This window comes from Streptomyces spiralis (genome assembly GCF_014654675.1).
Taxonomy (GTDB): domain Bacteria; phylum Actinomycetota; class Actinomycetes; order Streptomycetales; family Streptomycetaceae; genus Streptomyces; species Streptomyces spiralis.
In genome coordinates this window covers 1-54,514 of the sequence record NZ_BNBC01000029.1, presented here as the reverse complement: position 1 = coordinate 54,514, position 54,514 = coordinate 1, and the positions used below count along the sequence as shown (strand labels likewise).

36 protein-coding genes and 1 pseudogene are annotated in these 54,514 nt (G+C 71.3%); 25 read left to right on the top strand and 12 right to left on the bottom strand.

Annotated features, from left to right (window positions below; translation table 11 throughout):
* Positions 1-21: 21 nt before the first annotated feature.
* The 4 genes from IE318_RS26910 to IE318_RS26895 all read left to right on the top strand — a co-directional run bounded on the left by IE318_RS26910 (position 22) and on the right by IE318_RS26895 (position 3,663).
* Positions 22-675, top strand: a complete 654-nt coding sequence (locus IE318_RS26910; RefSeq protein WP_028424348.1) for a response regulator transcription factor — start codon at positions 22-24, stop codon at positions 673-675.
* Between the two features lie 6 nt (positions 676-681).
* Entirely contained in the window at positions 682-1,914 is a 1,233-nt protein-coding gene (locus IE318_RS26905) for a sensor histidine kinase (protein ID WP_030171822.1), read from the top strand.
* A gap of 404 nt (positions 1,915-2,318) precedes the next feature.
* The gene (locus IE318_RS26900; RefSeq protein ID WP_005481602.1) at positions 2,319-2,615 is read left to right on the top strand and encodes a DUF4193 domain-containing protein; all 297 of its coding nucleotides are present in this window, start codon (positions 2,319-2,321) and stop codon (positions 2,613-2,615) included.
* A gap of 13 nt (positions 2,616-2,628) precedes the next feature.
* Positions 2,629-3,663, top strand: coding sequence for a hypothetical protein (locus IE318_RS26895; protein ID WP_229903766.1), 1,035 nt, complete (start codon positions 2,629-2,631; stop codon positions 3,661-3,663).
* Positions 3,664-3,751: 88 nt separating this feature from the next.
* Here the strand turns inward: IE318_RS26895 and IE318_RS26890 are convergent, their stop codons facing one another.
* Entirely contained in the window at positions 3,752-4,225 is a 474-nt protein-coding gene (locus tag IE318_RS26890) for a DUF3093 domain-containing protein (RefSeq protein ID WP_030171807.1), read from the bottom strand.
* Positions 4,226-4,282: 57 nt separating this feature from the next.
* On the opposite strand from IE318_RS26890, the gene IE318_RS26885 reads away from it, so the two are divergent.
* The 8 genes from IE318_RS26885 to IE318_RS26850 all read left to right on the top strand — a co-directional run bounded on the left by IE318_RS26885 (position 4,283) and on the right by IE318_RS26850 (position 11,862).
* Positions 4,283-4,867 (top strand): PaaI family thioesterase, encoded by a 585-nt coding sequence (locus IE318_RS26885; protein WP_189904428.1) that lies wholly within the window; start codon positions 4,283-4,285, stop codon positions 4,865-4,867.
* A 5-nt stretch (positions 4,868-4,872) separates the two neighbouring features.
* On the top strand, positions 4,873-5,451 hold the full coding sequence (gene dut, locus IE318_RS26880) for a dUTP diphosphatase (protein ID WP_373311286.1): 579 nt from the start codon (positions 4,873-4,875) through the stop codon (positions 5,449-5,451).
* 1 nt (position 5,452) lies between these two features.
* Positions 5,453-6,223 (top strand): DUF3710 domain-containing protein, encoded by a 771-nt coding sequence (locus tag IE318_RS26875; RefSeq protein ID WP_030171799.1) that lies wholly within the window; start codon positions 5,453-5,455, stop codon positions 6,221-6,223.
* A 202-nt stretch (positions 6,224-6,425) separates the two neighbouring features.
* Positions 6,426-7,118: an ABC transporter ATP-binding protein gene (locus tag IE318_RS26870; protein ID WP_030171797.1), complete on the top strand. Its 693-nt coding sequence runs from the start codon at positions 6,426-6,428 to the stop codon at positions 7,116-7,118.
* A gap of 249 nt (positions 7,119-7,367) precedes the next feature.
* A complete protein-coding gene (locus tag IE318_RS26865; RefSeq protein WP_189904426.1) occupies positions 7,368-9,959 on the top strand; it encodes an ATP-binding protein in 2,592 nt (863 codons plus the stop codon).
* On the top strand, positions 9,956-10,642 hold the full coding sequence (locus IE318_RS26860; protein WP_030171791.1) for a response regulator: 687 nt from the start codon (positions 9,956-9,958) through the stop codon (positions 10,640-10,642). Before IE318_RS26865 ends, IE318_RS26860 begins: the two co-directional genes overlap by 4 nt.
* A gap of 59 nt (positions 10,643-10,701) precedes the next feature.
* The gene (locus tag IE318_RS26855) at positions 10,702-11,100 is read left to right on the top strand and encodes an OB-fold nucleic acid binding domain-containing protein (protein WP_189904424.1); all 399 of its coding nucleotides are present in this window, start codon (positions 10,702-10,704) and stop codon (positions 11,098-11,100) included.
* 3 nt (positions 11,101-11,103) lie between these two features.
* Entirely contained in the window at positions 11,104-11,862 is a 759-nt protein-coding gene (locus tag IE318_RS26850; protein WP_189904422.1) for a DUF3159 domain-containing protein, read from the top strand.
* A gap of 364 nt (positions 11,863-12,226) precedes the next feature.
* Here IE318_RS26850 and IE318_RS26845 read toward each other — a convergent pair whose 3' ends face one another.
* Both IE318_RS26845 and IE318_RS26840 read right to left on the bottom strand, forming a co-directional pair.
* On the bottom strand, positions 12,227-12,904 hold the full coding sequence (locus tag IE318_RS26845; protein ID WP_189904420.1) for a potassium channel family protein: 678 nt from the start codon (positions 12,902-12,904) through the stop codon (positions 12,227-12,229).
* Positions 12,904-13,575, bottom strand: a complete 672-nt coding sequence (locus IE318_RS26840; RefSeq protein WP_028424335.1) for a potassium channel family protein — start codon at positions 13,573-13,575, stop codon at positions 12,904-12,906. The genes IE318_RS26845 and IE318_RS26840 overlap by 1 nt, the downstream gene beginning before the upstream one ends.
* Before the next feature lie 455 nt (positions 13,576-14,030).
* On the opposite strand from IE318_RS26840, the gene IE318_RS26835 reads away from it, so the two are divergent.
* The gene (locus IE318_RS26835; protein ID WP_189904418.1) at positions 14,031-16,097 is read left to right on the top strand and encodes an APC family permease; all 2,067 of its coding nucleotides are present in this window, start codon (positions 14,031-14,033) and stop codon (positions 16,095-16,097) included.
* Positions 16,098-16,200: 103 nt separating this feature from the next.
* On the top strand, positions 16,201-17,532 hold the full coding sequence (locus IE318_RS26830; RefSeq protein ID WP_189904416.1) for a class I SAM-dependent RNA methyltransferase: 1,332 nt from the start codon (positions 16,201-16,203) through the stop codon (positions 17,530-17,532).
* A 306-nt stretch (positions 17,533-17,838) separates the two neighbouring features.
* Here IE318_RS26830 and IE318_RS26825 read toward each other — a convergent pair whose 3' ends face one another.
* On the bottom strand, positions 17,839-18,852 hold the full coding sequence (locus tag IE318_RS26825) for a LacI family DNA-binding transcriptional regulator (protein WP_308438598.1): 1,014 nt from the start codon (positions 18,850-18,852) through the stop codon (positions 17,839-17,841).
* A gap of 322 nt (positions 18,853-19,174) precedes the next feature.
* Here IE318_RS26825 and IE318_RS26820 point away from each other — a divergent pair, with 322 nt between their 5' ends.
* The 5 genes from IE318_RS26820 (at position 19,175) to IE318_RS26800 (ending at position 27,867) form a co-directional block, all read left to right on the top strand.
* Positions 19,175-20,488, top strand: coding sequence for an ABC transporter substrate-binding protein (locus tag IE318_RS26820; protein ID WP_229903764.1), 1,314 nt, complete (start codon positions 19,175-19,177; stop codon positions 20,486-20,488).
* Between the two features lie 84 nt (positions 20,489-20,572).
* Complete coding sequence (locus IE318_RS26815; RefSeq protein WP_189904410.1) at positions 20,573-21,457, top strand: carbohydrate ABC transporter permease; 885 nt, start codon at positions 20,573-20,575, stop codon at positions 21,455-21,457.
* Positions 21,454-22,359: a carbohydrate ABC transporter permease gene (locus tag IE318_RS26810; RefSeq protein WP_189904408.1), complete on the top strand. Its 906-nt coding sequence runs from the start codon at positions 21,454-21,456 to the stop codon at positions 22,357-22,359. Before IE318_RS26815 ends, IE318_RS26810 begins: the two co-directional genes overlap by 4 nt.
* A gap of 69 nt (positions 22,360-22,428) precedes the next feature.
* On the top strand, positions 22,429-24,996 hold the full coding sequence (locus IE318_RS26805; RefSeq protein WP_229903763.1) for a family 78 glycoside hydrolase catalytic domain: 2,568 nt from the start codon (positions 22,429-22,431) through the stop codon (positions 24,994-24,996).
* A gap of 426 nt (positions 24,997-25,422) precedes the next feature.
* The gene (locus tag IE318_RS26800) at positions 25,423-27,867 is read left to right on the top strand and encodes a glycoside hydrolase family 3 protein (protein ID WP_229903762.1); all 2,445 of its coding nucleotides are present in this window, start codon (positions 25,423-25,425) and stop codon (positions 27,865-27,867) included.
* Positions 27,868-28,034: 167 nt separating this feature from the next.
* Here IE318_RS26800 and IE318_RS26795 read toward each other — a convergent pair whose 3' ends face one another.
* The gene (locus tag IE318_RS26795; protein WP_373311285.1) at positions 28,035-28,448 is read right to left on the bottom strand and encodes a MarR family winged helix-turn-helix transcriptional regulator; all 414 of its coding nucleotides are present in this window, start codon (positions 28,446-28,448) and stop codon (positions 28,035-28,037) included.
* A gap of 421 nt (positions 28,449-28,869) precedes the next feature.
* Between IE318_RS26795 and IE318_RS26790 the strand changes: the two genes are divergently transcribed.
* Positions 28,870-29,991: a Gfo/Idh/MocA family protein gene (locus IE318_RS26790; RefSeq protein ID WP_189904400.1), complete on the top strand. Its 1,122-nt coding sequence runs from the start codon at positions 28,870-28,872 to the stop codon at positions 29,989-29,991.
* A gap of 18 nt (positions 29,992-30,009) precedes the next feature.
* Entirely contained in the window at positions 30,010-30,699 is a 690-nt protein-coding gene (locus IE318_RS26785; RefSeq protein ID WP_189904398.1) for a DUF6882 domain-containing protein, read from the top strand.
* A 46-nt stretch (positions 30,700-30,745) separates the two neighbouring features.
* On the opposite strand, the gene IE318_RS26780 is transcribed toward IE318_RS26785, so the two are convergent.
* From IE318_RS26780 to IE318_RS26765, 4 genes and pseudogenes are all read right to left on the bottom strand, one after another.
* Positions 30,746-31,294 carry an SMI1/KNR4 family protein gene (locus tag IE318_RS26780; RefSeq protein ID WP_189904396.1) on the bottom strand — a complete coding sequence of 183 codons (549 nt, stop codon included), beginning with the start codon at positions 31,292-31,294 and terminating at the stop codon, positions 30,746-30,748.
* A gap of 24 nt (positions 31,295-31,318) precedes the next feature.
* A complete protein-coding gene (locus tag IE318_RS26775; protein ID WP_189904394.1) occupies positions 31,319-36,064 on the bottom strand; it encodes a DUF6531 domain-containing protein in 4,746 nt (1,581 codons plus the stop codon).
* A gap of 276 nt (positions 36,065-36,340) precedes the next feature.
* Positions 36,341-36,595: pseudogene (locus IE318_RS45205) on the bottom strand (hypothetical protein); the annotation flags it as partial.
* A gap of 84 nt (positions 36,596-36,679) precedes the next feature.
* Entirely contained in the window at positions 36,680-37,432 is a 753-nt protein-coding gene (locus IE318_RS26765; RefSeq protein WP_189904392.1) for a helix-turn-helix transcriptional regulator, read from the bottom strand.
* A gap of 121 nt (positions 37,433-37,553) precedes the next feature.
* Between IE318_RS26765 and IE318_RS26760 the strand changes: the two genes are divergently transcribed.
* The 3 genes from IE318_RS26760 (at position 37,554) to folE (ending at position 39,293) form a co-directional block, all read left to right on the top strand.
* Positions 37,554-38,105, top strand: coding sequence for a DUF2231 domain-containing protein (locus tag IE318_RS26760; RefSeq protein ID WP_189904390.1), 552 nt, complete (start codon positions 37,554-37,556; stop codon positions 38,103-38,105).
* Between the two features lie 74 nt (positions 38,106-38,179).
* Complete coding sequence (locus tag IE318_RS26755) at positions 38,180-38,635, top strand: hypothetical protein (RefSeq protein WP_189904388.1); 456 nt, start codon at positions 38,180-38,182, stop codon at positions 38,633-38,635.
* A gap of 1 nt (position 38,636) precedes the next feature.
* Positions 38,637-39,293 carry a GTP cyclohydrolase I FolE gene (folE, locus tag IE318_RS26750; protein WP_189904386.1) on the top strand — a complete coding sequence of 219 codons (657 nt, stop codon included), beginning with the start codon at positions 38,637-38,639 and terminating at the stop codon, positions 39,291-39,293.
* A gap of 139 nt (positions 39,294-39,432) precedes the next feature.
* Here folE and IE318_RS26745 read toward each other — a convergent pair whose 3' ends face one another.
* Positions 39,433-49,005, bottom strand: a complete 9,573-nt coding sequence (locus IE318_RS26745; RefSeq protein ID WP_189904384.1) for a hypothetical protein — start codon at positions 49,003-49,005, stop codon at positions 39,433-39,435.
* A 213-nt stretch (positions 49,006-49,218) separates the two neighbouring features.
* Positions 49,219-51,750, bottom strand: a complete 2,532-nt coding sequence (locus tag IE318_RS45200) for a CHAT domain-containing protein (protein ID WP_229903761.1) — start codon at positions 51,748-51,750, stop codon at positions 49,219-49,221.
* A gap of 111 nt (positions 51,751-51,861) precedes the next feature.
* Between IE318_RS45200 and IE318_RS26735 the strand changes: the two genes are divergently transcribed.
* Positions 51,862-54,009 (top strand): CHAT domain-containing protein, encoded by a 2,148-nt coding sequence (locus tag IE318_RS26735; RefSeq protein WP_189904382.1) that lies wholly within the window; start codon positions 51,862-51,864, stop codon positions 54,007-54,009.
* Here IE318_RS26735 and IE318_RS26730 read toward each other — a convergent pair.
* Positions 53,996-54,364 (bottom strand): hypothetical protein, encoded by a 369-nt coding sequence (locus IE318_RS26730; RefSeq protein WP_189904380.1) that lies wholly within the window; start codon positions 54,362-54,364, stop codon positions 53,996-53,998. The two genes, IE318_RS26735 and IE318_RS26730, sit on opposite strands and share 14 nt — an antisense overlap.
* Between the last annotated feature and the right edge of the window lie 150 nt (positions 54,365-54,514).

Genomic DNA, 54,514 nt, shown 5'->3' with positions numbered 1-54,514 from the left:
ACATCAGGAAGGACAAGCGACGTGCGCGTACTCGTCGTCGAGGACGAGCAGCTGCTCGCCGATGCGGTGGCCACCGGACTGCGCCGGGAGGCCATGGCCGTCGACGTCGTGTACGACGGTGCGGCCGCCCTGGAGCGCATCGGCGTCAACGACTACGACGTGGTCGTCCTCGACCGCGACCTCCCGCTGGTGCACGGCGACGACGTCTGCCGCAAGATCGTCGAGCTCGGCATGCCCACGCGCGTGCTGATGCTCACCGCGTCGGGCGACGTCAGCGACCGTGTGGAGGGCCTGGAGATCGGCGCCGACGACTATCTGCCCAAGCCGTTCGCGTTCAGCGAGCTCACGGCACGCGTGCGTGCCCTCGGCCGGCGCACCAGCGTGCCCCTGCCGCCCGTTCTGGAGCGTGCCGGGATCAAGCTGGACCCCAACCGCCGCGAGGTCTTCCGCGACGGCAGGGAGGTCCAGCTGGCGCCGAAGGAGTTCGCCGTCCTGGAGGTCCTCATGCGCAGCGAGGGCGCGGTCGTCTCGGCCGAGCAGCTGCTGGAGAAGGCCTGGGACGAGAACACGGACCCGTTCACCAACGTCGTGCGTGTCACCGTGATGACCCTGCGCCGCAAGCTGGGCGAGCCCCCGGTGATCGTCACCGTGCCCGGCTCCGGCTACCGGATCTGATCCGCCGTGGCCGCGACACCCGCGCCGCCCCAGGCGCCCCCGAAGCCCACGTGGGACCCCAGAAGGCCGGAGCCGCCCTTCCCGTGGCTGCGTCCGACCATCCGGATACGACTGACGCTGCTGTACGGCGGCATGTTCCTGATCGCCGGCATCCTGCTGCTGTCGATCATCTACCTGCTGGCCGCCCAGGCGCTCAACGCGGGCAGTGACCTGCCCTTCAAGATCGTCGAGGGCAAGGTCACCAGCACGATCTGCAATCTGCCGGCCCAGGCCTCGCCCAGCGAGTTCAACAGCGCCATGAACGAGTGTGTGAACCAGCAGCGCCAGCACGCCCTGGACGACCTGCTCAGCCGCTCGCTGCTGGCACTGCTGGGTCTCGCGGTGATCGCCTTCGCCTTCGGCTACGCGATGGCCGGCCGGGTCCTGTCACCGCTCGGCCGGATCACCCGGACCGCCCGCGCGGTGGCCGGTTCCGATCTGTCCCGGCGGATCGAGCTGGACGGCCCGGACGACGAGCTGAAGGAGCTCGCGGACACGTTCGACGACATGCTGGAGCGGCTGCAGCGGGCCTTCACCGCCCAGCAGCGCTTCGTGGGCAACGCGTCGCACGAGCTGCGCACACCGCTGGCGATCAACCGCACCCTCCTGGAAGTGCACCTGTCCGACCCGGGCGCCCCGGTGGAGCTCCAGCAGCTGGGCAAGACCCTGCTGGCCACCAACGAGCGCAGCGAGCAGCTCGTCGAGGGTCTGCTGCTGCTCGCCCGCAGCGACAACCAGATCGTCGAGCGCAAGCCGGTGGACCTGGCCGAGGTGGCCACACAGGCCATCGACCAGGTGCACGGGGAGGCGCAGGCCAAGGGTGTCGAGATCCGCGGGGCGCGCAAGCCCGCCGTGGTCCAGGGCAACGGTGTGCTGCTGGAGCGGATCGCGCTGAACCTGGTGCAGAACGCGGTCCGGTACAACGTGCCGGAAGACGGCTGGGTGGAGGTCGACACGGACGTCCAGCACGGCCAGGCGGTGGTGGTGGTCACGAACACCGGGCCGGTCGTTCCGGCGTACGAGATCGACAACCTCTTCGAGCCGTTCAGACGGCTGCGGACCGAGCGCACCGGCAGCGACAAGGGCGTCGGACTGGGCCTGTCGATCGCGCGCTCGGTGGCACGGGCGCACGGCGGCCACATCTCGGCCCAGCCGCGCGAGGGGGGCGGGCTCGTGATGCGCGTCACCCTGCCGGTCTGAGATCATGACCCCGACATGGCGCCCACCCAAGGAGATGTTCGCTTTGCGCGGAATTTTCGAGGGCCCGCCGCAGCTGTCTCCTGTGTGATCGATCACATGTGCGGATTTCTGGCCATACACTCTGCGTGATCATGGGGAGGGCTGAAAAGCCGGGAAAGTCCTGGTTTTCAAGGGCCCTGATCACGGGAAGTACACGGTGAGGCCGCTTTGAACTGCGCCAATCGAACCGTGTACGGTCCCCATCGCCATCCAAGCCGATCACTCTTGAGGAGTCCGGTTGGGTGTCGATTGAGTAACAGACCTTGATGTGAGGCAAAATCTCCGCCTCGAGGCGGGCACAAGTCCGGCCTCTCACGCGTTACGTGCGCTGGAGACACCGCAGACACCCAGAGGGGGAGAGCGACATGGCAACCGATTACGACACCCCACGCAAGACCGACGACGACGTCGACTCGGACAGCCTTGAAGAGCTGAAGGCTCGGCGGAACGACAAGTCGACCTCCGCCGTGGACGTCGACGAGTTCGAGGCCGCCGAAGGCCTTGAGCTGCCCGGGGCAGACCTCTCCAATGAGGAACTGGCCGTCCGGGTACTGCCCAAGCAGCAGGACGAGTTCACTTGCATGAGCTGCTTCCTGGTGCACCACCGCAGTCAGCTGGCCCGCGAGAAGAACGGCCAGCCGATCTGCCGCGACTGCGACTGAGGCGGGGTCGGCCGTGACCGGCTCGACCCCTCCTTGGAAGCGCCGCTTCCCCCGCAGGGGAGCGGACTCGGGGCCGCACGGCGGCCCCAACGGCGCGCGTGACCACGAGCGAGGCCCCTCCCGTCCGTCCGACCGGACAGATGCCACGGCATCGACGGGATCGGCCTCGCTCGAGCAGGTCCACGGGGGTGACCCCGTCGCCGCGGTGGAAAAGGCGGCGGAAGGGGGCGCGCCCGTCTCCCGACGGCGGGCCGCCGCGATCCGCAGCAGAGCCCGGGAGGCCGCCAGGACCGGCGTCCGCAAGAGCGGGAGCCGCGCCAGGGCGGCACTGGGCCACCTCGCCGACCGGATCATCGATATCGCCCCGCGGGTCCCCGTACGTGATCTCGCGACGCTCCGCCGGCAGTTCCCGGGTCTCGGGCCCGAGCAGCTCGCGGACAGGCTGGTGGCCGGAGCGGCCAACGGGACCTCGACGATCGGAGCGGGGATCGGCGCTGCCGCGATGCTGCCGGTGCCGCCCGCGATGCCGACCGAACTGGCCACGGAGATCACCGGAGTCGCGGCGGTCGAGCTCAAGCTGATCGCCGAACTCCACGAGGTGTACGGGGTGCGGCCCCCCGGCAACCTGAAGGTCCGCAGTACCGCGTATCTGTCCTCCTGGTCGGGGGAGCGCGGGATCGACGCGATGAAGCCGTCGACGATCGACATGGCCCTCGGCGGCCACATGAAACGTCAGCTGCGCCAGCAGATCATGAAGCGCATGGTGCGGGACCTGCCGAACCTGATGCCGTTCCTGGTGGGCGCGGCCGTCGGCGCCGTCATCAACCGGCGCGACACCAAGAAGCTCGCGGCCCGCGTCCGCGCGGACCTGCGCAAGATCCAGGTCCCCTGGGACGACCTGACCACGCTGCCGCCCCTGGAGACCCCGGAGAACCCGCTGCCGGTGGCGGGCACCACCGGAACCACTCAGGACGCCACCGGGACCGGTGACGACGCGAGCGGGACCGGCGACGACGCCACGGGAGACGGCGTGCACCGCCGGCGCTGAATCACGCCCTGCGCGCCCCCAGCGCGCCCGCGGTGCGCCTCCGGCGAGGACCCCTGACGAGGTACCCGCCGGGACTCGGCGAGGCCGCCTAGGCGGCCCCGGGCGCCGCCGCCCGCGCCGCCCGCAGGGCCTCCGCCAGACGCTGCGGCTCACGCGTCGACAGGTACAGGTACGGCGTCGGGTCGTCCGGGTCGGTGACCTCCACGCGCAGCGCGGTGGGAATGTACGCGCGCAGCAGCAGGAAGGCGCGGGTGTCCGCCTTGTAGGTGCGCCAGGCGCGCGCCTCCTCGGCGTCCAGGATCTCCGCCTCGCCCAGCGCGGTGACCGGCACCTTCGCCTCGCCCGCGATCAGCGAGCCGCCCACGACACGGATGCGTACGGAGCCGTAGGAGCTGGCCGTGATCGCCGCGACCGCGGTGCCGCCGACCAGGCCGCCGAGCATCGGCAGGGTGCCGAAGGGGAGCAGGACCAGGGCACACGAGACACCGACGAGGAAGCTGATCAGCCACCAGGAGCGGGGTGCGGTGAGACGTTCTTCGTACGGCTGGGCGGAGAGCTGCATGAAGCTAGCTTGGCATGGTGTCGGCGACAGCTTCGGGCGCGGGTAAGGTCTGCGCCTGTGAGTGGTAGTTCCGCAGCTCTTCAGCCCCCCGCCGACGCCGTGAAACCCGTACGGCACCCCGACGCCCCCGCGCCCGGCCAACTCCTCGGCGCGCACTACGGCGAGTGTTTCGGGTGCGGCGGTCTGCAGCCGCACGGGCTGCACCTCCAGGCCCGGGCTGGGGAGGGCGTCAGCATCACCGCCGAGTTCACCGTGCAGCCCGCCCATCAGGGCGCGCCGGGCCTCGCCCACGGCGGGGTCCTCGCGACCGCCCTGGACGAGACCCTGGGCTCGCTGAACTGGCTGCTGCGGACCATCGCCGTCACCGGACGGCTGGAGACCGACTTCGTGCGGCCGGTGCCCGTCGGCACCACGCTGCATCTCGAGGCCGAGGTCACCGCGGTGGCCGGACGGAAGATCTACTCGAGGGCCACCGGCCGCGTCGGCGGCCCCGACGGGCCGGTCGCGGTCCGCGCGGAGGCCCTGTTCATCGAGGTGAAGGTCGACCACTTCGTGCAGCACGGCCGCGAGGAGGAGATCCAGGCGGCCATGAACGACCCGGACCAGGTGCGCCGGGCCCGCGCCTTCGAGGTGAACCCGTGAGCCCCGTGAGCCCCGCGAGCCCCTCCGGTCCCGGCGGGCGTGAGCCCCTGAACGTGTTGATCCGGCGCGTCGACCCCGACGTACCGCTTCCGGCGTACGAGCACCCCGGTGACGCGGGTGCCGATCTGCGCACCACCGTGGCCTGCGAACTGGCGCCCGGGGAGCGGACCGTACTGCCCACGGGCGTGTCTGTCGCGCTCCCCGAGGGGTACGCGGCCTTCGTGCACCCACGTTCCGGCCTCGCCGCCCGGTGCGGTGTCGCCCTGGTGAATGCCCCGGGGACGGTTGATGCCGGGTACCGTGGGGAGATCAAGGTGATCGTGGTGAATCTCGACCCGCGCGAGTCCGTGCGGTTCGAGCGCTTCGACCGGATTGCCCAACTGGTCGTCCAGCAGGTCGAGAGGGTCCGCTTCCAGGAGGTGGCGGAGCTTCCCGACTCGGCGCGGGCCGAGGGGGGCTTCGGGTCCACCGGTGGCCACGCCGCGGTGGACGGCGTGAGCGGCACAAACGGTCGGGCCGCCATGGGCGGTCAGGCGGGTGGGAATCGATACGCTTCGGTCGTATCCGACCGGGAAGGACAGTGACGTGTTCGGACGTCGCAAGAAGAAGGGTGCCGCCGAGGACGCGGCCGGCGAGGCCGAGCAGGTCGTCGACAGCGTCGACACCGAGGCGGACGAAGCGGAGGAAGAGGCCGAGCGCGAGCGGGTGAGGCTCGAGCCCGAACCGCGGCCCGACGGGCCCTGGGACAGCTCCGAGGTGCGCGACCCGGGCGAGGGCCGGGTGGACCTCGGGGGTCTGTTCGTACCGGGTGTCGACGGCATGGAGCTGCGGGTGGAGGTCGCGGGGGACGCGATCGTCGCGGCGACCGTCGTCCTGCGGGACAGCGCCGTCCAGCTCCAGGCCTTCGCCGCGCCCAAGCGCGAGGGCATCTGGGGCGAGGTGCGCGAGGAGATCGCCACCGGCATCACCCAGCAGGGCGGCATCGTCGACGAGGTGGAGGGGCCGCTGGGCTGGGAGCTGCGCGCCCAGGTACCGGTCCAGCTGCCGGACGGCACCGGCGGCTTCCAGGTCGTGCGGTTCGTCGGCGTGGACGGCCCCCGCTGGTTCCTGCGCGGGGTGATCTCGGGACAGGGCGCGGTACAGCCGCAGGCGGCCGGGCTGCTCGAGCAGATCTTCAGGGACACCGTCGTGGTCCGCGGCGAGGGCCCGATGGCACCTCGCGACCCGATCGTCCTGAAGCTGCCGAACGACGCCCAGATGGTGCCCGAGAGCGTCCAGCAGGACGAGGGCCAGTCCCGCTTCGCGGGCGGCATGGGACAGCTGCAGCGGGGCCCGGAGATCACCGAGGTGCGCTGAACGGACACGTGGGGGCCGCACTCCTCGGGGTGCGGCCCTTCGCCGTGTCCGGGAACCGGGTACGACGGTCTCCGGCACGAAAGTCCTTCGTACGGAAACCATCCCGGGGCGCCGCGCGTTGTCGGACCGAGGGATTGAAGGGGCGGGTGCCGGTCGTGATACTGGCGCACGGTCCACGGGGGAGCGGAGCGGGGGAGGGCACATGAGCCAGGTCGTCACCGAGACCATGGTGCGCGTCGAGAACGTCCACAAGTCCTACGGGCAGGCGGCGTCCGCCGTGCACGCGCTGCGCGGGGTCTCCTTCGAGGTGCCGCGGGGCGAACTCGTGGCCCTCAAGGGGCGCTCCGGCTCCGGAAAGACCACTCTGCTCAACATCGTGGGCGGCCTCGACGAGCCGGACCGGGGCAGCGTCCACGTCGACGGTCGCGACCTCTCCGAGCTGGGCGAGGACGGGCTGCTCGCCTTGCGCAGGGACAGCATCGGCTTCGTCTTCCAGTCCTTCGGACTCATCCCCATCCTGACGGCCGCCGAGAACGTCGGGGTGCCGATGCGCCTGCGCCGCGCCGACCCGCGGGAGCGGGAGGAGCGCGTGGAGCTGCTGCTGTCCCTCGTCGGCCTGGCCGACCACGCCAGGCAGCGGCCCGGCGAGCTCTCCGGCGGCCAGCAGCAGCGCGTCGCCATAGCCCGCGCGCTCGCCAACGACCCCGCCCTGCTGATAGCCGACGAGCCGACGGGCCAGCTGGACGCGGAGACCGGCCTCGCCGTGATGGAGCTGCTGCGCGCCGTCGTCCACAGCCAGCAGGTGACCGCCCTCGTCGCCACGCACGACCTGGCCCTCCTGGACCTCGCCGACCGCGTCCTGGAACTCCGCGACGGCGAGATAGCCGAGCACTGACGAGCTGGCCGGGCACTGAGCCGCCGGCTCGGCCGAGCCCCGCACCCGGCCGGCCACCGCGCCGGCGGCCGCCCTGCCGCGCCGCATCCCGGGCGTCGGAGTCGCGTCCCCGGGTGTCGGAGTCGCGTTCCCGGGCGTCAGAGTTGCGTCAAAGACGGGTTCCTGTCCCCGCCCGGCACCTTTTGCCGGGATTGTTGGCCGTAAGGTCGACGCTGCGTGCACACCTGTGACGGGAAGACAATGGAGGCCATGGGACGCGGCAAGCTCCGGATCTACCTCGGCGCGGCACCGGGCGTCGGCAAGACCTACGCGATGCTCTCCGAAGCCCACCGCCGCATCGAACGCGGCACCGACTGCGTGGTCGCCTTCGTGGAGCACCACGACCGGCCACGCACCGAGGTGCTGCTGCGCGGCCTGGAGCAGCTGCCGCGCAGGGAGCTCCAGCACCGGGGGAGCACCTTCACCGAGATGGACGTCGACGCGGTGCTGCGCCGCGCCCCGGCGGTCGCCCTGGTGGACGACCTCGCCCACACCAACGTCCCCGGCTCCCGCAACACCAAGCGTTGGCAGGACGTACAGGAGCTGCTCGCGGCCGGTATCGACGTCATCTCCACGGTCAACATCCAGCACCTCGAGTCCCTCGGCGACGTCGTCGAGTCGATCACGGGGACACCGCAGCGGGAGGCCGTCCCCGACGAGGTCGTACGCCGGGCGGACCAGATCGAGCTGGTCGACATGTCGCCGGAGGCGCTGCGCCGCCGGATGGCGCACGGCAACATCTACACGCCCGACAAGGTCGACGCGGCCCTGTCCAACTACTTCCGGCCCGGCAACCTCACGGCCCTGCGCGAGCTCGCGCTGCTCTGGGTGGCCGACCGGGTCGACGAGTACCTGCAGCGCTACCGCAGCGAGCACCAGGTGTCGAGGATCTGGGGTTCGCGCGAGCGCATCGTGGTCGGCCTGACCGGCGGCCCCGAGGGCCGCACCCTGATCCGCCGGGCGGCGCGCCTGGCGGAGAAGGGCGCCGGCGGCGAAGTCATGGCCGTCTACGTCGCCCGCAGCGACGGACTGACCGCCGCCTCCCCCAAGGAGCTGGCCCTCCAGCGCACCCTCGCGGAGGATCTCGGCGGCACCTTCCACCACGTCGTCGGCGACGACATACCGGCCGCCCTGCTCGACTTCGCCCGCGGGGTCAACGCCACCCAGATCGTGCTGGGCTCCTCGCGCCGCAAGACCTGGCAGTACGTGTTCGGGCCGGGAGTCGGTGCCACCGTGGCCCGCGAGTCGGGACCCGACCTGGACGTGCACATCGTCACCCACGGGGAGGTCGCCAAGGGCCGCGGACTGCCCGTGGCCCGCGGCGCCCGGCTCGGCCGGGCCCGGATCGTCTCCGGCTGGGTGATGGCCGTCGTCGCGCCGGTGGTCCTCGCGTTGCTGCTCAACGGCGTGCGCCTGGGCCTGGCCAACGACATGCTGCTGTTCCTCACCGTGACGGTGGCGGCGGCCCTGCTGGGCGGGCTGCTGCCGGCGCTGGCCTCGGCAGCCGTCGGGTCGTTCCTGCTGAACTACTTCTACACACCGCCGCTGCACCGGCTCACCATCGCCGACCCCAAGAACATCGTCGCCATTTCGATCTTCGTCGGGGTCGCGGTGTCGGTGGCGTCCGTGGTGGACCTCGCGGCGCGCCGTACCCACCAGGCCGCCCGGCTGCGTGCCGAGGCGGAGATACTGTCCTTCCTCGCGGGCAGCGTCCTGCGCGGCGAGACCAGCCTGGAGGCGCTGCTGGACCGGGTCCGGGAGACCTTCGGCATGGAGTCGGTGGCACTGCTGGAGCGGCGCAGCGACGTGGACCCCTGGACGTGCGCCGGACGGGTCGGCACGGGAGGGCCGCTGGAACGCCCGGAGGACGCGGACGTGGACATGCCCGTCGGCGACCACATGGCGCTGGCCCTGACCGGACGCGTGCTGCCCGCATCCGACCGCCGGGTGCTGGCCGCCTTCGCCGCCCAGGCCGCCGTCGTCCTGGACCGCCGGCGCCTGCGGGAGGAGGCCGACCGGGCCCGCTCCCTCGCCGAGGGCAACCGCATCCGCACCGCGCTGCTCGCCGCCGTCAGCCACGACCTGCGCACGCCCCTCGCCGGGATCAAGGCGGCGGTCTCCTCGCTCAGGTCCGAGGACGTCGAGTGGTCCGAGGAGGACCGCGCCGAACTGCTCGAGGGCATCGAGGACGGCGCCGACCGGCTGGACCACCTGGTCGGCAACCTGCTGGACATGTCCCGCCTGCAAACGGGCACCGTCACCCCGCTGATCCGCGAGATCGACCTCGACGAGGTGGTGCCGATGGCGCTCGGCGGAGTGCCCGAGGACAGCGTGGACCTGGACGTTCCCGAGACGCTGCCGATGGTCGCCGTTGACGCCGGGCTCCTGGAGCGCGCGATGGCCAACGTCGTGGAGAACGCGGTGAAGTACAGTCCGCCGGACGCACCGGTCCTGGTGTCCGCCAGCGCCATCGCCGACCGGGTCGAGGTCCGCGTCGTCGACCGCGGTCCCGGCGTGCCGGACGAGGCCAAGGACCGCATCTTCGAGCCCTTCCAGCGGCACGGCGACGCCCCGCGCGGAGCGGGCGTCGGCCTCGGCCTCGCGGTCGCCCGCGGCTTCGCCGAGGCCATGAACGGCACCCTCGCCGCCGAGGACACACCCGGCGGCGGCCTCACCATGGTCCTCAGCCTCCGCGCGGCCGACGCCGGCCCCGACACGCGCCCCGAGGGGGCGTACCGCTCCGGGACGTACCGCCCCGAGGGTGCGCACAGCCCCGTACACGCAGAAAGGCAGGTTTCATGACCAGGGTGCTGGTGGTCGACGACGAGCCGCAGATCGTGCGCGCCCTCGTGATCAACCTCAAGGCACGCAAGTACGAGGTCGACGCCGCACACGACGGCCGGACCGCCCTCGACCTGGCCGCCTCCCGCCACCCCGACGTGGTCGTGCTCGACCTGGGCCTGCCCGACATGGACGGCGTGGAGGTGATCCGGGGGCTGCGCGGCTGGACCCGGGTGCCGATCCTGGTGCTGTCCGCCCGGCACTCCTCCGACGAGAAGGTCGAGGCGCTGGACGCGGGCGCCGACGACTACGTCACCAAGCCCTTCGGCATGGACGAGCTGCTCGCCCGGCTGCGCGCCGCCGTCCGCCGTGCCGAGCCCGTGGGGACCGGCGAGGACGACGTGACGACGGTGGAGACGGAGGAGTTCACCGTCGACCTGACCGCTAAGAAGGTCAACCGGGGCGGCAAGGACGTACGGCTGACCCCGACCGAATGGCACCTGCTGGAGGTGCTGGTGCGCAACACCGGCCGCCTGGTCAGCCAGAAGCAGCTGCTGCAGGAGGTGTGGGGGCCGTCGTACGGGACGGAGACCAACTACCTGCGTGTGTACATGGCCCAGCTGCGCCGGAAGCTGGAGGCCGACCCGTCGCACCCCAAGCACTTCGTGACCGAGCCCGGCATGGGCTACCGCTTCGAACGGTGAGGGCGATGGGGGGTGAGCGGGGTTACGGCGGTGTCGGTGTGCACCGGTACGCTTCAGATATGAGTGCTGTTCCTCGTTCCGAAAAGCCGGTCGGCCGGTTCCGGCGCATGCTCGACCGGCTCTCCTCGTCGCAGGAGGACCTGGAGTCCGAGGAGCTGCGGGAGGACGCCGACACCTCGGGCTGTACGCGGATCGGTGACTGCCACGACCGGCAGATCGTCACCGTTACTGGTACCTTGCGCACGGTCACCCTGCGTCCGCGCGCGGGCGTCCCGGCACTGGAGGCCGAGCTGTTCGACGGCTCCGCCGCACTGGACGTGGTCTGGCTCGGCAGGCGCTCCATCGTCGGGATAGAACCGGGGCGCAAGCTCATTGCATCGGGCCGGATCTCGATGAGCCGGGGCCGCCGGGTGCTGTTCAACCCCAAGTACGAACTGCGACCCCTCGGACGGGAGTAGCCCGTGACGTCACTCGACAAGCCGACCGAAGAGACGACCGCCGGCGACGAGGCGAGGGCGGTGACGGAGGCCGCGCTGTTCGAGGCGTTCGGCGGAGTCCGGGGCATGGTCGAGACCGTCCTGCCCGGCCTGCTCTTCGTCACCATCTACACGATCAACAAGGACCTGCACTGGTCGGCGATCGCCGCGCTCGCGGTCTCCGTGGTGCTGGTCGCGGTCCGGCTGGCGATGCGGGACACCGTCAAGCACGCCTTCAGCGGCGTCTTCGGCGTGGCCTTCGGTGTTGTCTTCGCGATGATGACCGGCAACGCCAAGGACTTCTATCTGCCGGGCATGCTCTACACGCTGGGTCTGGGCCTCGCGTACATCATCACCACGCTCGCCGGCGTCCCGCTGATCGGCCTGATCCTCGGCCCGGTCTTCAAGGAGAATCTCTCCTGGCGCACCCGCAACCCGGGCCGCAAGAAGGCGTACGCGAAGGCCAGCTGGGCCTGGGGCCTGATCCTGCTCGCCAAGTGCGCGATCCTCTTCCCGCTGTACTGGTGGGCGGACACGACTCAGCTCGGCTGGGTCCTGATCATCCTCAAGATCCCGCCCTTCCTGCTGGCGGTCTACCTGACCTGGGTCTTCCTGGCCAAGGCCCCCGCTCCCATCGACGTGTTCGCGGAGATGGAGGCGGAGGAGAAGGCCGAGGAGGAACGCAAGGCGGCTGCCGCCGAAGGCCACGGAACCACACCCGGCCGCCACCGCCGCGAGTCCTGATCGCCGCCGGGCCCCTGCGGAACCCAGGGGCCGGCAGCCGGGCGGTCATGGCCGCGAGGCCTGGCGGCCGCCCGCCCCCTGCCGAGCCCGGGGGCCGGCAGCCGGGCCGTCGCCGCCGCGAGGCCTGATCGCCCCCCACCTGCTGTCCAACACGGTGTTGGTAGCTGGGCCGTCGCTGCCGGGAGCCCGACCGTCGCCCGCCCCCTGCTCAGCGCCACGGCCCGTAGCCGGACCGTCACGGCCGCGAAGTCTGGTCGCCGTCGGCCCACCGCCATACCAGGGGCTCGCAGCCCCGGCCCCCCGCGACGGGAAAGGGCGCCCTGTGATCACAGGGCGCCCTTTCCCGTCGTACTCCCGTAGGGGGTCAGTCCTCCGAGTCTTCCCGTCGCACCGACAGGAGGTCCTCCAGCTGGCCCTCGCGGGCCTGCGCGGCGACGAACAGCAGTTCGTCGCCCACTTCCAGGGAGTCCTCCTGGGACGGGGTGAGGACGCGGTTGCCGCGGATGATGGTGACCAGGGACGTGTCCTGGGGCCACTGGACCTCGCCGACCTGCGTGCCGGCCAGCGCCGACTCCTCCGGCAGGGTCAGCTCGACCAGGTTGGCGTCGCCGTGGCTGAAGCGGAGCAGGCGCACCAGGTCGCCGACGCTCACCGCCTCCTCGACCAGGGCGGACATCAGACGCGGAGTGGACACGGCGACGTCCACGCCCCACGCCTCGTTGAACAGCCACTCGTTCTTCGGGTTGTTCACCCGGGCCACGACGCGCGGCACGCCGTACTCCGTCTTCGCCAGCAGGGAGACGACCAGGTTCACCTTGTCGTCGCCCGTCGCGGCGATCACGACGTTGCAGCGCTGCAGCGCCGCCTCGTCCAGGGACGTGATCTCACAGGCGTCGGCCAGCAGCCACTCGGCCTGCGGAACGCGCTCGACCGAGATCGCGGTCGGCGCCTTGTCGACGAGAAGGACCTCGTGCCCGTTCTCCAGCAGCTCGCCCGCGATCGAGCGACCGACCGCGCCGGCACCGGCAATGGCGACCCTCATCAGTGACCGCTCTCCTCTTCGGGGCCCTCGGCGAACGCCGCCTCGACCTTCTCCACGTCGTCCGTCCGCATCATCACGTGCACGAGGTCGCCCTCCTGCAGCACCGTCTGCGAGGACGGCAGGATCGCCTCGCCGAGGCGGGTCAGGAACGCCACGCGGACGCCCGTCTCCTCCTGCAGTTTGCTGATCTTGTGGCCGACCCACTTCGGGGAGGCGTGCACCTCGGCGAGCTGCACCCCGCCGGTGGGGTCGCGCCACAGCGGCTCCGCGCCCGAGGGCAGCAGCCGGCGCAGCATCTGGTCGGCCGTCCAGCGGACCGTGGCCACGGTCGGGATGCCCAGGCGCTGGTAGACCTCGGCGCGGCGGGGGTCGTAGATCCGGGCCGCGACGTTCTCCACGCCGAACATCTCCCGGGCCACCCGCGCGGAGATGATGTTGGAGTTGTCGCCGCTGGAGACGGCGGCGAAGGCGCCCGCCTCCTCGATGCCCGCCTCGCGCAGGGTGTCCTGGTCGAAGCCGATCCCGGTGACCCGGCGACCGCCGAACCCGGGACCCAGTCGGCGGAAGGCGGTGGGGTCCTGGTCGATCACGGCGACCGTGTGCCCCTGTTGCTCCAGGGTCTGGGCGAGAGCGGAACCCACTCTCCCGCAGCCCATGATGACGATGTGCACGACCGTCCTTCCGGTGTCAACAGCTACTGCTCAGCCCCATCAGGGTCTCAGACAGAGGGACAAGCTACACATGCGCGGTGCGGGCCCGGCACCCCCCTGCCGCATCCCGGACGGACCGCGGCACCGCCGGCCCCGGCCGAGGGACCTGTTCCGCTTCGGTGGGCGGGCGCCGAGTGATGCTGCGCACGCTGCACAGGGTGAGGAATCCGAGGCCGAGCAGCGTCGCGGCGGCGCCGATCAGCTCCGCGGTCGGGGGCATGGGACCTCCGAGGAGTCGGGCGGGGAACGGTCGAACGGGCCGGAATCGGCAGAGTTCAGTCAAGTTCCGTCATCTAGGCACGGCCACGCCCTCACCTGCGGAATCCGTAGCGCGCGCGGCCCCCGATTTCACTCGTGAGGCAGATCTCGGGTGGCAGGTGGGCGACCTCCTGTTCGAAGCCTTACGATCCTCTGTTGTGTCCAAACTGACCGACGTGCCCAAACGGATTCTGATCGGGCGCGCACTGCGCAGCGACCGGCTGGGGGAGACCCTTCTGCCGAAGCGCATCGCACTCCCCGTCTTCGCCTCCGACCCGCTGTCCTCCGTGGCGTACGCGCCCGGGGAGGTGCTGCTGGTCCTGTCCATCGCGGGTGTGTCGGCGTACCATTTCAGCCCGTGGATCGCGCTCGCGGTGGTCGTGCTGATGTTCACGGTGGTGGCCTCCTACCGGCAGAATGTGCACGCCTATCCCAGCGGCGGCGGCGACTACGAGGTGGCGACCACCAACCTCGGCGCCAAGGCGGGCCTGACGGTGGCCAGCGCGCTGCTCGTCGACTACGTCATGACCGTGGCCGTCTCGATCTCCTCCGGCATCGAGAACCTCGGCTCCGCGATCCCGTTCGTCGTCGAGCACAAGGTGCTCTGCGCGGTCATCGTGATCGTGCTGCTGACGCTGATGAACCTGCGCGGTGTGAAGGAGTCGGGCACGCTGTTCGCGATCCCGACGTACGTCTTCGTCGCCGGCGTCTTCGTCATGATCCTGTGGGGCGCGTTCCGCGGACTGGTCCTCGGCGACACCATGCGGGCGCCGACGGCGGACTACCACATCAAGGCCGAACACCAGGGGCTCGCGGGATTCGCGCTGGTCTTCCTGCTCCTGCGCGCCTTCTCCTCCGGCTGTGCCGCGCTCACCGGTGTCGAGGCGATCTCCAACGGCGTTCCGGCCTTCCGCAAGCCCAAGTCCAAGAACGCGGCGACCACGCTGGCGATGATGGGCCTGCTGGCCGTGACGATGTTCTGCGGCATCATCGCCCTCGCCGCGTCGACGAAGGTCCGCATGGCCGAGAGCCCGGCCACCGACCTGCTCCACAACGGCATCCCGGTCGGCTCCGGATACGTCCAGAACCCGGTGATCTCCCAGGTCGCCGAGGCCGTGTTCGGCAAGGGCAGCTTCCTGTTCGTCGTCCTGGCCGCCGCCACCGCCCTGGTGCTGTTCCTCGCCGCGAACACGGCGTACAACGGCTTCCCGCTTCTCGGCTCGATCCTCGCCCAGGACCGCTACCTGCCCCGCCAGCTGCACACCCGTGGCGACCGTCTCGCGTTCTCCAACGGCATCGTGCTGCTCGCGGGCGCCGCGACCCTGCTGACGGTCATCTACGGCGCCGACTCCACCCGGCTGATCCAGCTGTACATCGTCGGCGTGTTCGTGTCCTTCACGCTCAGCCAGACCGGCATGGTCCGGCACTGGAACCGCCACCTGGCCACCGAGAAGGACCAGGCCAAGCGGCGCCACATGATCCGCTCGCGGGCCATCAACGCCTTCGGCGCCTGCCTCACCGGCCTGGTGCTGGTCGTCGTGCTCCTCACCAAGTTCACGCACGGCGCCTGGGTGGCCCTGCTCGGCATGTGCATCTTCTTCGCGACGATGACGGCGATCCGCAAGCACTACGACCGCGTCTCCGAGGAGATCGCCGCGCCGGAGGGCCCGTCCGACGACAGCGTCCGCCCCTCCCGCGTCCACTCCGTCGTCCTGATCTCCAAGATCCACCGCCCCACCCTGAGGGCGCTCGCGTACGCCAAGCTGATGCGCTCGGACACCCTGGAGGCGCTCACCGTCAACGTCGACCCGGCGGAGACCAAGGCGCTGCGCGAGGAGTGGGAGCGGCGCGGCATCGACGTACCGCTGAAGGTGCTCGACTCGCCGTACCGCGAGGTCACGCGGCCGGTCATCGAGTACGTCAAGAGCCTGCGCAGCCAGTCCCCGCGCGACGCGGTCTCGGTGATCATCCCCGAGTACGTCGTCGGCCACTGGTACGAGCACCTGCTGCACAACCAGAGCGCCCTGCGCCTGAAGGGCCGGCTGCTGTTCACGCCCGGCGTCATGGTGACCTCGGTGCCCTACCAGCTGGTGTCCTCCGAGGCCGCCCGGGACCGTGCCCGCAAGCGGCAGGACTGGAACGCCCCGGGTGCGGTCCGGCGCGGACCGGCAGTGGAGCGGACCAAGGAGCCGTCGGCGCCTTCGGCCTCTTCGGGCAAGGACTGAGGCGGGCCGAGGCGGGGTGGCGAGGCCGTAGACTGGTGGGCTGTTGTCGGGCCCCCTCGCGGGGCCGCCCCCGTCCGCGATCTCGATCTGGAGTCACCCCGCCATGCCCGCAGAACCGAAGAAGTCGCTGGTGGGGGAGGAGTACGAGGTCGAGATCGGCCCCGTCGCCCACGGCGGTCACTGCATCGCCCGGACCTCCGAAGGCCAGGTGCTGTTCGTCCGGCACACGCTGCCCGGCGAGCGGGTCGTGGCACGCGTGACCGAGGGCGAGGAGGGCGCCCGGTTCCTGCGCGCCGACGCCGTACGGGTCCTGGAGCCCTCCAAGGACCGCATCGAGGCCCCCTGCCCCTATGCCGGCCCCGGCCGCTGCGGCGGCTGCGACTGGCAGCACGCCAAGCCGGGCGCCCAGCGCCGCCTGAAGGGCGAGGTCGTCGCCGAACAGCTGAAGCGTCTCGCGGGCCTCACCCCCGAGGAGGCCGGCTGGGACGGCACGGTGATGCCCGCCGAGGGCGACAAGCTGCCCGCCGGGCAGGTCCCGCAGTGGCGGACCCGGGTGCAGTACGCGGTCGACCCGGCCACCGGCAAGGCCGGTCTGCGCCGCCACCGCTCGCACGAGGTCGAGCCGATCGAGCACTGCATGATCGCGGCGCAGGGCGTCAGCGAACTCGGCATCGAGCGGCGTGACTGGACGGGCATGGAGACGGTCGAGGCGATCGCCGCGACGGGCTCGCAGGACCGCCAGGTGATCCTGACGCCGCGTCCGGGCGCCCGCCTTCCCCTGGTGGAACTGGACAAGCCGGTCTCCGTCCTCCGCGTCGACGAGAAGTCCGGCGGCGTGCACCGCGTGCACGGCCGCCCGTTCGTCCGCGAGCGCGCCGACGGCCGCACCCACCGCGTGGGCGGCGGCGGTTTCTGGCAGGTCCACCCCAGGGCGGCGGACACCCTCGTGACGGCGGTCATGCAGGGCCTGCTGCCCCGCAAGGGCGAAACGGCCCTGGACCTGTACTGCGGTGTCGGCCTCTTCGCGGGTGCGTTGGCCGACCGCCTCGGCGACAAGGGCGCGGTCCTCGGCATCGAGTCCGGCAAGCGCGCGGTGGAGGACGCCCGGCACAACCTCGCCGACTTCCCCCGCGTCCGCATCGAACAGGGCAAGGTCGAGTCCGTCCTGCCCCGCACCGGCATCACCGAGGCCGACCTGATCGTCCTGGACCCGCCCCGCTCCGGCGCGGGCCGCGACACCGTCTCCCACCTCTCCTCCCTCGGCGCCCGCCGCATCGCCTACGTGGCCTGCGACCCGGCCGCCCTGGCGCGCGACCTGGCGTACTTCCGCGAGCACGGCTACCGGGTACGGACGCTTCGGGTGTTCGACCTGTTTCCGATGACGCACCACGTGGAGTGCGTGGCGATTTTGGAGCCCGCTGTAAAGGCGCTGTGACCTGCGGTTTCCCCGGGTTGCTCCGGAACGGCCGGGTTCGAGGTGCGGTGCCAGGCGCCGCGAGCCCGGCGTGATCGACGAGACACCCCCTAGGTGTGCTGACCGGCGGATCATGGCGCAGACGCGGGGGCTGGCACGCCCTCCCCCACTGCCTTAAGGGCGTGGGGGGGCCCAGCTGCGTTGTCGTCACTCGCCGACGCTCCGCGTCGACTTCCTCCTCCGCCTTGCATCTGGACGCACCAGCCCCCGCTCATCTGAGTTGACCGGCGCCGCCGCTTGCCTGCACCTTGATCCGCCGGACAGGCCCTAGCGGCCCCGCTGTTCCGCCGTGCTGCGGCGCACGACGAGCCGGGGCGTCATCGTGGTCCGCATGGCCCTGTCCCGCCGGCCCTCCACGCGTTCGATGAGCATGCGGGCGGCGGTGGCGCCCATGGTGTGCCCGGCCTGGTCGACGCTGGTCAGCTGGACGGGGGCGAGCGCGGCGAGCGCGGTGTTGTTGTAGCCGACGAGAGACAGGTCGTCCGGGATGCGCAGGCCCAGTTCGTGGGCGGCGCGGTAGATGCCCAGGGCGGCGACGTCGGCACCGGTCATGATGGCGGTCGGCGGGCGTTCCGCGGTCAGCAGGGTCATGCCGGCCTTGAAGCCGCCCTCATCGGAGTAGGCGGCGTGGTGGACACGCGTGTGCCCAGCGAGGCCGTGGCGTTCCATCGCGGCGAGGTAGCCCTCGGTCAGCACCGTCTCGGGAGGGCGTTTCCAGCGGTTGGCCTTGGTGCCCTGGGCGGAGACCAGTGCGATGTCGCGGTGGCCGAGCCCCACCAGGTGGTCCACGACCAGTCCGGCGCCGATGTCGTCGGCGTCCACGACCGAGTCGTGCGTGTCGGCGGTGTCGTGATGGCCGATGACCACGGTGGGTGTCGATGCCGCTGTGGCGAGCACCTCGTCGCGGGCGGTTCCCGGCGCGATGAGGATCAGCCCGTCCATCTGACGGTCCACCAGGGAGCGAACCGTTTTGGCCTGTTCCTCCGGGTCGAAGCCGGCGGCGCCGATGAGCACGGTGTACTCGCTGTTGCGGAGTTCGTCGCGGATGCCGTCGAGGATGTCCGCGAAGAACGCGTTGCGGACGTTGTCGAGCAGCACACCGATCGTGTACGTCCGGCCCCGCAAGCCGCGCGCCGCAGCGTGCGGACGGTAGCCCAGCTCGGCGATCGCCGCCTGGACCTTCTCCCGCATGGCCGGGCTCACACCGTAGGCGTTGCGCAACACCTTCGAGACGGCGGCGACGGACACACCGGCATGCCGGGCCACATCGGTGATGGTCACGCGCTTGCTGCGTCGAGGCTCCTCGGCCCGGTCCATCGTCCACACTCCGGCTCTCGTAGGCGTAGGTATAACGGTCTACACGCTCGCCCCGGGGTGACGTCAAGTCGTCCACTGCATCACCGCGTCGTTACAGCGCCGTGTCTTGACGGCGAGAGGAGGGGCGTGCAGGGTGTTGCTCGATCGAAGTAGAGAACGTTCTACACGAGGGCCTGATGCGGCGCACTCCTCGGTCCTTCGCGTCGTCTGCCCTTCGCCCGGAGCTGCGCACTCGCCCCCGAGCCACTCGTCAGCCCCTTCTCCATACAGCCCTCTGGAGCCCGCCGTGTCCCCTCGCATGTCCCGTCCACGCCGTGCACGCCTGAGCCTGCTCACTGCTGGTACCGCCTCGCTGGCTCTCCTCGCCACCGCCTGCGGCGGCAGCGGAGGCGCCTCGGCCGCGCCCAAGGAGTTCAGCTACCTGAGCGTCACCGAGAACACGACCGTCAGGACCGCGCTGACCACGCTGTCCACGGGGGCGTGCAAGAGCGCGAACGACGCGCTGCCGCTGAAGGTGGAGACCGTGCCCCAGGCGAGCCTGGACCAGAAGCTGCAGTTGCTGGGCGGCCAGAACGCCCTGCCGGTCCAGTTCGCGGCGGGCAACGCCCCGGCCCTCACCCAGCAACTGGCGAAGTCGGGCAAGGTGGCCGACCTCGAGGCGAAGCTGAAGGAGCTGGGCGTCTACGACCAGCTGGAGCCGGCCGCCGTATCGACGATCAAGGCGCTGTACGGCGGCAAGCTGGAGGTGCTGCCGTACGAGTACAACATCGAGGGCATCTTCTACAACAAGAAGCTGTTCCAGGAGAACGGCCTGAAGGTGCCCGGCACCTGGGACGAGCTGGTGTCGGCCGCGGCGAAGCTCCAGGCCAAGGGCGTTCAGCCGTTCTCCGCCTCCGGTCAGCAGGGCTGGCCGCTGACCCGGCTGATCAGCGGCTACATCTACCGCAGCCTCGGGCCGGACGCGCTGCAGAAGGTGGCCGACGGCAAGGCGAAGCTGACCGACCCGCAGTACGTGAAGGCCGCCGAGGAGGTCGCCGCGCTCGGCAAGAAGGGCTACTTCGGCAAGGGTGTCGGCTCCATCGACTACGACACGGCCATGAACCAGTTCCTCACCGGCAAGGCCGCCATGTTCTACATGGGCAGCTGGGCGCTGGCCAACATCGCCGACGCGAAGCAGAACAAGGTGGGTGCCGAGAACGTCGGCTTCATGTCGTTCCCGGCCGTGGCGGGCGGCAAGGGCTCCATCGACCAGTACCCCTCCAACGTCGGCCTCGGCATCACCCTCGGCGCGAAGTCCTTCGACCAGAAGACCGGCGACTGGGTCACCTGTATCGCGAAGAACTACGGCAGCACGGCCCTGAAGGACCACGGCTCCATCTCCGGCTTCAAGGTCAACACCGAGGTGAAGGACGCCAACGCGGTCACCACTCAGGTCCGCGACACCATCAGCACCTCGAAGCAGAACGTGCTCTGGTTCGAGGCCCTGTTCAGCACCAAGGCCACCACCGTCAGCCAGACCAACGCGGCGAGCCTGGTCAACGGCAGCATGAGTCCCGAGCAGTTCATGCGGACCGTCCAGGACGCGCTGGCCGCCCAGTAGCCGGGCCCGGGGCGGTCCGTTCGGCCCTCCTGACAATGCCGTGCGCTCCGCCCTCGCCCTTCCAACGGAAAGTGGACCCCTCCCATGCACCGCGTACTCGGTGACCGCAGGGCCGTCGTGCTCCTGCTCGGTCCCGCGCTCCTCGTCTACTCCCTGATCATGCTTGTCCCGATGGTGTGGTCGCTCGGCTACTCCTTCACCAAGGGCAACACCATCGACGGCTTCACCGGCAACGGCGTTGCCAACTTCTCCCGCCTGCTGCACGATCCCGCCGTCCACCACGCCCTGTGGTTCACCCTCAAGTACGCCGTCGTGGTCACCGCCGGGCAGGTCGTCGCCGGCTACCTGCTGGCGCTGCTGTACGTGTTCTTCCTCAAGCGGGCCTCGGCACTGATCCGCACGCTGGTGTTCTTCCCCGTGGTGCTGCCCACGGTCGCCGTCGGCCTGCTCTTCCAGAAGTTCTTCCAGGTCGCGCCGCAGACGGGACCGGTCAACTCCCTGCTGAACGCCGTCGGCCTGGACTCCATCGACTTCTTCGGCAGCGCGGGCAGCGCCTTCTGGGTCCTGGTCGTCATGGACATCTGGCGTTCCATGGGCTTCTACGCCGTGCTGCTCTTCGCCGGCCTGATCGACATCCCCGACGAGGTCCTGGAGTCCGCCCGGCTGGACGGTGCGACAGGGCTCAGGGTGGTCCGGCACATCGTGCTGCCGCTGTCCCTGCCCGTGCTGATGTCCTCGCTGATCTTCAGCATCAACGGCACGCTCAAGGTCTTCGACTCCATCGTGGCGCTGACCAACGGCGGTCCCGGCAACGGCACGACCCCGCTGACCCTGTACATGTTCCAGACCTCGTTCACCTACAGCGACTACGGCTACGGCAGCACCATCGCCCTGCTGCTCACCGTCGTCTGCCTGTTGGTGAGCCTGGTCGTCTACCGCGTCTCGCGGCGCGACCTCACGGAGGGATGATCACTGTGGCCACCATCGACACCGCTGTGAAGACCTCCGTGAGGAGCACGAGCACCCCGCCGGCGAAAACCTCGCGTCCCCGTGGCACCCGGCTCTGGGTGAAGATCGTCGTCGCGCTGCTGCTGATCGTCGAGATCTACCCGCTGGTCTGGATGTTCCTGACCTCGCTGAAGTCCAACGACGACTACCTCAACCACTCCACCTGGAGCCTGCCCACCCACTGGGAGTGGGGCAACTACAGCGAGGCGTGGACCACCGGCCACATCGGCCTGTACGTCCAGAACAGCCTGCTCGCCGTCCTCCCCGCGCTCGCGCTGATGCTGCTGCTGGGAACCGCCGCCGGCTTCGCCCTGCAGATCATGGTGTGGAAGGGCCGCAGCCTGACCCTGCTGGTCTTCCTCGCGGGCATGATGGTCCCGCCCCAGATGATCCTGCTGCCGCTGTTCACCGTGTACTTCCAGACCGGCCTGTCCGGCACCCTGGGGCCGCTCATCCTGACCTACACCGGCACCGGCCTGCCGCTGACGGTCTTCATGATGGCCACCTACTACCGCAGCGTCCCGCGGGAACTGTTCGAGGCGGCCACCATCGACGGCGCCGGCATCCTCCGCGCCTTCTGGACCATCAGCGTGCCCATGGTGCGCAACGCGCTCCTGACCGTGGGCCTGGTGCAGTTCTTCTTCATCTGGAACGACCTGCTCATCGCACTGACCTTCACCAATGACCAGGACCTGCGCACCATCCAGGTCGGTCTGCTCAACTTCACCGGCGACTTCGGCGCCACCCAGTACGGCCCGCTGTTCGCCGCGATCTGCATCAACGTCTTCGGCACCCTCCTGATCTACCTGTTCCTCAACCAGAAGGTCATGAAGGGCCTCACCTCCGGAGCGGTCAAGGGCTGAGCGCACGTCCTCCTCGCCCCGTACCCGCGACACGAAAGGTTCCCTTTGCTGTCCCCTCAGCCTTCCCCGGTGTCCTTCGAACACCTCCCGGACGGCCTCGGCATCGGCGTCCCCGCCCCCCGCCTCACCTGGACACTCCCTCCCGGCACCGGCCGTCAGGAGGCGTACGAGCTGGAACTCGACCGCTCCGGCGCCCTGCACCGCACCGGCCGCGTCGACAGCGCCGAGCAGGTCCTCGTGCCCTGGCCCGGCGAACCGCTGGCCGCACGTGAGCGCGTCACCGTCCGGGTCCGCGTCTGGGCCGCGGGCGCCGCCGAGCCGTCCGGCTGGAGCGAGCCGAGCACCGTCGAGGCCGGGCTGCTGGGCCCCGCCGACTGGGCGGCGGTTCCCGTCGGCGCCGGCTGGGACGAGGACCCGGACGCCGACCGCCGCCCGGCCCGTGTCCGCAAGGACTTCCGCCTCGACCGCCCGGTGGCCCGCGCTCGCCTGTACGTCACCGCGCACGGCCTGTACGAGGTCGAGATCAACGGCCGCCGCGTCGGTGACGAGGCTCTCGCCCCCGGCTGGACGGTCTACCCGCACCGCCTGCGCTACCGCACCCACGACGTCACCGCCCACCTCACCCAGGGCGCCAACACCATCGGCGCCTGGCTCGGCGACGGCTGGTACCGCGGCAGATACGGCTTCGACGGCGGCACCCGCAACATCTACGGCACCGATCAGTCCCTCATCGCACAGCTGGAGGTGACGTACGAGGACGGCACTACCGTCACCGTGGGCACCGACGGCACGTGGACCGCCGCACCGGGGCCGATCCTGACCAGCGGCCTGTACGAGGGAGAGACCTTCGACGCCCGCCTGCACGATCCCCACTGGGCCAGGCCCGGCGCGCCCGGCACGGACTGGACGCCCGTGCGCGTCCACGCCCGGGACCCGCGAACCTTGGTTGCCCCGCAGGGCCCGCCGGTGCGCTGCACCGAGGAGATCGCCCCGGTCACCGTCACCCGCAAGGACGACGGCCGCCACCTGATCGACTTCGGTCAGAACCTCGTCGGCCGCCTGCGCATCACGGTCGACGGACCCGCCGGCACCACCGTCACCCTGCGGCACGCGGAGATCCTCCAGGACGGCGAACTGGCCACCCGCCCGCTCAGGGAGGCCCACGCCACCGACACCCTGATCCTGGCCGGCGACGGACCGTTCACCTGGGAGCCACGCTTCACCCTGCACGGCTTCCGCTACGCCGAAATAACCGGCTGGCCCGGCGACTTCGGTGCCGACGCGGTGACCGCCCGGGTCCACCACACGGACATGCGCCGCACGGGCTGGTTCGAGTGCAGCGACTCCCTGATCAACCGGCTCCACGAGAACGTCGTGTGGAGCATGCGCGGCAACTTCGTCGACATCCCCACCGACTGCCCCCAGCGCGACGAACGCCTCGGCTGGACCGGCGACATCCAGGTCTTCGCGCCCACCGCGAGCTACCTCTACGACTGCGCCGGCATGCTCGACTCCTGGCTCACCGACGTCGGCCTGGAGCAACTGCCCGACGGCACCGTCCCCTGGTACGTCCCCGTCATCCCCGGCGAGCCGATGTGGACGCCGATCCAGCCCGGAGCCGCCTGGGGCGACGTCGCCACCCTCACCCCCTGGACCCTCTACCAGCGCTTCGGCGACCTCGACCTCCTTCGCCGCCACCACCCCATGGCCACAGCGTGGGTGGACCTCGTCGAACGCCTCGCCGGCCCCAGCCGCCTGTGGGACACCGGCTTCCAGCTCGGGGACTGGCTCGACCCCGCGGCCCCGCCCGACGACCCGGCCGCCGGCCGCACCGACCGCTACCTCGTCGCCACGGCCTACTTCGCCCACTCCGCCCGCCATCTCTCCCTCGCCGCGGCCGAGTTGGGCGAGGAGCAGGACGCCCAGCGGTACGCGCGGCTGGCCGACGAGGTCGCGGACGCCTTCCGCCGTCGGTACGTCACCGCCGACGGCCGTATGACCAGCGACAGCCCGACCGCGTACGCCCTCGGCATCGCCTTCGGCCTGCTCACCGAGCAGCAGCGTGGGGCAGCGGGGGAGCGGCTGGCCGAGCTGGTCCGCGGGGACGACGCGCGCATCGCCACCGGCTTCGTCGGCACGCCGCTGATCTGCGACGCGCTGACCGACACCGGTCATCTCGACGTGGCCTACCGCCTGTTGACCCAGACCGAGTGTCCTTCCTGGCTCTATCCGGTGACGATGGGCGCCACGACCGTCTGGGAGCGGTGGGACAGCATGCGCCCGGACGGCAGCCTCAACCCGGGCGGCATGACCTCCTTCAACCACTACGCGCTCGGCGCCGTCGCCGACTGGCTGCACCGCGTCGTCGGCGGCATCACCGCCACCGCGCCCGGATACCGCGAACTCACCTTCCGGCCGCTCCCCGGAGGCGGCATCACGTGGGCGCGTACCCGCCATGTGACGCCCTACGGTGCGGTGTCCGCGTCCTGGGAGTCGACCGCCACCGGGATGGAAGCTCGTCTCACCGTGCCCGACGGCTGCCGCGCGACAGCCGTCCTTCCCGGCTGCCGGCCCGTCCGCCTCGGGCCGGGGGAGCACAACCTGAGCAGCTCTGAGAAAGCAACCGAAGCAGCATAGAGCAACCTTGTTTCTGTGACTGTGAAAAAAGCCCGGCGCACGCCGGCTGTGCACCGGGCTTTGTTTGTGCGGGGAGATCCACTGCTGATATCACTTTGCTGGATGGCTGCCGTCCGTCCAGTCGGCGGCAGTCCTGCATAACGAGTTCCTTCAATTGAAAAGTTCAGCTCCATTTCAATGATCAGATGCCGTTTTAGCTGGTCAGGAGAGTTAATTGAGTAAAGTCGCGCCAAAGGGTTGACCGGCCGGGGCGGCAGGTCATAATTTCACACCCGTTGGCCGAATCGCTGAGTGATTCCGGCGTCCGAAACCGTTGCGGAACGCGACGGTGGTGGCCGACCTTTCTCCCGCGGTGGCCTTTCCGGCAGCCGCTCTGTCTCGTCCGGAGCCGTGATGAACAGACGATCGTTCCTTTCCGCTGCCACCTTGACTGCACTCGCCCTGAGCATGGCCCCCGCCTTGAGCGAACAGCCTGCGGCAGCGTCGGACACCACTTCGAAGGAACGGGCCGAAGCCCTGCTGGCCCGCATGACACCTGCCGAGAAGGAAGCTCTGGTGCGCTGCGACTTCGCCGCCGTCGCCCACCTCGGCATACCGGCACTGACGATGGTCGACGCCTCGGCCGGCTTGAGGGGCGAGAAGGATGTGACGGCGTTTCCCGTGCCCGTCGCGCAGGCCGCCACCTTCGACGAGGACCTCCTGAGCCGGATCGGCCGCGCCATCGGGGCGGAGGGGCGCGGCAAGGGCTACAACAACCTGCTCGGTCCCACCGTCGACCTCTCCCGCACCTGGCATTCCGGCCGCCAGGCTGAAGGCATGGGGGAGGACCCCCTGCTGGCCGGCCGACTGGGCGCGGCCGCCACCGCCGGCATGCAGAGCCAGTACGTGGCGGCGACGGTGAAGCACTTCGCCGCCTACACCCAGGAGACCAACCGCCTCTTCACCGACACCCTGGTCTCCGAGCGTGCCCTGCACGAGATCTACTACGGGTCCTTCCGCCGCGTGGTCGCCGCTGTCCCGACCACCTCGGTGATGATGGCCTACCCGAAGATCAACGGCACCTTCGCGACGCAGAACCCGGCCCTGTTCGACGACCTGAAGACGGGCCTCGGCCTGGCGGGTTACACCGTGCCGGACTTCTGGGCCGGCGATGACCAGGTCGCCGCGGCCCGAGCCGGCATGGATCTCGCCGGGCTCGGTCCCGCGGGCGTCAAGATCCCCGCGGGCGCGCTCACCGGCGGCGCCATACCGAGCGCCCGGCTGGACGACGCCGCCCGCCGCATCCTCGTCACCATGTTCGCCAACGGCCTGGTCGACCACCCCGTCCCGTCTCCGGCCGACAACGTCAGCACCGAAGAACACCAGTGCCTCGCCCACGAGGCCGCCGTCGCCTCCACCGTCCTCCTCACCAACCGCTCCGCAGCCCTGCCCCTGCCCGCCTCACTGACGTCCCTGGCCGTCATCGGACCCGCCGACGCCGACGCCCTCACCGGTACATCCGGCTCGACCTACGTCGACCCCGGCACCTGGACCACGCCGCTGCAGGCGATCCGCGCCCGGGCCGGCGGCAAGGTCAAGGTGACCCACGCACAGGGCACCAAGGGCGACGTGCCGCTGACCGCCGTACCGTCGACCGTGCTGCGCACCACGGCCGGCACCGCCGGTCTCACCGGCGCCTACTGCGCAGGCCCGGACGCCACCGGCACTCCGCTCGTCACCCGGACCGACACCACCGTCGACTTCACCACGACACCCGTGGACGGTCTGCCCCAGGTGTGGTCGGCGAGGTGGACCGGCACGCTCGTCCCCGCCATCACCGGCCTGCACCGCTTCTCCCTGCTGCCCGCCGGAACGGCCACCCTGAAGATCAACGGCACGACGGTTGTCTCCGGCACCCGGCACAGCCGCCGCTTCGTCCTCGGCCCCTATGACTACCCCCTCCAGGGCACCGCCCAGCTGACCGCGGGCCGAGCCGTCACGGTGGAACTGACCTACACCAACGCGACAGCGGACACCGGAGCCTGCGGACTCACTCTCGGCTGGCAGCCCGACTCGCTGATCCCCGCCGCCGTCGCCGCGGCGCGCACCGCCGACGCCGCCGTGGTGTTCGCCAACCGGATCGCGGGCGAGGACATGGACCACGCACAGCTCGACCTGCCGGGCGACCAGAACCAGTTGATCGCCGCGGTGGCCGCGGCGAATCCCCGGACGGTCGTCGTGCTCAACACCGACGGCCCGGTGGCCATGCCCTGGCTCGGGGACGTCGAGGCCGTGCTCCAGGCGTGGTACGGCGGACGAGGCATGGGTACGGCCCTGGCCGCGATCCTCTTCGGTGACAGCGACCCCGCCGGCCGCCTCCCGGTCACCTTTCCCGCCGACGCCGGCCAGGGACCGGGCACGACCCAGGCGACGTACCCGGGAACCAATGGCTCCGTCTCCTACGACGAGGGAATCGCCATCGGCTACCGCTACTACGACGGCAAGGGGCAGACCCCCCGCTTCCCGTTCGGGCACGGCCTGTCCTGCACCACCTTCGCCCACGGCTCCCTGGAAGCCGCCTACGACCCCGCGACCCGTAACGTGACGCTCGCCGTGACCGTCACCAACACCGGCCGCCGGCAGGGCACGGAGGTCGTGCAGGTGTACGCCGCCCTGCCGAGCGCGGCTGCGGCCGAGCCCCGCCGCCTCGTCGGGTTCCGGAAGGTCAGCCTCACCCCGGGCGGCTCGAGGCGGCTCACCTTCACCGTCCCCGCCCAGGACCTCGCCGTACGGGCTCCGGGAACATGGACCCTCGTTCCGGGCACCTACACGTTCGCGACAGCGCGATCCTCCCGCGACATCACGGCCCAACGAGTCCTCAGGCTCGGCTGAACGGACCCCGCCTCTCGTGTGACGTTCCCGGGATCCGCCGGGGAGAGTCGGGTCCTCTGATCTGCGGGACGAGCTGACGTGCACCGAGTCGAGCGGAGGAGGCAGGACCATCCGGCCGGGGGCCGGTGATCGCGCCCGTGCGGCCTGTCGGCTTCGTGGTCCGGCGGCTACAGCCGGCGGAGGACAGAGCTCAGTGTTTCGATCTCCTGCGCGGAGAGCTTGTCGGTGAAGTGGCGGCGTACCGCGGCGTCAAGGCCGGGGTGCACGGCGGTGATGGCCTGGCGTCCGGTGTCGGTGAGGGTGACGATGACACCGCCGGTGCGTTCGCGGGTGACGAGCTGACGCTTGCTCATGCGGGTGAGCTGGTGGGAGACGCGGGTGCGGTCCCAGCCGAGCGACGCGGCGAGCTCGCTCTGTCGCAGGGACCCCCCTGCCTTGTTCAGGCCGGCGAGGATCGTCAGGTCCGGTTCGGAGAGGCCCGCCGCCTCGGCGGCGTCCGCGATCACGCGGGTCCGGACGATCTCGTGGGCGCGCTTGAAGGCGGACCAGAGGCCGACGGGATCCAGTGCGGCCTCGCTCATGGCCTCGTCCGGCTCGAGAGCCCCGGCGTCTGATGTTGACATATCAACTCACCCCTTTCTAGTGTTGAAATGTCAACGCTAGCAGGGTGGCTGCCGCTTCATCGGCCCGCCCGACGGCTGCGCTCGCCACTTCCACTGTGCGGAAGGATCCATGCGAACCCGACCCTTGGGAACCGGCGGCCCGAATGCCGCCCCTCTCGCGTACACCGCATCAGCGTCGCGCAGCTCGCCACCGCCTGGGTCATCGCCCAGGGCGGCGAGCGCGGCCCGAAACCGTCTGCCCGCACGTGGACTTGACGGCCGACGGTCGGGCCGCGCCCGGTGGGTCCGGGGGCGGCGAGTGAAGGGTCACTTCCGTATCTGCTCCATGGCCACCGCGAGTGACGTCCGTGCCGTTCACACGAAGAACAGGTGACGCATCATGAACACGTCCGAGTCACGGCTTGTCGAGCGGGCCCGGTCCGAGAAGCCGATCGGAGTCGGGATCATAGGACTTGGAGCGCACGGCAGTTGGGCCGAGCGCTCTCATCTGCCCGCCCTGCGCGCCGTCCCGGGTTATGAGTTGAGGGCCCTGACCGCGAGTTCCAAACAGTCGGCGGAGCGCTCCGGACAGAAGCATGGTGTGTCCCGTACGTTCGGGACGGCTGCCGAACTGGTGGCCTGCGACGAGGTGGACCTGGTGGTCGTGGCGGTGAAGGTGCCGCACCACCGGGAACTGGTGCGGACGGCGCTGAGCGCCGGCAAGAGCGTGCTGTGCGAGTGGCCGCTGGGCAACGGGCTCGCGGAGGCCGAGGACATGGCGCACTCGGCGCACGGTCGCGCCGTGCCGACCGTCGTCGGACTCCAGGCGCGGTCGCACCCGGCCCTCGCCTACGCACGGGATCTCGTGGCCGACGGCTACGTGGGGGAGGTGCTGTCCACGACGGTCGTCGGCTCCGGCGGCGCCTGGGGAGCCACCGTTGGCCCCGGCGACCACTATGTGCTCGACGCCGCGAACGGCACGACACTGCTGACCGTTCCCTTCAGCCACGCTCTCGACGGACTCGCGTCGGTCCTGGGAGAGCCCGAGGAACTGCGGATCCAACTGGCGTCGCGGCGTACGTCGGCGGTGGACACCGAGAGCGGACAGCCCGTGCCGATGACCGCCGCGGACCAGGTGGTGGCCTCCGGACGGCTGCCGGGCGGAGCGGTGGCCACCTTCCACTACCGCGGAGGCATGTCCCGCGGAACCAACTTCCGCTGGGAGATCAACGGCACCGAGGGCGACCTCGTGCTCACCGCCCCGGTCGGCCACCCACAGCTCAGCCCGCTCACCCTGGAGGGCGCCCGCGGAACGTCCACCGCACTCGCTCCCATGACGGTGCCGAAATCCTATGTTCGCGTCCCGCGACTGGAACCCCGGGCCGACGCGCCGGCCTACGCAGTTGCCCACGCCTACCGGCAGTTTCTGGACGACCTGCGGGAGGGCACGTCACGCGTCCCCGATTTCGCACACGGCCTCGCGCGGCACCGCAGCATCGCATCCGTCATCACGGCAGCGTGAAGCTCATAGAGTTGGGTCATGCCGAGTGACTTCAGCGATTCCTTCCTCCGCGAGACCGAGCGGCATGCCGCATGGGGCGCCGTCCAATTGGAGACTCTGACCGCGTTTCTGCCCGAGGGGCCCTGGACCGCCGACCTGGAGGCCTGCCGATACCGGCAGGGAGACCTGGAGCTGCGCGTGGGCGTGCTGGGGACGTACGACACCTCGGAGGGGTCCTGGATGTGGGGCTGGGCGAACCCGGGGCTGCGGGGCACAGAGGTGGTCTCCCTGGCCGCCGCCGTCGAGCGGTACGGGCGGGCGCGCGGTATCACCGAACTGACCGAGGAGGTCCTGGACCTGTCCGACTTCCCCGATCCGCGCCGGGCCGCCGAGACGCTCGCCTTCACCGGCATGGGGGTGGCCGGGGCACCCGGATACATCGGCGCCCCGGCGGGACCGGCCACTCAGGTGTACTTCCTGCCCGACGACCCCCAGGTGCCGCGCGCCGGCCTGGACGCGGTCGCCCTGCCGCGGACGCTGCTCACCGGCGCGCAGCTGATCGGGCATTCGGCCCAGCACGTCGTCAGCGGGTACTTCGACCACCACGGCGTCCCGCACCGTACGGAGGGTGACCGGATCGTCGCCGAGCTGCCCGGCGGCGGGGCGGTCGAGGTCACCTTCGACGCGGCCGGGCGGATCGCGGGAGTGGAGGCCGGGATCGTTCCTTGAGCCGGGGGCCACACCCCGGCCGCCGGGACCCGCCCGCCGGGGTCCCTCAGTCCTCCTCGCCGAGGATCTCGTCGTTGGAGTCGAACTGGTGGCTGTCGGCGGGCAGGTCGGGGAAGTACGAGCTCTCGGACTCTCCCGTCAGGACGGCCAGGAGAAAGGAGGCGCACCGAGTGGAGTGGTGCTCCCACTCGGGACCGCGCCCCTCGTTGAACAGCACGGTCCACTCGTCCGGGCTCTGACCCGGCCCGGCGAGCCAGTAGAGCATCGCTCCGCTGTCCTCGATGTAGGCCCAGGGCAGGACCCGCGTACCCGGCCGGTCGAGTTCCGCCGGCTTCGGCTCGGTCTGCCACAGCCGGGCGAGCACCTTCTCCCGCTCCACGGACTGGGCCACGAGGTTGTAGTCCTCGTCAGGGCACTCCGGGTCGAACAGCCACACCGTCTCGTCGAAGACGCCGCCTCCGTAGACCTCGATCAGTTCCTTGTAGTCCTCCGGCAACGGCGTGCCGAGCGTCTGTTCGACGGCGTTCCAGTCACGGGTCCGCCGGGGACCGCCCGGCGGAACGATCTCGATGAGCCTGGCCACAGCGGGGTGCATGAGGCGCTTGCCTCCTTGGGGGCGTCATAGGCGTTTGGGGACGTTCAGGATAGTGACGATGTTCGTACTGCTGCCGCCCTCGTAGGGAGTGAAGGCGAATCCCTTGTTGCCCCGGGCCTCGATGGTGAGCCCCAGCGGAATGACGTCGGTGGGGTCGTTCGTGCGGTAGACGGGCGTGACGGTGTACTCGATGGTCTCACCGCGCTTGTCGACCGCTTCCCTGATCTGGTCCTCGATCTTCCGCATGACCGGCGAATTGGCGAACCGGTGCATGGTGACGAAGTTGCGGGGGTCCCGGTTGGAGCCGCCGATCTGCGCGCCGAGCAAGTGCGTCTTGTTGAGCTTCTTGTACTTCTGGTAACCGGGCACATTGACCCGGGGATCGGTCTTGCCGCCGGTCATGTCGGACTCGATCGTCGCGCGCATGGTGGTGGCGCGGCCTCCGGGACCGGGCGCACCGTAGCGGACCCGGCCGCCCCACGTGACGTCGTTCTCGTCGCAGGGAGTGAGGCCCAGCGGATCGGACAGCGTGTGCGGGTTGTCGACGTAGGCGAAGGGGTTGGGCGCGGGGTCCAGGCCGAGGGGGTCCGAGGTCAGGTAGCGCGCGGTCTCCGGATCGTAGTGACGGAAGTAGTTGTGGTGCAGCCCCGTCTCGGGGTCGTGGTACTGGCCCGGGAACCTGAGCGGCGTGTAGGCGGTGGCGTCGTGGTTCCAGGTCGTCGAGCCCCAGAGAGTCGAACGGGTGCGCCACGCGATCCTGCCCTCCTCGTCGACGAGTTCGGTGGGAGTGCCGATCTGGTCGGTGACGATGGCGAAGAAGCGCTGGTCGATGATGTCCTGCGGGGCGTCTGCGAGGGACTTGGTCTCGGTCTGCGCGACAGGTGCCTGGCCGTCGTGGTCCCAGGTGAGTGTGACCAGTTCGGCCGCGCCGCTGACCCCGGTGGTCTGCTCCACCAGCGTGGAACCGTCCCAGACGAACCGGGTTTCCGCGGCGACGGCGCCGTCCGCGGACAGACGCTGTTTCGCGATGCGCCGCCCGAGGGGGTCGTACAGGTACCGCCAGCAGGTGCCGTCAGGGGTGACGACGGAGATGAGCCGGTCCTCGGCGTCCCAGGTGTAACGCCAGGTGTCGGGCTTGCGGGAGAGACGTTTGACCTGCCGGAGCACGCACCGGCCGGCGGCGTCGTGCTCGTAGCGCACGTTGCCGGCGCTGATCAGGCGCGTTCCGGCGTAGCTGCGCGTTCCTCGCGCCTGGCTGCCGGGATGCTTCTCCGGCCAGGTCGCCCGCGTCTGGTTGCCGGTCTCGTCGTAGGCGTAGCTCTCGCTCCAGCGTCCGGCCTCCACGGCGCTGACCCGTCCCGCCCGGTCCAGGAGGAACGAGCGCCGGCCGGCGTCCCGGTCGGTGATGCCGGTCAGGAGCCCGTCACGACGGTAGGTGTAGCTGCGCTGGATCGACGGCTGCGCGGTGTCGTGGACGGTGAGTGTCTGCCCGCTGAGGCTGCCGACGGAATTCCAGGCGAAGGCGAGGGTGAATCGGTCGCCGAGGTGCCGCAGCACCTCCCGTCCCGCCGCGTCGTGCTCGAAGGAGAGGGTGCGGCCCGAGAGCGACAGCTCGGCGTAGCGGCCGGCCGTGTCGTAGGAGTACGTCGTCTCGACGCCCCCGGGTGTCCTGCGCAGTGTCCGGCGCCCCGAGGCGTCGCAGGCCGTGGTCAGCGTCCGGCCGTCGATGGTCTCCGCGATGACCCGTCCCGCCGCGTCGTACGCGTAGGCCAGTGTCCCGTCGGGGCCGGCTGCCGAGACGAGCCGACCGCACGCGTCGTTCCGGAAGACGGTCCTGCGGCCGTCGACGACCTTCTCGACCAGTTGGCCGGACGTGTCGTAGTGGTACTCGACGGTCTGCCCCGCCGCGTTGATCCGGGCGGTCAGGTCGCCCGCCGCGTCGTAGCGGTATGTCGTCTCGCGCCCGTCGAAGTCGGTCTCCTTCACCAGTTGTCCGGCGGCGTCGTGGACGTACCTCCAGACGAGTCCCCGGGGGCCCCGCACCTCGGTCAGCCGGCGTTCGGTGTCATAGCGGAACCGGTGTTCCACGCCGTCCGGGGAGATACGGGCGACCAGCAGGTCGAAGGGGCCGTGGACCAGCTGTGTACGTCCCCCGACGGCGTCGGTGTGGCCGGTGCAGTTGCCCTCTCCGTCGTACGACCAGGATTCGGTGGCGCCGTTGGCCGCGGTACGTTCCCGCAGCCGGCTTTCGCCGTCCCATACGAGCGTGGTGGTCGCCCCGACCGGGTCGGTGATGCGCACCGGGCGTCCGAGGGCGTCCCGCAGATAGCGGGTGCGGTTGCCCTGTGCGTCCTCCACGACGGTGGCCAGGCCCGCCGGGTCGGTTTCGACACGGAGTGTGTCGCCCGCGGGCCCGCTGACCGTGGCGACGGCGCCCGTCGAGTGGTGGGTGAACAGGTGGACCGAGCCGTCCGGTGCGGTCAGGGCGGTGCAGTTGCCCCGTGCGTCGAAGTCCTGGACGTAGGTCGCCCCCTGCGGATCGGTGATGCGGACCGGCAGGTGCAACGCGTTGTAGGTGACGTGGCTGCTTGTGCCGTCCGGAGCCGTGACCGAGACCAGGGAACCCGCGTCGTCCCACGTCCAGCGGGTGGTACGGCCCAGCGGGTCGGTGCGGGAGAGCAGGTGGTCGTGGCGGTCCCAGGTCTGGGTGACGGTGTGCCCGAGCGGATCGGTGATCGCGACGATCTGGCCGTGCCGGTTGGCGCGGTAGATCGTGGTGTTGCCGAGTGAATCGGTGTAGGTGGTGGTGCAGGTGCCGTCGTCCTGGCGCTCGCCGTAGGTCAGGCGGGAGTTGAGGATGCCGTCGGTCCCGCGGGTCTCGATCACCCGTCCCCCGGCGTCGTAGACGTAGGTGAACTCGGTGTCGTTGGAGTCCCGCCATCCCGTCACGCGCTGGGCGCCGTCGTAGGTGAACCGCGTCGGCGCGTCGACCGCGTTGCGGACTTCGCCCAGGTTCCCGGTCTCGGCGTCGTAGCCGAAGGCGCGAAGGCGTACCGGGTCGTCGTCGGTGAGGGCCCACAGCGCGGTGACGCGCTGCCGGTCGTCGCGGTCGACGCGTATGCGGTAACCACCGCTGTGGGTGACGGTGAGCGGCACACCGTCCTCGTCGCGTTCGACGCGGATGTGGTTGCCGTTGCGGTCCTCGATGCCGACCAGCCACCACGGTCCGCACTGCACCGTACCGGCTTCGAACTGGCGCGTGAGTCCTGAGTACGGGTCCTGCACCGTCAGGACGTAACTGCCGTCGCGGCTCACATACGTCAGCGGGAGGCGGACGCCCTCGGCGGGCTCCAGCCGGTCGCCGGGCAGGTCGGGCAGACGCGGATAGGCGAGCGCGGACCCGTCCTCCCGGTGCCACCAGTAACCGCCCAGAGCGTCGTCCTGCTGGATCCGTTCGTCGAGGGTGGAGGCCCAGGACGGGCCGAAGAAGCGGCCTGCCGCGTAGCCGGAGAGGTGGGTACGGCGCAGGATCAGGGGCAGGACACCCGGCAACGCCACGTCCGTCTGGGCAAGCACCATCTGGCCGCTGGCCATGTCGATCGGGTCGCCGCACAGCTGCTTGGTGTTCAGCTCGCGACCTTGTCTGGACAGGTCGGCAGAGTCGATCTTCAGGCCGGGGTCGGGCTTGCGGCCGGACGCAGGGGCGCCGTGGTGGCCGCCTGAACCGTCGCCCGACTTGCCGGAGTTCACGTGGACACTGTCGGCCCGGCGGCCGGTGTCGATGTCCTTGCCCTTGTGCAGACGGGAGGTGGCCTTCACGCGTTCCGGGACGGTCTCGGCGAGATGCTTGACGACCTTCTTGACGGCCTTCTCCGAGCCCTTGAGGGCGCCCTCCAGCACCGACTCGAAGGGCGCGGTGAAGGCGTCCTTGCCCTTGGTGCGGCCGAAGTGGCCCTTGGCCCGGTCCAGCGGGTCGGTGACGGCGGTATGCAGGTCGCCGCCGTGCCGGGAGACCTTGTCGGCGCCGTCCTCGAACTCGATGTGGTCGATGAAAAGGTCCACGCCGCCGCCCGGGCCGCCACCGGCGGACGCGAGCACCATCGCTCCGTCGCCGGCCGAGGCCAGCTGCATGCCGCCGCCGTGGCCGTGCTTGCCGGAGCCGCCACCACCGCCTGCGTTCGGCTCGGGGGGCAGCGAGAACGCGCCCTCGGCCAGGTCCAGGACCGCGTCCTCGACCATCTTCTCCAGCTTGGCGTTGACCGGCTCGGTCACCCGGGCCACCAGCTCGTCCACGATCCGGTCGGCGGCCTCGTCGACGATCCGCTTGACCGCCTGCCGCATCGCCGTGATCTCGGCCGCACCCAGCAGTGCGGACAGGCCGCCGGTGAACGCGGCCAGGCCGAGGGAGATGCCCACCGAGGCGGCCATCGCGCCGAGTTCGATCTCGGCCTTGATCTTCATTCCGTAGATGACGTCCGCGACGACATCGCACGCGTCCGCGAACAGCCGCGCCAGCTCAGGGATCTTGTCGAGATGCCCGGCCTTCACGTGCGACCAGTGCTTCTCCATCGCGTCGACGGCCCAGCCCTGCGAGGAGGACAGGATCCGGCTCACCGCCCGGTGCGCGTCCCCACCCTTGCCCTCGAACTTCTCGGCGAACTCCCGCATGGACGTGGCCATCTCACGATAGTCGTCCTCGTCCACGTTCGGAAAGTTGACCCCGATGAAGTCGAGTATCTCGTCCAGCCAACCCGGGATCGTGTAGCCCATCCCCCGTGCTCCCCCGTTGTCGATCAGGTGTGCGTCGCGCGTGCGAATGAATGGTAGCCAGCAATATTGACGTACTATCAGTTCGCCTGGTTCCGGCGTCGGCCGCGCCGGAGAATGCCGAGCTTCGGTCGGCGACCGCCCAGACGGTCGACGCGTGGCCAAGTCCGGCGAGGACGGGATCGGTGTCACGGTCGGCAACTTCGCGACCGCCAAGGCCGAACAGGCCCTCCCGCGCCGAAGTCCCGGCACTGGCGGGCCCTTTCCCCTCCGTGGAGGTCAGAGCTTCGCGGTCGAGCGCGCCTTGATGGTGAGGGCGGCCAGCGTCATCATCACCGCGCCGAACAGCGCGGCGCAGGCGTACATCGTGAAGCCGATGTCGGCGTTGCCCGTCTCGATCAAGACGCCGCTGTCGATGGCGAGGTCGGCGGCGCGCAGGATGTCCTCGCGAGTGTCGGTGGCGAAGGCGATGTGGTGCAGCCGGCCCTCGCTGCCGGTCCAGTCCTCGGTGTAGACGACGTCGTACGACTTCGAGCGACCCGACGGCGACTCCCCACCGGGATCCCATGGGGTCTGGGGCCCGGAACGCAATCCGACCTGCGGCTTCTCGTCAGGTGGTCAGCGGTCCTGTGCCGTCTCGCCATCACGGTCGGGTTCGCTCGGGCCCAGGCGTACGCAGCACTCGCCCGGCTCGGGGGTCAGGACGGCCTGGACTCCGTTGACCTCCAGGCCGTGGAGGTAGCCGGAGAGGAAGGCGTGGTTCATGCCGCACACCAGGTCCGGGGCCTTCGCGGCCAGTGGGTGGAAGGGGCAGTTGCGGAGCCGGAGCTGGGTCGGGGTCTCCCGGACGGGTTCGTAGCCGTACTGGTCCAGTAGCCGCTCGCAGGCGGTCAGACCGCGCTCGGGGCCGAGGCGGCCCGGACGGGTCTCGTCCCGGGCCGCCTCGCCCAACTGCAGGCCACGGTGTTCGGCGGTCCGCATGGCCGCCTGCGTGGCGTTCTCGTCGGCGCCCTCGGTGAGGACGGCGTCCAGGAGCAGGTCGGCCAGGAGCTCGTGGCACCGGTCGGGGATGCTCACGGTGATCTGGGCGTCGGTGGGCTCGTACACCTTGGGCTGCCTGCCGACCTTGCGGATCCCGCCCGGTGTCTCGTAGCGCGCGCGCAGCAGGCCGGCGTCCACGAGCTTGTCGAGGTGGAAGGCGGCGAGCTTGCGGGAGATGCCGACGCTGGCGGCGGCCTCGTCACGGGTGACGGCGCGGCGGGCGCGGCGGATGAAGGTGAACATGCGCCGGCGAGAGTCCTCGCTCAGGACGCTGACGGAGTCGATGGCGCTGTCGGCCGTGTCGGCCCGCTCAGTCGGATCAGAAGCCACAGGACCACGGTAACTCCCATCCGCGCGGGCACAAGTGTTCTTCTGGCTCTCTGTCCTGCATGTCTTGACGGACCTCCGAAATAAGACCAAGATTTATTGGTGAAACTAGCCGGAGGTTCCGATGGCCAGTGAGTCACAGCTTCAGGCGAAGCGCCCGGTCAGCGCCTCGCTCGCCGGTCCGTACGGCCACCCGTTCCACCCGATCCTGGTGACCGTGCCGATCGGTGCCTGGGTGACCAGCCTGGTGTTCGACATCGCATCCCACGTCGTGCACCGTCCGGGCTTCCTGACCCAGTCCTCGGAGTGGCTGATCGCGGTCGGCGTGATCGGCGCCCTGCTGGCGGCCATGGTCGGATTCCTGGACCTGTTCGCGATTCCGGCCGGCACTCCGGCCTTTCGCACCGCCTTGGTCCACATGACGCTCAACCTGCTGGTGACCGCCGCCTACGTCGTCAACTTCCTGTGGCGCCACGGCGACTACACGGGCGGCGGAAGTGTCGGCATCGGCAGGCTCGTCCTGTCGGCCCTCAGCATCGTGGCCCTCGCGATCTCGGGATTCCTGGGCGGCAAGCTCGCCTACCGCTACGGCGTACGCGTCGCCGACGAGAACACCCAGGCCGAGGGATACACGCCCGGCAGCAGCAGCCGGAACGGCACCCGCTCCGCCGTGTGACCCGGCCCCCACGCCCACCATGACGGCCGGTGTCCTCCGGCTGCCTCCACCACCGTCCCCCTCGGGAGTTCCCCATGGACGTCGCCGCCCTGATCACCTGGGTGATCACCGCTCTCGGCGGTTTCTACATGCTCGGCACCTGGATCCAACGCGGCGGAATCCGCCAGCAGCAGACCGGCACCAGCCGGCTGCCCGCACCCGTCGTCTTCGGCCACTTCGCCCTGGCCGCCATCGGACTGGTCGTGTGGATCATCTACATCGTGGCGGACAAGGGCGCGCTCGCCTGGACCTCGTTCGGCCTGCTGCTGCCGGTCGCGCTGCTGGGGTTCGTGATGCTGGCCCGCTGGATCCCCGTCCACCGCGACCGAGCCACGGCCGGCGCGGCAGCGGCCGCCGCGGGGCCGGGAGACGAAGGCGGCGTCCCAGCCGAACGGCACTTCCCGGTGCCGGTCGTGCTCGCCCACGGTCTGCTCGCCGTGGCCACCCTCGTCCTGGTGCTCCTCACCGCCCTGGGCGTCGGGGGCAGCTGACATGACCGAGCACCTCAACCGCACCACCGCCCTGACAGCCCCCCTCGACGAGGAAGCCGCGGCACCCGCGCGGCCGGCCCTGCGGGTCGTCCACGAGTCCGACGGGATCGACCTGGCCGCCGCGGAAGCCGCGGCCGGCCAGTTCCTCGCCGCACTCGGGATCTCCACCGCCTCGGAGAGCCTGCGCGGCACACCTGGGCGGATGGCCCGCGCCTACGCGGAACTCTTCACCCCGCGCCCCTTCGACCTGACCACCTTCCCCAACGACGAGGGATACGACGAACTCGTCCTGGCCCGCCGCATACCGGTCCGGTCGGTGTGCGAGCACCACCTGCTGCCCTTCGTGGGCACGGCGCACGTCGGCTATCTGCCGGGAGCCCGCATCCTGGGCCTGTCCAAACTGGCGCGTGTCGTCGAGCACTTCGCCTGCCGCCCGCAGGTCCAGGAACGCCTGACCAAGCAGGTCGCCGACTGGCTGCAGACACATCTGGAGCCCAAGGGCGTCGGCGTGGTGATCGAGGCGGAACACTGCTGCATGACCCTGCGTGGCGTCCAGGCCACCGGATCCAGCACCATGACCTCCACCCTCCTCGGCCTGCTGCGCTCCGACGCCCGCTCCCGCAGCGAATTCCTCGGCCTGACCGGAGCGGCCTCCTGAGCAGGGCAGCCTCCTGACCGGAGGGGCCTCCTGACCGGAGCAGTCTCCTGACCACGGCGCTCCACCGGCCCATCGCGCTTGCGTACGTGGGCGGTGGAGCCGCCGTGCGGGAACGGCTCCTCATTCGGTGGCGGCCTCCTCAGTCCGCGGGGCCGGAGTGGGCGCGGAGGGCCGAGCGCAGGGCCAGGGCGTACTTCCGGCTTCTCGCGGTGGCCGGCTCCAGGGGAGGGAGCAGGGTCAGGGGCACCTTGTCCCTGGTGACCTGCGTCAGGGCCGTGTTCAGGATGGCGGTCTGCCGGTCCAGCAGGAAGCGCTGGGACGCCGCCGCGTCCGCGGCGGGACGCAGGCTCCGGCCGAGATCGGCCAACGGGCGCAGGATCGATGCGTCCTTGAGGAGGACGTCGGCGTCCGGCAGACCGCCGCACGCCGCGATCAGGCCCCGCGCCACCGGGGCGGCGGCGTGTTTCTCGTCGCCCGCGGCGGCCCGCGCGGTCAGCGCCTGAGCGAACCGCTCCAGCGATTCCATCTGGGCGTCGGTCAGTTCGGGCCCGAGCTCGATGGACCGCAGCCGCCGCCACAACCCACCGGACTCCAGCTGGCGATCCGGCCGCGTCAGCCACTGGCTGACCAACGCCTCGGTGTGCAGCGAGCCGAGAGCCCGCAGCCCGATCTTCTGCAGCAGGAAGACGGGCCAGTCGTCGGGCAACGGCGGACGCCCCGGCCAGGACTTCTTGGCCGCCAGCGCGCCGATGGCACACACGGCGAGCGCGGGGGCCAGGTCGACGCTCGTCCTGTCGTGGTGCAGGACCGCTTGGCCCTCGGGACAGCAGAGCCAGTCCGTCACCGCGCGCAGCGCGAAGCTCTGGACGTCGGCCCGGTCGGGGCCGTCGGCCGAGTGGAGCAGTCCCCGGGCGCGCATGACCCGGCATGCCGGGGACTCGGCCGCCTCGTCCGTCAGCTTGCCGGACTGGCCCTCTTCGTAGCTCCGCCAGTACGCGGCGAACCGGGCCGGGACAAGACCGTCCACGGGCCGCGGGACCTGGCGGAAGTCCGGCAGCCGGAGCTTGACCAGGGCGTCGGACATCCATCGGGGAAGGTCCGGGACGGTGAGCCGGCTGCCCGGCTTGACCAGGGTCACGAACCGTCCACCGCGCCTGTCCTGCCGCACCCGCGCCACCTCGGCCACGAGAGACTCCTCGGCCAGTTCCGTCGTCACGTCCACGGCGGAGTAGGCGGCGAGCACGCCGAGCGGTTCGACGGACACCAGGCAGGTCGCGGTCTCCCCGGCGGACGTTTCCTTCGCGGCTGCCGCCTTCTCGGACGCCTCCTTCAGGGACCTGGCGACCACACGCACCGGCAGCAGCCGTCCCGGCGCGAGGTTGTGGAACTCGCGCTCCACCAGCGGAAGCCGGCTGAGGCTCACGGTTCCGGGGCCGTCCCGCAGCACGGTGAGCCGGCGGATGCCCCGCAGATGGTCGAAGAGCGTGGAACCGCGCAGACCGCCGGTCCACGCCGCCTCCCCGACGGGCAGCCAGTACGGGCGCTGCGTGCGGACGTCGCGGCAGACCACTCCCAGAGCGCGGTCCTCCTCGTCGTTGACCCGCAGCCAGACCCGCACGGCGATCTCCTCGCCGTCGCCCTCGGCCCTGTCGGCGCCGTCGGCCGCACCGGCCCCGCGCCTGCCCGGGATCCCGCACGACAGCAGCTTCTCGGCCCTGCTCCAGTGCAGCCTGACGTACTCCTGGGTGGCGGCCAGCGCCCGGGAGGCCGCCTGGATCTGCGTGCCGTGCTCGGGCAGGCCGGGCACGAGCTGCCGGATGTGCACGCGGAACAGCGCGCTTCCCGAACGTACCGCCACGTTTCCGCGGCCGAGGTCGGCCACCGGCTGGGCCAGCACCGTTCCGTGGGGCCAGATGCTCCGGGGCTGCGCCCGGCGGGAGACCGTCACCACGGTCTCCGGCCCGGCGGTGACCTGCTCGACGGTGACGGGCAGGACGTCCAGCTGGTTCAGCAGGCTCGCCTCGCCCCGGCTGGCGCGCAGCAGTTCGGCGCGCAGCCAGCCGCAGCCGAACCAGGCGTCGGCCTCGCTCTCGGCGGCCAGCTCGACCCGTGCCCTCGGCAGCCCGCAGATCCGCAGGCCCTGCTCCCGGTCCAGGGCCAGGAAGACCACGTCGTTCTCCGCGACGCTGTCCGGTTCGGCGACGCTCAGCCGGTTGGCCCGGTCCAGCCATACGGCGCTCCCGACCGGGTGGGCGTCCAGCACGGTCTGGTCGGCGGGGTAGGGCACGGTGCCGCGCCCCTCACCGAGGTAGAGAGCGCCGGCCTCCTCGTCCCGCAGGGCGACCGGCAGCAGCATGCGACGTGCGAACGGTGCCGCCATCGCCCCGCGCAGCCCCGGACGCCAGTCGTCCAGCACCAGGTGGCCGCACTCGTTGACCCCTCCCTCGACCCGGCCGTAGAGCAGGTCGCCGGGGCTGAACAGCGACCAGTCGAGGTCGGCCAGCGAGTGGCCGTCGGCGAACCGCACCAGCTCCCGGCGCACCTCGGAGACGCGGCCCGGGGCCAGTTCCAGCCAGACGCTGTGCCGGTCGGCGTGGGCGACGGCCCAGGACCGGCGCCGCCCCTCGGCGATGTCGCCGGCCGGTTCCTCCAGAAGCTCGGTGGCCGGGAAGCCGAACCGCTGCAACGCCTCGCTCTCGTGCCGCAGGGTCCAGCCGGAGGCGTTGCGGGAGAAGAACACCGGCTCGCTGGTCGAACGGGCCCGCGCCGGAAGCCTGCGCGTGCGGGGTTTGGCCTCGCCGGGCACCCACTCCCGGGTGCGGGAGTCGTGGTAGGTCCAGCCGTGCCGGGCGCAGGCCTCCGCGATACGCCGCGCGCTGTCGTCCATGAACGACAGCTGCGCCCACGCCATCGGCGCCTGGGTGGTGGCCAGTTCCGTACCGGCCGGAGCCAGCCGCTCGCGGCGCACACCGGCGACGACGTCACCGGGCTCGAAGGCGACGGTGCCCGCCTCCGAGTGGTCCAGCGGCACCACCCGGTCCACCGGCCCGCTCCTCGGCTGGTCCTCCCGCCGGACGGCGGCGATCCGGGGATGGCGGGTCTCCAGCAGAACCCTGCCGAAGCCCTTGCGGGCGGTGGCGCTGATCCCCGGGAGTCCGGCGACGGTGAACCGTCCCGGCTCGTCGGCGCGGCGCAGGTCGTCCCGCGTCTTCAGGTTGTCCTTCGGGAAGACGACCACCGGGCGGGGCCGGTCGGTGAGATAGGCGTCGTCGGCCGGGATGGCCAGGACCACGGTCACCCGCCCGGTGTCCGCCAGATCCAGCCGGACCACCGACCGCGGTGTGATGCCGGGGCCCCGGTGCAGGTCGGCCATGGGGAAGACGACGCCGGGCCGCACCTCGACGCACTGGCCCGCCGGGTCGACGACGCCGAAGCAACCGCCCGAGCGGCTGTTCAGGTAGCTCCGCAGCACGTCCAGCGGGCGGGGCAGCGGGGACTTGGTGGAACCCTGCCAGCGGCTCTCCTTGTCGGGCGACGGGCGCAGGAGTTCCACCAGCATCTTGGCCTGGCCGTCGTAGGCGCCCGCCCCGACGGTCTCGGCCGCGCGCCGCAGGACGCCCTCCCGGTGGGAGAAGTCCCGGCGGGTGACGATGACATGGAACGGGGCCCGGTCGGGGGCCGCGTCCGGGTCGCTCAGCGCGGCCACACCCTCGGGCAGGTCGAAGCGGAGCAGGTAGTCGTTGGCCGTCGGCTGGATCCGGCCGGCCTCCATGTAGAGCCTGTCGCCCGCCCGCAGGCCGGGGGTCCGGTCGTCCGGGGCGGCCGTCGGGGGGACCAGGCGGAACTGGTGGACGCGGCCGCGGGCGGGTCCCTCCTCCACCACGGCCCGGCCGAGGACGCGCTGCCGGGACCTGTCCCGGGGGACGGCGGCGAGCAGCCGGGCGATGTCCTCCGGGTGGAGGATGGCCCGTACCGGGCGCCCCTCCACATGGTCGTCGGCGCCGTCGCGGCCGACGCCCCGGCTGCGGGTGTGGACGCGGAGCACGACCACCCGACCGGTGGCGTGGTCGATCTCCAGGTCCAGCAGGTGGACCACCTGGTGCGCGGCCTCCTGGTGGATCTGGTACTCGACGCTCTTGCGGATGTCCCGCAGCGCGATCGACACCCGGAGCCCGCCCGGCACCTCCTCCTCGGCCGCGGCGGTGATCGAGACGGCGTCGATCCGGTCGCCGTGGAAGAGCGTCAGCGCCGCCGGGTCCACCACCGAGCCCCCGACGGTGAGGGCCGCGTGCGGCACGTCGGCGAACCATCCGAATCCCCACTCGAAGCGGTGCACCGGCCCCGCGTCGGTCTCCTCGAACCCGACGTAGTAGGGGCGGCGGTCGCGTTCGATCGGGCAGCGGCTGCCGTCCGTACGGGCGTGAGGGGCCACCTTCTCGACGAACTCGGCCACCGTCAGCGGGGCGGCCCGCAGGTGCGAGTAGCGGTATCCCCGCCCGTACGGCACCGGCACGGCCCTGACCAGATGTTCGGAGTAGCCGCGTCCACCGACGAAGGTCTGCGGGCCGTCGTCCGCTTCCAGCCATCCCTGGTACGTGCCGTTTTCGTCGGGGGCCAGCACGTCGAGGTGCAGCCGTCCCCGTACCCTCGGGCCCTCCAGGGTTCCGTCACGGCGCGCCAGGAAACGGGCCCACTCGGCCGCGGGATCCGCGGTGCGCCGGTTCCGCTCCGGCCGGGAGCGCAGGGTGGCCGGCGACAGCACGAACCGGCGCTGTACGTCGGTGAAGCGCGGCCGGTCGCCCTGTCCTCTCGACGCGGGGGTCGCATCGACGCACAGGGTGTGCACCAGGACCTGGTCCACATGGACGGGCTGCGGATCTGCACCCAGGTAGAAGCCGGTCATGGTGCCCACCAGCGAGCGTCCGTCCCGCTCGACCAGGACCCGGCCGCGGGGCAGGCGCCTCGCCCTGGCCGGATCGGACCGCCGCCCGCCGTCCTGCGGAGCGCGGCTCAGCGCGAGCCGGGCGAGCGTGGGGTGCTGGGAGACGGCGGCGCCGTAGTCCTCGCCGCGGTCGGAGACCATGCCCACGGGGTGCCAGCCGGCGTCGGGGAGGTCGCCCGCCCACTCCCACAGGGCGCGCAGCCGCAGCCGGCGCCGCAGCACCGAGAAGACCCAGCCGGCCGGCGTCCGGGTGGCCCTCAGATGGTCGCCCACCGACGGCGACGCCTGGTCGAAGCACACGGCCGGGACGACGGCCTCGACGACCTCGTCGTCGAGCCGGAACCAGACACGCAGCATGGTCAGGGTGTTGTCGGTGTTGTACATGCGGCCGAGCACCAGGCCCGGCAGCGCGCCCGCCCGCTCCAGGCGGGCCGGGTCGCTCAGGCCCGTGCACGCCTGGCGGAGGTCGTCGAGCGCCTCCGGGTCCCGCTGCGGCTGCGGGCGCGGGGCGTGGCCGTCCTGGACGACGACCGCGCGCCGGCGCACGGTCGTCGACATGGTGGGGAACTCGCCGGTCAGCGTGAGGGACTCGGTGGCCGCCCAGCCGATCAGCCCGGACTTCAGCATCACCAGGCAGTCCGTGTCCCCCGGCTTCCTGGTCAGTTGCCGGACCAGTTCGACGACCGAGCCCTCGTGCAGCCGGGCAAGCCGGTCGTAGGTCTCGGGGGAGCGGTGCTTCTCCCTGATGCCCGTCTCGTCCATCGCCCGGGCGACGGCCAGAAGACCCCGCGCCTGCGGCTCTCCCCAGTGGTCGATGCTGCACAGCACGCGCTTGCGTTGCACCCGGCCGGTGAGGTCGACCTTGATCCGGGTCGGGAAGCCGTCGACGGCCGGGACGTCGACGGTCCAGAACCCCTCGCCGTCGGCGTCGTGCCGTCGCGCCTCGTGGTAGAGCTCCTGGACGGGGAGGTCGGCCTGGTCGTCGTCGTGCTCGTCCTCGGTGTGCCCGTCGGCCCCCGTGTGGGCGGGGAAGACGTCGAAGAGTTCCAGCCAGCGGGCGTTGCGGTCGTCGAACGGGCTCCGGCCGGGCGCCGGCTCGCGCAGGGTGAGCCGGCCGTGCCCGGGTTCGTAGGAGGCGTGGACGATCAGCCCGGCGCGTCCGGCGGAGCAGGCCTCGTCCAGCTTCTGCCAGTCCGCCGCATCCCAGGCCGAGGGGCCCAGGACGTAGGCGCGGCCCGGTGTGGTGACGAACCGCCAGGCAGGCCCGAATCCCGTGCGGTCGGTCGCCGGCCCCGCGAGGACCAGCCGCAGCGCCGTGCGTTCGGGGCGCTGCCCGGTGCCGGCCTCGTCGACCCCCGGCGCCACGGCGAGTTCGGGTGCCCCGGCGTCCACCGGCACCCAGTGGCCGAGCACCGCGTCCCAGCGGGCCAGGGTGTCGTAGGGCAGACCGGTACCGACGGAGGACGTGTGGACCCGGGACAGGTCGGGGTCCCAGCGGCGCCGCGCCGCGATGTCGTCGACACCGGTCCCTCGCGGGTAGCCGTCCTCGTCCACGCCGTGGACGGACAGTTCCAGTCCGGGGAAGCGGTCGACCGCCTTCAGCTCCGCCGACCGGATCTCCCCGTCCACGGCAGGCCGGCGGGCCAGCGCGACGACCCGGTCGCCGCGCAGCCGGCCGCCGTCCTTGGTGATCAGGACGGCCACGGCATCGCCCACGCGCCGGCGCTTGGCCTGCTGCTCGGACACCAGCGCGGGCACGGGGAAGCGCTGTCCGCAGTTGATCCACAGCCGCTGCTGCGGACCCTGCTGGTTGCCGTCCTTGGCGGTGACGAGTCCGAGCACGTACGTGCCCTCTTCGGGACGCGGCGCGTTGTGCAGGAAGAGGTTGTGCACCGGCGCGCGGCTGCGTCCCTCCATCCGCGCGTCGATCACGACACCGGGCTGATACAGGAGCGTCTCCCCGGCCCGGCGGTCGACGACACCGGCCCGGACCAGCCAGGACTCCAGGTCCGACGAGCCCGACTCCACCCGCTGGGCCGGAGTGAGGGCCGGTGCGTGGGTGTCCCGCCACAGCTTGTCCATGCCGGCCGCCAGCGGAAGTTCACGGGCCTCCAGCACCCGGTGGGAGGTGTTGCGCAGGAATCCGACCAGGGCGGCCTCGGTACCGCGCAGCGAGACGCGGTCGCCGTAGGTGTCGAAGGGGTTGCCGGTCGAGGTGGTCAGGCCCCAGGGCCCCCAGCGGACGTACAGGGACCGCAGCGCCCGCTGCCGGAGGCGGTTGGCGCTCGCCGGCGCCACGTGCATGCCGCCGCCCAGCACCTCGAAAAGCCGGTCGTAGTAGAACGGAGCCTTGGCGCTCAGGTCGATCACCGTGTCCACGACCTGCTCCAGGACTCGCAGCACACGATCGTGCGACCCCTTGCCCGAGACCGGGGCCGCGAACATGTCGAACATGCGGCCGCGCACCCAACGCGGCAGATGCTGCGGCAGGTTGAGCGACCGGACCAGCAACGACCACGCCGTCACCCAGTCCTCGTGCGCCTCCGCGTCACCCAGCTCGGGCTCGCGGAGCAACGCCGCCAGCCTGAGGGTCCGCACGGTCACCGGAATGATGCCGTGCTCGTCGGAGATGTCCCGCTCCAGCTCCTCGCCCATGTCGGCCCAGTCGGCGACCGAGAAGGCGTCCCGGTCCGGGTCCTTGGGCGCGCTCAGCAGCAGCCTGCGGTAGTGCAGTCCGGCCGCCGCGCTCGGGTCGGCGTAGTCCGGTCTGCCGCCCACCCAGTCCCAGCGCAGCGCGTAGGTCGACTCGCCCGGGTAGATCTCACGCCACAGCAGTGCCGCCTGCACGGAGGTGCCCCGGTGCGGCTGGTCACCGAGGCCCGAGGAGAAGTCGAGCAGCGCTCGCGCCGGGGCGACCGGGTCGTCCGGGGTGGTGAACCAACGGCCGCTGCCCTCGGTCCGGTGCGGCTGGGTCCCTCCCGCCGCGGCCTCCTGGAGCCAGCTGAGCGCGATCCCGAGCGCCACCCGGGATCTGACCAGCGTGCGCACCGGCGCGGGGGGCTTCGGCTGCTCCGCGTCCCAGGCGTGCACCCGGACCACCAGCCGCACCACCTCGCCGGGGTGCACGGCGGGCCGTTTGCCGGTGCCGACGGCGTCGACCTGCTGGATCTGGTGGAGCATGAACGTCCCGAGGCGGCGCACGGGCGCCGACAGCACCGCGGGCCCCCTGGGCGCCCCGGCCTCCCCCTGCCCCTGCCCCTGGCCTTGACCCGGCCCGCTGCCCGCGTCCCCGTGGCCTTCGGTGAGCTCCCTCATGAGCAGACGGTGGCGGTTGCCGAGGATGTCACGGACGTGCGTCAGAAGCAGCAGCAGGAAGTCCGGCAGCGGCCCGGCCCCCTGCCCCTCGGGCGGCGGAGGCGTGGCGCAGAGCAGACGTACGGCCAGGGAACTGGCCGCGAGCAGCCGGACCATCTGCTCGGCGGTGGCGCGGAACTGCTTCGGCTCACCGGGCGGCGAGAGGATCCACGGCGACCACACCTGGGCGGCCGTCGCCGGATCGTTCTCCTCGACGGAGCCGTCGGCCAGGTAGAGGATCGGCATGCGCCAGTCGGGGCCGGGGCCGCGCAGCCTCAGCAGGCGCCCCACATGGAGCTGCGCGTGCGCGTAGTCCTCGCCGTGCGGGACGGTCACGTGCGTCTGCCGCTGGTTCGGCACGCCGTTCGGCGCCTGCCAGTGGCGCTCGAGCCAGTGCACGGCGCGGCCCGCGTCGAGTTCGGCGGCACGCTCGTGCAGGGCCGCCTGCCAGAGCACCCCCGGCATCGGCGACCAGCGGTGGTTCCCGGTACCGCCCAGCCGGGCGTAGGCCAGGACACGGCGGCTGCCGTCCGGGGTGTCGTCACCCGGAATGCCCGCCGGACGCCTGCGGGCCGTCCAGCGGCCCAGCTCGGCCCCCGTCGCCGCCTCCGCATCGAGCCGGGCCCATACGCCGTCGTCCGCCTCCCCGGTGGCGCGGAAGACCACCCGGGCGGCCGTGGCCAGCACATCGGGCTCCATGTCGAAGGAGCCGCCCACGGCTCGCGCCAGCCGGTCGAGGACGGCCGCGGTGTCCTCCGACCGCAGCGCGGCGGCCAGTTCCGTGGCCTGCAGCAGCGCCAGCCTGCCGTGCCTGCCGCGCAGGGCGCCGTCGAGGAGCACCGGGAACTCGTCCATGAGCTCGCCCAGGGCGTCCGGGCACACGCCCGTCAGCGCGCGGGCGGCCGTCAGCAGGACGGAGGGCAGCAGGTGGTCCAGGAGATCGTGGTAGGGAGGTGACGGCTCGTCGGCGGCGGCCGCGACGGCGTCGGGCTTCTCCAGCACCTTGCCCAACAGCCGTACCGCCTCCGGGTTTCCGGCGCCGGCGGCCTGGAGTATCGCGGCGACCAGCGGCCGCAGCTCCTGCGGCAGCACCTCCGCGACACTCCGGTACAGGACGGCCGTACGGCCGGTCAGCTCCCGGACGCAGACGCAGCGCCGGTGCTCCGCCGGGGCGTCCTCCGTCTCGTAGCGCTCGTGCTCGGCCAGGAACACCTGGTGCGCCCTGAGCACATGAGGCAGCGCGTACACCGCGAGCGGAGTGTCCGTTCCGGCCAGCCATTCCAGGGCGGCGCAGACGAGTTCGCCGGACCGGGGCTGTGCGACGGGCTCGCGCAGGGCGGTGACGACATCGAGGTAGTCGGAGGCCGCCCGCGGCGGCAGACCCAGAGCCGAACAGAAGTACCAGTTCTCGAGCACGGCGGTCCTTCCCTGCTGTTCGGCACACTGCCCGCCGTCCCCCGTGGCGCGGCGTGCACCCACAACTCACCCTGCGAACAAGGAGTGTGTGGTGGGTCACTCAGTCTATCGGGTCATCAGGTTCATCACGTACCCGATCGGACATCTCCGCTTCACTCCAGGGTCATGAGCGGGCGGACGGCAGGCCCTTGGAGGTGGACGCGGCACGGACGGTCAAGTCCACGCCCCCGCAGGGGGAGTGAACAGCGAGGGCCGCAACGCCTGTCGGAAATCATGCAGTTCGTCGAGGAGCTCGTAGTCCGGTACGCCGCTCGGGCGCCCGCTGCCCAGGCCGACGAGCGAGCGGCGGGCCGGTGAGCGGTCGAGCACCCAGGCCATGCGCGAGGTGGTCAGAGGAAGCCGTGTCAACAGGGTCCAGCTGCCCAGCCGCTGCCCCCGGGGATCCAGCACCGTGAAGTCCGAGCCGGACAGCAGCCCGGCCCGGTCCAGCGCCACGGCGTGCTCGGGGCTCGCCAGATCCTCGGCGCGCACCGCATGCTCCCCGCGCGCGGCCACCTCCGCCGCGGCGACGACCGCGTCCGACGGCCGCTGCTCCTCGAGCCACGCACGGAAGACGTCGTCGGTGTGCAGACCGGTGTGCAGGAGGCCCAGGACCACCGTGTCGACCATCGTCGGCGTGAGGACGACGCCCCGGAACGCCTCGGGCGGCGGCAGACGGCCGGCCCGGTGTGCGGCCCGCAGCCATCTCCGGGTGGCCGCGTCGTCGCCTTCGGTCGCCCACAGGGAGGCCCAGCGCGCCGGGTCGGACCGGCCGACGGCGTGGGCGTCCAGCAGTTCGTCCCCGATGTCGGGCTGCGCGGCCCGGACGGCCCGCAGCACCCCGGCCTCGCCCCCCGGGAGGTCGTCCCAGGCCGAGCCGGCGTCGTTCAGATGTCCGACGACGGCGGAGGCGTCGGACAGCCCGGCGGGGAGCGTCGCACGGCAGGACTCCAGCGCTTCGCCCAGCGCGGCGCCGAACCGTTCCGGGGCGCGGGCGTCGGGGTGTTCCGGGGCCCGGACCAGGTACTCCTCGGCCCCCAGTCCCCTGGCGATCTCCCGCGCCGTGTGGCGTGCGGCCGGCAGGGGCTCACCGTGGACCTGGAAAACGACACCGCGCAGGCCGGGCAGCAGACGCCGCAGTTCCCTTTCGTTACCGGTCCAGTCCATCCGCTTGGCGGGAAAGGAGGCCGGCCGGCGGACCACCAGCCCCAGGGGCCGCCCGGGTCGGTAGCCCGGGAACAGGGCCAGGTGCAGTGACTCCGCGGTGAGATCGGGCAGGTTGCGCGGCGAGTTGTACGTGTACCAGTGGAGCCGCTCACCGTCCGAGAGCTCCTCCCGCTCGGCCCTCGTCCGCCACAGGTCCTGTTCCGTACGGTTGAGCAGATCCGCGAGGTCGTCGCCCGAGGGATCGGCGAGCACCGCGGTGAAGGGGGCCTCCCGCAGGCAGAACTCCGCCTTGAGACAGACCCGGAAGCGCTCGTCGAGCCGGTCGACGACGGCCGCGGGCACGCGGTGCGCCACCGACGGCATCGAGGACGCCTCCCGGGGCGCCGGAGTGCCCAGTCTCAGCGCGGCCCCGGCCCGGGAGGTGAACAGCACCGGGCGGGCGTCGCTCCCCGCGAAGGCTCCGGCACCCTCCAGCACGGCCAGGTCCACGTCATGGCCCCTGACCAGGGACGTGAAGAACCGGTCGGCGAAGTCCGCCGCCTGGCCGTCGCGGACCTTGCCGTCCACCGCCACCACGTACGGCACTCCGGCCAGCGCCAGCCGTTCGGCCAGGCCCGCCTCATGGAGCCCTTCGTCGCCGGCGGCCGGTGACGCCGAGTCGCAGGCCATCAGGACGGCCAGTGGCACCCTCTCCCGCACCAGCCACGCGGCGAGCGTGTCGCCGTCCAGCCAGTGCGCGTCCGTGGACTCCGGCTGCCGCGCGACCACGAGCCCGCCGTCGACATGATGTCCGCCGAAGTAGAAGGCGAGCGGCCCGCCGGCCAGAGCGCGGTGGACCGCCTCGACGTCCGCCGGTGCGGGCTCCACCGGACGCGTCCGGAACCGGCTGCCGTCCAGGACCTCCACGATCCTGTCCTGGTCCCCGCTTCCGTACGTCAGCGGCCCCGGACCCACCACGTGCCGCGTCGTGCCCGCCCTGGTGGTGATGTCCCCCTGGACGGCGGCGGCGTTGGCGACCACGACGACATCGTTGAGGCCGTCCACGACGGCCGAGGGCATGGTGTGCCGGGGGCGGACCTCACGGACGAGGGAGATGCGGGGGTGCTCGCCCAGGGGCGTCTTCCGGACGCGCTGGGCGAGGTAGCCGTGCTCGACCCAGTCCTGCCACGGCCCGTTGGCGTCGACCCGGTTCGCATCGGGTACCCCGATCCGCTCGAGCGGGAGAGCCGCCAGCCGGACCGGGCCCTCGGGCCCGGTGCCAAGCCGGATCCTCAGCCGCAGTCTCTGACCGTCCGTCAACAGCGCCATTTGGCGGCTGATGTGGCCGCGCGCGGCCTCGGACAGCACCGTGTCCGACAGGTCCGCCAGCGTGAACTGGTTGCTCTCCGGGGACAGCATGTCTTGGATGTCGTCGTCGTCCGGGCGGAAGATCTCGGGATCGCCAGTGGGCCGGCCCTCGGGAGTCAGGAGTGCCGCGCGCAACTCCCCGCCGTCCCCCCACGACAGTTCGACCAGTACGTCACGTGGCGTCACCGCCATGCGGTCCTCCGTCCGTCCCCTTGAGTAGCCGCCCACCGGTGTCCGGCAGGCACAATTGTCCCTCCGGTTTCCTCAGCCGGTTTCCCCAGTCCAGTCGAAAGGCCGTCAGTCATGGTCGACATCGCGCCGATCGGGAAGGAGGAGCTGCGACGGCTCCGTGCCTCACCCCTGTGGGACGAGTTGGACGAGCCCGCCCGGAAGGCCCTGCTGGACCTGCTGGCGAGGGAGAGCATCGACGACCAGACGCTCCTGATCGAGCTTCAGAAGATCCGGCGTCAACATGCCAGTTTCAAACGCGTGCTGGGGAAGTACCTGGCGGGCCGCGGGACGACCGAGCGCGCCGTCCCCGCACAGGCGCAGCCGGAGCCGGACACCGACGCGGCGGTCGTCCCCCAGGACCTGGCGGGAGCCGCGCCGCCCGACCGCCGCTACCTCAACCTCAGCCTGACATGGCCGATCTCCCGGCAGGTGGTGCCCCACGACTGGCTGCTGGGAGCGGGCGCCCGGTACCACCTCCGGCTCGACATCGGAGATCTCGGCCGCGACAGCCTGCTGCGGGACAGCGCGCGGCCGCTCCCGGACGACGAGCTGCCGCACCTGGACGACGGCGGGCGCGGCGACTGGCTGCAGGTCACCGTGCTCAGCGAGGACTTCCTGGTGCCGGACCGGCGCCACGCGATGTTCCTGCCGCTCGACGGACACGCGTACGTCTGTCCCTGCCCGCCGGGCGGCCGGCACGTGTGCCGGCCCGAGCACCGCGGGAGATACGTGTGGATTCCGGTCACGGCGCCGGACGGGCCGCGGTCCGAGGCGAGCCTGCGGGTCACCGTGGCGTACCGGGGCAACCTGCTCCAGTCCGCGACCGTCCGTGCGCGTGTGGCGGAGCGGGAGGAACCCGCGGGGGGCTCGCTGAGCGGAGAGGTCGACTTCACGCTGACCTCGGGCTTCCTCGGCCTGGACGACCTGCCGAGCCGGGACGCGGCCATCAGGGTCTCCCGCGGGTACGACGGGGCCCTGGTCGTGGACGTCGACGGCGGGGACCGGCCGGTGAGCACCTTCTGGCTGACCGAGGCGCAGATCGAGGGCGCCCTCTCCCGGGCCCGTACGGTGCTCACCGATGTGCACGCCACCCGTGCGGTGCCCCCGGAGAAGCCCGGCGACAAGTGGATCCCGCCGCTGGACCGGCTCGGCGCGGACAACGCCAAGAGCGCCGCGGAATTCCTGGACGACCTGTGGCGGCTGGCCGCCGTGGGCTGGGATCTGCTCCATCTGCTCGCGCCGGTGCCCGCGCAGCGGGCGGCCCTTCGCGACCGGCTGAGGGAGCCCGCGACCATCCAGATCTGCCGTCAGCAGGGGCAGCCGCTGATGTTTCCCTGGGCGCTGGTCTACGACATCCCCGTGGACACCGGGGACAGCCCCGTGTACTGCGAGGCGGGCCTGGAGCAGGCCCGGCGCGGCGACGGCGCCGGGCGGACGTGCCGGGACTCGGCGCGGCACACCCGCAACACCGTGTGCCCGTACGGCTTCTGGGGTTTCCGGCACGCGATCGAGCAGCCCACCTCGCGGCAGGACCGGGGCACGTTGCCGCTCCGGGCCGGACGCGGCCTGGACGCACCGCACATGACGGTGGGGCGCGCCCTCACCCTGCCGCGCGCCGACCTGGCGGAGCAACACCTGGTCTCCCTGCGGAAGCAGTTCGGCGAGGCCAACGTGCGGGACTGCGACTCGCGCGAGTCCCTGCTCGAGGAACTCTTCCGGGCCGGTCAGGACTGTGTGTACTTCTACTGCCACGGTCGCCGCCAGGAGGACACCGCGGACCACACCGGCGCGACGGAACTGGAGATCGGGAACGGCGAACGGGTCAGGCCCGCCGACATCTCGGCCCGGATGACCGAGACGAGCGACGCGGACGGAAGGACCGGCGCGGACGGGACGAAGGGGTGGCGGGACTGGGAGGAGAACGCCCCGCTCGTCTTCCTCAACGGCTGCCACACGACCGACGACACCCCGGGCACCTGGCTGACCTTCGTCGACGTGTTCAGCAGCCTGGGCGCCTCCGGGGTCATCGGCACGGAGATCTCGGTCGGCCAGAACTTCGCGGGCGAGGTGGCCCAGTCGTTCTGGCGTCACTTCCTGGCCGGGCTGACGGTGGGCGAGTCCCTGCACCGGGTACGAGCGGAACTGCTCGGCAAGGGCAATCTGCTGGGACTCGCCTACACGGCGTACTGCTGCGCGGACCTGAGGCTCAGTCGCCCATGAAGGAGCTGACGCTCGGCACGTCGGGCTGCTGCGGCAGCGAGGGGGTCTCTCCCACGGCCCCCTCCGGCACCGGCTGGGCGGCGGCCCTCCGCTTGCGCTCCGCACGGTTCAGCGCCCCTGCGACGATCAGGTAGCCGAAGAAGCCGACGGCCAGCCCGAACGCGTAGCAGGCGAACAGGTCCGGGTCGGGGAACCGCGTATTGATCACCACACCGCCGCCCAGCGCGGCCACCACGGTGACCAGGTCGGAGATGCGCGACCCCTCGGAGCGTCGCAGGGTCCGGTAGGCGATCCACCCGACGACCAGGCCGAAACAGCCCGAACCCACCAGGCTGAGGACGGAATACTGCTGCACGTTGCTCCTTGAGGCCGCTCCGGCACCGTGTGTGTGCCCCGGTCACGGATCCGCAAGGCTAACGCAAAGGCGCTGTCCCCGGCGTCAGTTGGCGTCGGCGATCGCCGCGATGCCGGTCTGGGCGAACTTCTCGTCCAGGTCGCCGGAGGG

Excerpts from the sequence above, each read along its gene's own strand:
- IE318_RS26755 (WP_189904388.1), top strand. The coding sequence starts at position 38,180 with ATGGACGTCGCCGCCCTGATCACCTGGGTGATCACCGCTCTCGGCGGT.
- IE318_RS26855 (WP_189904424.1), top strand. The coding sequence starts at position 10,702 with ATGAGTGCTGTTCCTCGTTCCGAAAAGCCGGTCGGCCGGTTCCGGCGC.
- IE318_RS26830 (WP_189904416.1), top strand. The coding sequence starts at position 16,201 with ATGCCCGCAGAACCGAAGAAGTCGCTGGTGGGGGAGGAGTACGAGGTC.
- IE318_RS26890 (WP_030171807.1), bottom strand. The coding sequence starts at position 4,225 with ATGCAGCTCTCCGCCCAGCCGTACGAAGAACGTCTCACCGCACCCCGC.
- IE318_RS45200 (WP_229903761.1), bottom strand. The coding sequence starts at position 51,750 with ATGGCGGTGACGCCACGTGACGTACTGGTCGAACTGTCGTGGGGGGAC.
- IE318_RS26735 (WP_189904382.1), top strand. The coding sequence starts at position 51,862 with ATGGTCGACATCGCGCCGATCGGGAAGGAGGAGCTGCGACGGCTCCGT.
- folE (WP_189904386.1), top strand. The coding sequence starts at position 38,637 with ATGACCGAGCACCTCAACCGCACCACCGCCCTGACAGCCCCCCTCGAC.
- IE318_RS26845 (WP_189904420.1), bottom strand. The coding sequence starts at position 12,904 with ATGAGGGTCGCCATTGCCGGTGCCGGCGCGGTCGGTCGCTCGATCGCG.
- IE318_RS26775 (WP_189904394.1), bottom strand. The coding sequence starts at position 36,064 with ATGGGCTACACGATCCCGGGTTGGCTGGACGAGATACTCGACTTCATC.
- IE318_RS26900 (WP_005481602.1), top strand. The coding sequence starts at position 2,319 with ATGGCAACCGATTACGACACCCCACGCAAGACCGACGACGACGTCGAC.
- IE318_RS26790 (WP_189904400.1), top strand. The coding sequence starts at position 28,870 with ATGAACACGTCCGAGTCACGGCTTGTCGAGCGGGCCCGGTCCGAGAAG.
- IE318_RS26760 (WP_189904390.1), top strand. The coding sequence starts at position 37,554 with ATGGCCAGTGAGTCACAGCTTCAGGCGAAGCGCCCGGTCAGCGCCTCG.
- IE318_RS26870 (WP_030171797.1), top strand. The coding sequence starts at position 6,426 with ATGAGCCAGGTCGTCACCGAGACCATGGTGCGCGTCGAGAACGTCCAC.
- IE318_RS26815 (WP_189904410.1), top strand. The coding sequence starts at position 20,573 with ATGCACCGCGTACTCGGTGACCGCAGGGCCGTCGTGCTCCTGCTCGGT.
- IE318_RS26865 (WP_189904426.1), top strand. The coding sequence starts at position 7,368 with ATGGGACGCGGCAAGCTCCGGATCTACCTCGGCGCGGCACCGGGCGTC.
- IE318_RS26795 (WP_373311285.1), bottom strand. The coding sequence starts at position 28,448 with ATGAGCGAGGCCGCACTGGATCCCGTCGGCCTCTGGTCCGCCTTCAAG.
- IE318_RS26785 (WP_189904398.1), top strand. The coding sequence starts at position 30,010 with ATGCCGAGTGACTTCAGCGATTCCTTCCTCCGCGAGACCGAGCGGCAT.
- IE318_RS26780 (WP_189904396.1), bottom strand. The coding sequence starts at position 31,294 with ATGCACCCCGCTGTGGCCAGGCTCATCGAGATCGTTCCGCCGGGCGGT.
- IE318_RS26810 (WP_189904408.1), top strand. The coding sequence starts at position 21,454 with ATGATCACTGTGGCCACCATCGACACCGCTGTGAAGACCTCCGTGAGG.
- IE318_RS26860 (WP_030171791.1), top strand. The coding sequence starts at position 9,956 with ATGACCAGGGTGCTGGTGGTCGACGACGAGCCGCAGATCGTGCGCGCC.